The organism is Saccharopolyspora elongata, from assembly GCF_004348985.1.
Lineage (GTDB): Bacteria > Actinomycetota > Actinomycetes > Mycobacteriales > Pseudonocardiaceae > Saccharopolyspora > Saccharopolyspora elongata.
The window spans coordinates 56,940-113,245 of record NZ_SMKW01000025.1 but is presented as its reverse complement, the minus strand read 5'-3'; the positions used below and the strand labels follow the sequence as shown (position 1 = coordinate 113,245).

The window sequence follows — 56,306 nt, the reverse complement described above, 5'->3', positions numbered from 1 at the left end:
TGGTCGAGGCGGCCGTCCGCGCGTTCGGCGGGCCGTTCTTCTCGCTGGACCGGGAGTCGTCGGAGCACGAGCACGACCCGCGGATGCCCGACGCGTTCGAGGCCTGCCTCGCGCAGTTGACCTTCACCGACGACGACTGGACCGCGGTCGACGAGCACGATTCGGTCGCGTACGTGCTCGCGAAGGGCGGACAGGAGCACGCCTCCTTCATCTCCGAGCGGATGCTGGCGGTGGCGGCGGAGCTGTTCGAGCGTTGCGGCGCCACCGCGATCAAGAGCGAGAGCAGCGGCCTCGCCCACGGCCGGGAGACGTGGCTGGCGCTGGCCGAAGACGCCGCCGAACCCGATGTCCTCCGCCAGGCCTGGGTGAAGCGGCCGATCTACAGCGGCGAGGTGCTCCACACCTGCGGCATGCACCTGCTCGGGGTGCCCGACGTAGAGGTGGAGGCCGAGGGGCTGCTGGACGAGAACCGGCTCGGCGAGTGGGTCGAGCTGATCGACGGCCTGGCAGGCTACCTGCTGACCGAGCCGCGGGCGGCGGAGATCCGCGACGGCGAGGGCTTCCGGCTCACCGAGGACTCGCCGCGCTGGCTGCTGCGGCAGCAGTCGTGCGACCGCTACGACGACGAGGACATCTTCTTCAACCCCTACGGCTACTGGCGCCTCACACCCGCCTGAGCAGGCGTCGTGCTGGCCGCTGCAGCGGCTTGTTCGGGATGTGGTTACGCGGGGTTGTGGTGGGGCTCCGCTCTGCGGAGCGGCGAAGCCGCCTGTCCACACCTAGCTATCGAGGTGAACGGCCTGTTCACCTCGTCTATCGGCGCGAACGGTCCGTTCACCTCGAACCGGCAACACCTGCCGGTGTTGGGTGGATGGAGCGAACGGCCTGTTCACCTCGCCTATCGGCACGAACGGTCCGTTCGCTCCACACGCGAGACCCGTCGAATCTTCTCGCCACCCGGGCGGGGTGGTTTCGGGCCGTTTATGTCGCTCGATGGTGTCCAGGTGTATCTGGCGGGCCGGTTCCGTCCTCTTTATTCGCGGGACGCCGAAATCCGGCGGACACCCGAACGGCCAGAGGCGGGTGAGGCAGGATGAACGGTATGGGTTTGCGACGCCACGACCAGCGGTCGGACGCCTCGCGCGGCCGATCGGGCTGGGGCGCCGGGCAGCGCGGCAAGCGCGGTTGGTACGCCGAAGGCGGCCGGGAGACGCCGTCCGAGCACGGCTCGGAGCAGCGCGACGAGCCGCAGCGCGCCGAGCACCGGTTCGAGGCGTCGAGCAGGGGCGAGCAGCGGGCCGACCGGCGGTATCCGTGGGAGGACGATCCGGACTACGACCGGCCGCGCAGTCATGGCCGGCGGTTGCCGCCGCTGCCCGAAGACCACCCCGGCCGGGCCGAGGAGGAGCCCGAACCCGAGCAGCCCCGGGGCACGGCACCGCCCCGGAAGCTGACGGTCACCCGGGTCGCCGCGTGGCGCAGCCGGGACCTGACGCAACGCGCGATGCGGATGTTCTTCTCGCTCGCGCACGCCGACGGCGCCGACCGGTCCGGGCTCGCGAAGTTCACCTACGCCGTGATGGGCAACTACGCGGTGGACGCCGCGATGGCGGTCGCGCTGGCCAACACCCTGTTCTTCTCCGCCGCCACCGGCGAGAGCAAGGACAAGGTCGCGCTCTACCTGCTGATCACGGTCGCGCCCTTCGCGGTGATCGCCCCGGTGATCGGCCCGGCGCTGGACCGGCTGCAGCAGGGCCGCCGCTTCGCACTCGCCGCGTCGTTCGCGATCCGCGTGCTGCTCGCGGCCGTGATGGCGCTGAACTTCAACAGCTGGCTGCTCTACCCGGCGGCGCTGGGCTGCATGGTGCTGTCGAAGTCCTTCGGCGTGCTCAAGGCGGCGATGACGCCGCGGGTGCTGCCGACGCAGATCACGCTGACCAAGGCCAACTCCAGGTTGACCGCGTTCGGGATGGCCGCGGGCGGCATCTTCGGCGCGATCGCGTCCGGCTTCGCCTGGCTGCTGGGTTCCGAGGGCGCGCTGTGGTTCATGGCCGCGATGGCGGCCGGCGGCGTGTGGCTGTGCCTGCGGATCCCGGGCTGGGTGGAGAGCACCGAGGGCGAGGTGCCGACGTCGATCGGCTCGCACCCGACGCAGACCAAGAAGGTTCCGCTGAGCGGGCACGTGGTGGTGGCGCTGTGGGGCAACGGCGGCATCCGGTTGCTGACCGGCTTCCTGACGCTGTTCGCGGCGTTCGTGATCAAGCAGAGCACTCAGCACGAGCCGTTCATGCAGCTGGTGCTGCTCGGCCTGGTCGGCGGCGCGGCCGGGGTCGGCAGCTTCCTCGGCAACGGGCTGGGTTCGAAGATGCACTTCGGCAAGCCGGACCGGGTGATCATCGCCTGCCTGGGCAGCGCGATGGCGGTCGCGGTGTGCGCGGCGGTGCTGGCCGGGTTCCCGCTCGCGGTGGTGGTCGGCCTGGTCGGCGCGACGGCCAGCGCGCTGGCCAAGGTCTGCCTGGACGCGGTGATCCAGCACGACATGCCGGAGCAGTCGCGGGCCTCGGCGTTCGGCAAGTCCGAGACGATCTTGCAGCTCAGCTGGGTCTTCGGCGGCGCGCTGGGCGTCCTGCTGCCACCGGTCTACTGGATCGGGTTCGCGGTGGTCTCCGCCGCGCTGGCGCTGATGCTGGCGCAGACGATCGTGGCCGGCCGTGGTGGCACGCTGCTGCCACGCCTCCCGCGCCGGTCCGCACCGGCCACCGCGCGATTACGGACCAAGTCGTAGGCTCGAACCGTGCATCGTGGACTGAAGCCGCTGCTGGCGGTGGCGGGCATCGCGCTCGCCGCCGGTTGTGCCGCCCCCAGCGAACCGCAGGTCACCTTCTACTCCCACGGGAACTCGGTGACCGTCAACCCCGCCCAGTACTGCGACGCGACGGGGCAGAACTGCGTGACGCCGCCGGAGAACCCGGTCGGCGACCTGCGGGTGCCCGACCGCAGCCCGCTGCAGATCTCGGTCCCCGGTGAGGTCGCGGCGGCCCCGTGGCAGGTGGTGTTCATCTACCGCGGGCTGGGCGGCGAGGAGCTGGACGGCCGCAGCCAGGTCTTCCCGCCCGACTCGCGGCACGCCTACACGCTGCAGCTGCCGCCGGACGGCGGCCGGTTGGAGCACGTGGAGGTCCAGAAGTTCTCGGCGGTGCTGACGCCCGGCGCCGATGGCGGCGTCGACTTCGGCATCGGCGGCAGCTGGATCCTGAACGTCCAGCAGTGACATCCGGCGGGCCTCACCTGTCGCGCCGCTTCAGTCGTCGACCAGCCCAGCCTCGTACGCGGTGATCGCGGCCTGGACGCGGTTGTTCGCGGACAGGCGCTGCAGGATGGTGCTGACGTGCGCCTTGACGGTGCCTTCGGCCAGGAACAGCCGCCGCGCGATGTCCTGATTGGACAGTCCCGCGCCCACCAGGGCCAGCACCTCGCGTTCCCGCGGGGTCAGGGTCGCCACCCGGTCGCGGGCGGCGGTTCGCCGGGTGGCCTGGCCACCGCGCATCCCGGCGATCACCCGCTGCGCGATCCGGGGCGACAGGTACGCCGCGCCGTCGGCGACGGCGCGAACGCCGATGAGGAGTTCGCGCGGATCGGCGGCCTTGAGCAGGAATCCGCGGGCGCCGTCGCCGAGCGCCCGCGCCACGAACTCGTCCTCGTCGAAGGTGGTGAGCACGACGACCTTGACCTCCGGCTGTGCGCGGGCCAGTTCCGCCGCGGCGGCGAGCCCGTCGAGCCGGGGCATCCGGATGTCCAGCAGGACGACGTCCGGTCGGTGCTCGGCGGCCAGTTCGATGGCCTGCCGTCCGTCCTCGGCCTCGGCGACCACGTCGATCTCCGGGTCGGTCGCCAGGATCGACCGGACCCCGGCGCGGATCATGGCCTCGTCGTCGGCCAACAGCACGCGGATCATCCATCTTCCTTCGTCGCGGGCACAACCGGGCAGGGCAGCCGAGCGGTCACGGTGAAGCCGTCGCCGGGCTCGGCCCGGAAGGTGCCACCGAGCAACCGGACCCGCTCTGCCAGCGCCAACAGCCCGCTGCCGTTTCCGCCGTCGAGCACGGGCGGCGCGTCGACGGCCGAGTTTCGCACGATGACGTTGAGCCCGTTGGGAATTCGCTCGACCCGCACGGTCACCTCCGCCCCGGGCGCGTAGCGGGCGGCGTTGGTCAGCGCCTCTTGCACCACCCGGTGCGCTGCGCGGTCCACCTCCGGCGGCACCGCGAGCGGCTCGCCGCTGCGCAGCAGCGACACCGCCATCCCGGCGCTGCGCGCGCGGTCGACCAGCGCCTCCACCGACTCGTCCGGCGGCTCGACGCTTGGGGTGCCGTTCTCCCGCAGCATCCCAATCGTCTGCCGGAGCCGGTCCGTGGCAGCGACCGCCGTGGCGCGCAGCTCGGCGGCCGCTTGCTGGTTGACGTCGGTCATTTCCGGGGCCAGTTCGAGGGATCCGGCGCGCAGCGCGATCAGCGCCAGGTCGTGGCCGAGCGAGTCGTGCATGTCCGCAGCGATCCGGGCGCGTTCCCGCAGCCTCGCGCGCTCGGCGACGAACTCCTGCTCCCGTTCCATCTGCTCGACCCGTTGCCGACCGGCGACGATCAACTCGGCCTGCTGCCGCCGGAACTGACCGGCCAGCCACGGCAAGGCCACGAAAACGGTCAGGCACAGCAGGGAGCTGAAGCCGGCCCAGAAGTCCACGACCGCGCCGACGACCCCGCCCAGCGCGGCGACAGAGAGCCAGGCCCAGCCGCGGCGAACCGGCAGGTGCCGGCCGTGGAGGTAACCCACCACGGCCAGCGCCACGAGCAGCAGCAGCCGCCACACCTCGGCGTCGAGCCCGTAACCGGCGAGCGCGCACACCCCGGCGATGACCAGCAGAGCCGCGCCGTTCCTCACCCGGACGACCTTACGGCGCGCAGCCTCAGCAGCCGGAACGCCGCGGTGCTGAGCCCTGCGAGCGCCGCGACCAGGAGCACGACCGTCAAGGGCAGCGGGAAGTACGTCATCTGCGCCCAGGTGACCGTGCGGCCGTTGCTGATGAACGAGATCAGGCTCGGGTAGGCCAGGAACACCGCGACCGGGACCAGCACCGGCACCAGCCGCAACGCGATCCGCCAAACCGGCCGCCCGGCGCGCTTGGCCGCCCAGCGACGAGAACGCGCCGCGCCGAGCACGCCCAGCCCCACGGCCGCCAGCCCGATCAGGCCGAGCACCAGCTCGAACTGCTGCCGCGCGCCGCCAGGCGCCTCGGGCGTCTTCCCCTCGCTCAGCGCCACCAGCCCGGTGAGGATGTCGTAGTAGTCGCCGTTGAGGGAAGCGTTGTTGGTCATGACTGCGAAGCCGTAGCCGGTCTCCGGGATGACCATCTCCGTCGCGGCGTAGGTGAACAGGTTCCCGTCGTGCACCAGCCTTTCCGGGCCGTCGGCGGGCTTGTCAATGCCCCAGCCCATGCCGTATTCGTGCACGTCGGAAGGGCTGTGCATGGCGGGCAGGCTCTCCGGCACGACCAGCTGACGCCCGTGGCCGCCCTGCGTGATCAGCCACTTCCCCATGTCGGCGGCGGTGGTGATGACGCCGCCGCCACCGCTGCCGTCGAGGAATCCGGGCAGCTCCGGGCGGGAGATCCACGCGCCGAACAGCGAGTTGTAGCCATCGGCCGGCCGGAGCACGTCGTCGCGAACCGCGCTGCGGTTCATCCCGAGCGGCCCGAACACGTGCTCCCGCATGTAGTCGTCGAAGGTCTGGCCGCCGGCGACCTCGACGAGCCGGGCCGCCAGGTCGTAGTTGACGTTGCAGTACTCCCAGTGCGTGCCCGGTTCGGCGGCCAGCGAGCCGGTGCTCAGCCGCGAGGTGTACTCGGCGAGCGAGCCCGCTTCCTCCAGCGAGTTGATGTCGATGGTGCGGTCGGAGAAACCGGAAGTCTGGTTCAGCAGGTGCCGGACGGTGACCTCGCGGAAGCGCGGATCGGCCATGGCGAACCCGGGCAACTGCTCGACGACCGGCCGGTCCAGCGCGATCTTGCCCGCGTCGACCAGGGTCATGACCGCCATGGCCGTGAACGACTTGCTGACCGACGCGACCCGCATCGGGGTGTCGGCCGTGACCGGCCGCCCGCCGGAATCGTGGCCGTAACCGGCGGCGTGCACGATCCTGTCGTCCTTGGTGACCACCACCGAGAACCCGGGCATGTCGGTGGATTCCAGCGCGCGGGTCAGGTAGTCGTCGATGGTCTGCGTGGTCGGTTCGGGCGCGGCCTGCGCGGTGGCGGGGCCGATCGCGACCCCGAGGGCCACCGCGAGCGCGATGATCTTGGCTTTCATGCAGGTGAACCTATGGATCAGGACACCCCGGCCGGATCTGCCGACCGACCACGACCACCCCTGACGAAAGACATAAAAGGCGGGCGCACCGCGATGCGCCCGGCCTTCGTGGTCTGTTCAGAAAGCGGCGTCAGCCGCTTGCGGTGTGGGACTCAGCTTGCACCGCCGCGGGTTCTCAGACGTCTTCTCGCGAGGACAGCCCCGACGTGGTGAATTGGCATTCATGATGTCGGGGATCCCACAGCGAGAAGGCGACCGTAATTCCCGCAGGGGGGCCGCCACCCGCACCGCCACGCAAAACGAGCCTGGAAACAGTCTTTTCTGAAGCCTGTCAGTTGCTGCCCGGGTCCAGCTCCCGAGCGACCGCGCGCACGACCTCACCGATCCGCTTCGACGTCTTGCGGTCCGGGTAGCGGCCGCGGCGCAGGTCGGGCTGGATCTTCAGCTCCAGGAGCTTGATCATGTCCTCGACCATGCCGTGCAGTTCGTCGGCGGAACGCCGATGCGCCTCCGCCACCGACGGCAGCGGGTCCAACAGCTTGACCTTGAGGGCCTGCGGACCGCGGCGCCCCTGCGCCATGTCGAAGTCGACGCGCTGCCCCGTCTTGAGCGCCTCCACACCCGACGGCAGCGCCGAGGACCGCACGTACACGTCCTCCCCGCCGTCCTGGGTCAGGAAGCCGAAGCCCTTCTCCGCGTCGAACCACTTGACCCTGCCGGTCGGCACTGTCCTCACCGTTCCCTGTCGAATGCGCTGGCCCGGTCTCCGGGTCCTCGTCGTCCCTCTGGCTGTCCGCCGAGCGGAACCCAATGGCCCCGGCACGACGAAAGCGCCCCGAAAACGCCACGCAATTGGGCGCGCCGGGACGCGTCACAGCAAGCGTACCGCGTACCCAGCCGAAAACACCCGTCCTTATCGACCAAGGCCCGCTGCGGTACTCGGCGCAGTCGCTGAATACGCTGCTCAGCATGGCAGCTGCTACGCCCAGGTCCGCGATCCTCCCGGTTTCGATGATCCTGTTCGGGCTGGGACTGCTGGCGATCATCGCGATTTTCGCGCTGTTCGCCGCCGGCTACGAGAACATGCCGGTCTGGCTCAACCTCGCGACCCTGCTGTGCCCCGCCGGGCTGATCTTCGGCGTGATCGCCACGGTCCTGCGCAGCCGCAAGCGCTGATTCAAAGCTGCGCGAGCCATGCCGGGAACTCGGTGAGGTCGCGCAGCGCGACGTCGGCGCCGGCTTCCACCAGCTCGTCGACGCCGTAGGGCCCGGTGGCCACGCCGACCGCGACCGCACCCGCGGCCTTCGCGCCGACGACATCGCCGAGGTGGTCGCCCACGTAGATCGCCGCGCCCTCCTCGCGCAGCACTTCGCCCTTCGCCGCGGCGAAGACGTCGCCGGCGAGCCGGTCGACGTCCCAGCCGAACGCCTTCAGGTGCAGGGCCGCGTTCGCCTCGTACTTCCCGGTGATCACCAGGGTCCGCCCGCCCGCTTCGCGGACCGCGTCCAGCGCCCGCTCGGCGCCCGGCATCGGCTCGGTCAGCCCGACGACCACGGACGGGTAGATCTTGCGGAAGTGGCCGACGAGCTGCTCGACCATCGGCTCGTCGAAGCCGTAGCCGCGCATCGTGTCGGCCAGCGGCGGCCCCAGGTGCGCCGCGAACTCCTCACCGTCCAGCGACAACGCGAACTCCGCGTTCAGGGCTTCGATCGCGCGCACCATGCCCGGCCGCGGATCGATCAAGGTCATGTCCAGGTCGAATCCGACCACCGGCGCGCTGCGCTGTTCTGCCACGCGCACCACCCTACGTTCGAGGGACGCGCGCCCCCCTTGACTCGAAACTGCGTAGTATCGAAAATCACGGTCATAATATTCCTCACAATTTGGCGAGCTGGAGTCGTTCAATGACGAGCACCACCGCGCACCCCGCCCACCGCGAAGGTTTCCACTCACTCAAGGCCAGCGGCCTGAACTGGGACTCGCTGCCGCTGCGGCTGTTCAACAAGGGCAACGCCAAGTTCTGGAACCCCGCCGACATCGACTTCAGCAAGGACGCCGAGGACTGGCAGCGGCTCGACGAGGTCGAGCAGCGCAGCGTGGCGGGCCTGTGCGCGCAGTTCATCGCCGGCGAGGAAGCCGTGACGCAGGACCTCCAGCCGTTCGTGTCCGCGATGGCCGCCGAGGGCCGGTTCGGCGACGAGATGTACCTGACGCAGTTCGTGTTCGAGGAGGCCAAGCACACCCAGGTCTTCCGGCTGTGGCTGGACGCCGTCGGGCTCACCGACGACCTGCACGGGCTCGTCGAGGAGAACCCCGGCTACCGCGAGATCTTCTACCGGGCGCTGCCCGAATCGCTGCACGCTCTGCACGCCGACCCGAGCCCGGAGAACCAGGTGCGCGCGTCGGTCACCTACAACCACGTGGTCGAGGGCACCCTGGCCCTGACCGGCTACTACGCCTGGCACAAGATCTGCGTCAGCCGCGGCATCCTGCCCGGCATGCAGCAGGTCATCCGGCGCATCGGCGACGACGAGCGCCGCCACATGGCGTGGGGCACGTTCACCTGCCGCCGCCACGTGGCCGCCGACGAGCGCAACTGGGACGTGGTGCAGGACCAGATGGCCAAGCTGCTGCCGCACGCCATCGCCCAGGTCCAGTGGAAGCCGGAGGACGCACCCGAGGTGCCGCCCTTCGAGCTGGACAAGGATGAGCTCACGGCCTACGCCTCGGACCGCGCGACCCGCCGCCTCGGCGCGATCTCCAGCGCCCGCGGCGTTCCGCTGGCGCAGATCGACGTCGACGCCTCGCCCGAACAGCTGGAAGACCAGTTCGGCGCCGAGGACGCCGCCGAACTCGCGAAGCTCGAGGCCAAGAACTGACCCCGGTGGTGGGCGCCTTCGACCGAAGGCGCCCACCACCGCTGGATCATTCGAGGTCGAGGAGCTTCTTCGCGGTTTCGCGCATCTCGATCTTGCGGATCTTCCCGGTGACCGTCATCGGGAACTTGTCGACGACGTGGACGTAGCGCGGAACCTTGTAGTGCGCGAGCTTGCCGGCGCAGAACTCGCGCAGCGCCTCGGCGGTCAGCGGCGCGGCGCCCTCGCGCAGCCGCACCCAGGCCATCAGCTCCTCGCCGTACTTCGCGTCCGGGACGCCGATGACCTGCGCGTCGAGGATGTCCGGGTGCGTGTAGAGGAACTCCTCGATCTCACGCGGGTAGACGTTCTCGCCGCCGCGGATGACCATGTCCTTGATCCGGCCGGTGATGCTCACGTAGCCGCCTTCGTCCATGACGGCGAGGTCGCCGGTGTGCATCCAGCGCGCCGCGTCCACCACCTCGGCGGTCTTCTCCGGCTGCTCCCAGTAGCCGAGCATCACCGAGTAGCCGCGGGTGCACAGCTCGCCCGGCGTGCCCACCGGCACGGTCAGGCCGGTGGCCGGGTCGACGATCTTGATCTCCAGGTGCGGCCCGACCCGGCCCACCGTGGACACCCGCCGCTCCAGCGAGTCGTCGGCGCGGGTCTGCGTCGACACCGGTGAGGTCTCGGTCATGCCGTAGCAGATCGACACCTCGCTCATCCCCATCCGGCCGATGACCTGCTTCATCACCTCCACCGGGCAGGGCGAGCCGGCCATGATCCCGGTGCGCAGCGAGGACAGGTCGAAGGACTCGAAGTCCGGGTGGTCGAGCTCGGCGATGAACATCGTCGGCACCCCGTACAGCGAGGTGCAGCGCTCCGCGGCGACGGCCGACAGCGCCGCCGTCGGGTCGAAGCCCTCCGACGGGATCACCATCGCCGACCCGTGGCTGGTGCACGCCAGGTTGCCCATCACCATGCCGAAGCAGTGGTAGAACGGCGGCACGATCGCCACCCGGTCGGCCTCGGTGTAACCGCACAGCTCGCCGACGAAGAACCCGTTGTTCAGGATGTTGTGGTGCGACAGCGTCGCGCCCTTCGGGAATCCGGTGGTGCCCGAGGTGTACTGGATGTTGATCGGGTCGTCGGCCGACAGCCGGATCGCCGCCAGCCGCTGCGGATCGCCGGAGCCGCCGGCCAGCTCCGCCCACTCCGGGGAATCCAGGAACACCACCTGCTCCAGGCCCGGGCACTTCACCCGCACCTGCTCCACCATCGCCACGTAGTCCGACGACTTGAACGACTGCGCCGACACCAGCAGCCGCACCCCGGCCTGGTTGAGCACGTACTCCAGCTCGTGCACCCGGTACGCCGGGTTGATGTTGACCAGGATCGCGCCGATCTTCGCCGTCGCGTACTGGGTCGTGGTCCACTCGGCGCGGTTCGGCGCCCAGATCCCGACCCGGTCGCCCTTGCCGATCCCGGCGTCCAGCAGGCCCACCGCCAGCGCGTCCACCTCGGCGACGAACTCCCGGTAGGACCAGCGGCGCCCGGTCGCGAACTCCACGAGCGCGTCGCGGTCGGGGAAGCGCGCCGCCGTCCGGTCGAGGTTCTCGCCGATGGTGTCGCCCAACAGCGGCACGTCCGAGATGCCCGAGGCGTAGCTGGGCTGAGCTGGTTCGACGGCATCCACGTCGACGACCTCCCGAAAACTCAGTGATGCAGGTCACCCATCTTGTCCTGGCCGGACGCCCGTCGGCCACCCCCGGATGCGGGTACTGGCCGGCTCGGCGTTGCGTACCGTTCAGGGATGCGTGCTTTCGTCGTGGATTCCTTCACCGACAGCGCCTTCACCGGCAACCCCGCCGGTGTCGTGCTGCTGGACGCCCCTGCCGATGCGAAGTGGATGCAGTCGGTCGCTGCCGAGCTGCGGCACTCCGAGACGGCGTTCGTCGTGACCGGCGGCCCGGAGGACGAACCCAAGCCACTGCGCTGGTTCACCCCCTCGACCGAGGTGCCGCTGTGCGGGCACGCCACCCTGGCGACGGCGCACGTGCTCGGCGGCGACCAGCGCTTCGACACCCGCAGCGGCGTGCTCACCTGCACCGCGCAGGGCGACGGCTGGATCGAGATGGACTTCCCGGTCGACCGCGCCGAGCCGGTGGAGCCGCCCGCGGCGCTGGCCGCCGGGCTGCCCGGCATCACCATCGAGGAGGCCGCGGAGGGCGAGACCAAGGTGCTGGCGCTCGCCGCATCCGCCGCGGAGGTCCGCGCGGTGCGGCCGGACTTCGCGATGCTGGCGGACGTCCCATCGCGCGGGGTGATCGTCACGGCACCGGGAGACCGGCCGGGCATCGACTTCGTCAGCCGGGTGTTCGCCCCGCAGGTCGGCATCCTGGAGGACCCGGTGACCGGCTCGGCCCACTGCACGCTGGCGAACTGGTGGGCGGCGAAGCTCGGGGAGGACGAGCACGACGCGACGTTCGTCGGAGAACAGGCGTCCCAGCGCGGCGGCATCGTCCAGATGGCCCTCCGCGGAAACCGCGTCGGCCTCCGCGGCCGCGCGGTCACGGTCCTCAGCGGCGACCTCCTCGTCTGACCCACCGCCTGGTCCGACCCACCGCAGTTTCAATTGAAACTGCACCCATCGGCGTGTCGCACCACAACACACCGGTGCCTGTGGACAACTTCCGCAATTTCAATGGAAATCAGAGGTCCGATTTCCATTGAAATTGCGGAACCACCGGCTCGGAACACACCTGCGAGACGGTCCGGTGTGTGATCCACTACCTCGGTTCGGCGGCCGGGATGCGGGGCTGGCACGGTGGAGGCATGCGGTTGCTGCTGAACATCATCTGGCTGGTGCTCTGCGGGTTCTGGATGGCCTTCGGCTACGTGGTCGCCGGGGTCGTCCTGGCGATCACGATCATCGGCATCCCGTTCGCCATCGCGTCCTTCCGGATGGCCAACTTCGCGCTGTGGCCGTTCGGCAGGCGGCTGGTCGACGAGCCCACCTCGGGCGCGATGGCAGGTATCGGCAACGTCCTCTGGCTGGTGCTGGCCGGCTGGTGGCTGGCGCTCGGGCACATCTTCACCGGCATCGCCCTGTGCGTCACGATCGTCGGCATCCCGCTGGGCATCGCGAACTTCAAGCTCGTCCCGGTATCGCTGCTGCCGCTGGGCAAGCGCATCGTGGACGCCGACGACGTGTACGCGTTCATGCGCCCTCGGTGACGTACGGCACATCGGCGTACGACCGATCGGCCCAATGCAGTCCCACGGTCATAGGGAATCGGCGACTTGGGGATTCGGATGATCACGGAACTGGAGCTGGAGCGGGTCGCGGCGGCTATCGAGCGCGCCTTCCGCGGTCCGGCACGGCAGGACTGGGCGCACGTCGAACGGCTGCGGCTGCAGGCAGACCTGCTCGACCGCCTGGCGGCGGCGCAGCGCCACTGGTCGGGCTCGCTGAGCCGCCGCGCCGAGCTCGTGCGCGATGCCGCTGAGCGCCTGGCCGACGAGCTCAACCAGGTCACCAGCGCCATCGCCGTGCCGAAACCCGCCCCGCCCGCGACGCCGTCGTAGCGATCAGGCCTTGAACGGATCCAGGACGTGGCCCGTGAGGTCGGCGATCGAGTTGATCACCTTCGTCGGCCGGTACGGGAACAGGTCCGCGGTGTGCTCGTCGGAGATCCCGGACAGCACCAGGATCGTCTGCATGCCCGATTCCAGGCCGGACCGCACGTCGGTGTCCATCCGGTCGCCGATCATCAGCGTGTTCTCCGAGTGCGCGCCCAGGTGGCGCAGCGCCGACCGCATCATCAGCGGGTTCGGCTTGCCCACGTAGTACGGCGCGCGGCCGGTCACCCGCTCGATCAGCGCGGCGACGGCACCGGTGGCGGGCAGCGTGCCCTCCCGGCTCGGCCCCTTCTCGTCGGGGTTGGTGGCGATGAACCGCGCGCCGCCCTCGACCAGCCGGATCGCCTTGGTTATCGCCTCGAAGCTGTAGGTGCGGGTCTCACCGAGGATGACGTAGTCCGGATCGCGATCGGTCAGCACGTAGCCGATGTTGTGCAGCGCCGTGGTCAGCCCCGACTCGCCGACCACGTAGGCCGTGCCGCCGGGCCGCTGCTTCTCCAGGAACTGCGCGGTCGCCAGCGCGGAGGTCCAGATCGCGCCCTCCGGGACGTCCAGCCCGGTGCGCGACAGCCTGGCGCGCAGGTCGCGCGGGGTGTAGATCGAGTTGTTGGTGAAGACCATGAACGGGATGCCGTTCTCGCGCAGCGCCGCCACGAAGGCGTCCGCGCCCGGCACCATGTGCTCCTCGTGCACGAGCACGCCGTCCATGTCCATCAGGTACGTCCAGGGGGATGGCTCAGTCACGCCCCAGATGATCCACCTGATGTGGGGTGAATTGCTACTTCGGCGGCCTTCACCACGAACCAGACCTCGTCGTCGGGGGTGAGCCGCAGGTCGGCGACGGCCGCTGGGGTCACGTCGGCGGCCAGCGAGCAGTCCCGCACCACGCCGCGCACCCGCACGACGTCGCCGCGCGGTTCGAGCGCCGCCAACCGCACCGGGATCGCGTTGCGCGGGCTGCCGTGCGGGCGCTCGCGGTGCACGGCGACGGCCGACGGCGCGAACACCGCAGCAGCGGCTTCGCCCTGCTCCAGCTCTTCGGCGATCCGGCCGCTGATCGTGCTGTCACCGAAGGAAACGCCGTCCGCCGCTGCTACCCCGGGCACCAGGTTCAGCCCGGCCACCCGCGCCGTGAACGCCTCCTTCGGGCGGGCCAGCACCTCGCGGGTCAGGCCCTGCTCGACGACGCAGCCGTCGAGCATCACCAGGAGCCGGTCGGCGAGCACGACCGCGTCCAGCACGTCGTGGGTGACCAGCACGGTCGGTTTCTCCTGCCGCCGCAGCACTTGGTGCAGCAGCCCGCGCATGGCCGGAGCGGCATCGACGTCGAGCGCGGCCAGCGGCTCGTCGAGCAGCAGCAACTGCGGATTCGCCGCCAGCGCCCGGGCCAGCGCCACGCGCTGCGCCTGACCGCCCGAGAGCTGCCCGGGCCTGCGCGCCGCCAGCTCGGCGACGTCCACCTCGGACAACCACCGCCCGGCTGTCTCCCGCGCCTCGGCCTTGCGGACACCGGCCGCGCGCGGTCCGAATGCGACGTTCTCCAGCGCCGTCAGGTTCGGGAACAGCAGGGCGTTCTGCGCGAGCAGCCCGACACCGCGGCGGTGCGTCGCCACGTTGATCCCGCGCTCGGTGTCCAGCCACGCGGTGCCGTCCAGCTCGACGCGCCCGCGGTGCGGGGCGAGCTGCCCGGCCAGCACCGACAGCAGCGTCGACTTGCCCGCCCCGTTCGGCCCGAGCACCGCCAGGACCTCGCCGGGCGCCACCTCGAACTCCGCGCGCAGCGTGAAGTCGGGGCGCCGGAACTCGATGTCGGCGCGCAATCCGCTCACAGCCGTCCCTCCACCGCCTTGGGCCGGGCCACCACGATCACCAGCAGCGCGACCACCACCAGCAGCAACGACATCGCGACCGCAGCGTCCACATCGGACTGCGCCGTGGTGTAGATGGCCAGCGGCAGGGTCCGGGTGGTGCCCTGCAAGCTACCGGCGAAGGTGATCGTCGCGCCGAACTCCCCCAGCGCCCGTGCGAAGGTCAGCACCAGGCTCGACCCGAGCGCGGGCAGCAGCAGCGGCACGGTGACGCGCCGGAACGTCAGCCAGGGCCCGGCGCCCAGCGTCGCGGCGACCTGCTCGTACCGCCCGCCGGCGGTCCGCAGCGCGCCTTCCAGGCCGACCACGAGGAACGGCATCGCGACGAACGTCTGCGCGAGCACCACGGCGGTCGTCGTGTAGGGCAAGCGAATTCCCACGACGTCCAGCAGCTGCCCGATCGGACCGGTGCGGCCCAGCAGGTAGAGCAGGGCGAGGCCGCCGACGACCGGCGGCAGCACCAGCGGCAGCAGCACGAAGGCCCGCACCACGCGGAGCCCGCGCATGCGGGACCTCGCGAGCACCATCGCCAGCGGGCCGCCCAGGAGCAGCGCGAGCGCGGTGGAGATCAGCCCGGTGATCACCGAGAGCCGCAGGGCGTCGAGCGCCGCCGGGCTGAGCAGCAGCTCCGGCAGGCGCGCGGGATCGACGCGCGTCAGCAGCCCCAGGACCGGCAGGATCACGAGCGCCAGCGCGAGCACCGCCGGCACCCACAGCACCACCGGCACCTGGGAAGCCCGCAATTTCAATGGAAACCTCACCTCACACCCGGGTCGTCCGCAATTTCAATTGAAACTGCGGGTCATCGGCGTGTCGCACGCCGACACGCCCACGGCTGTGGGCAACTCCCGCAATTTCAATGGAAATCGAAGGTCCGATTTCCATTGAAATTGCGGTGGTCCACTGCTCACGGGGCGCCGAAGCCGTGCTTGCCGAGGACGTCGCGGCCGATCGGGCCGCGCGCGAACGCCATGAACTCCGCCGCCAGCTGCGCCTCCGGCGCGGCGGTGACCGTCGCGATCGGATAGGTGTTGATCGCCTGCTGCGACTCCGGGAAGTCCACCGCCTGCACCTCGTCCCCGGCCGCCTTCGCGTCGGTGACGTACACCAGCCCGGCGTCCGCCTCACCGGCAACGACCTTCTGCAGCACCGACTTCACGTCGCTCTCCTCGCTGGCGGGCTTCAGCTGCACGCCGGAGGCTTGCGCCACCTTCTGCGTGGCCGATCCGCACGGCACCTGCGGCGCGCAGACCACGACCGTCCGGCCGGGCGCCGCGAGGTCTGCGAGCGAGGCGATCCCGGCCGGATTGCCCGGCGGGACCACGATCGTCAGCTGGTTCGTCGCGAGGACCTCCGGCGTGCCGACCAGGTCCCGCACCTTGTCCATGTTCTTGGTGTCCGCCGAGGCGAACACGTCCGCGGCGCGGCCCTGCTTGATCTGCTCGGCGAGCGTCGACGAGCCCTGGTAGTCGAACTGCACCCGCACGCCGGGGTGCTGCTCGGTGAACCGGGTGCCGAGCTCGTCGAAGGACTCGGTGAGGGACGCGGCCGCGAGCACGGTCAGCGTGCGCTGCGGCTGGGCCTGCGGCCCGGCCTGACCGCACCCGGCCAGCACCACGAGCGCGACCAGCGCGCCGGCGATCATCTTGAGCTTCGACATCATCCTTCTCCCGGTGTTTCCACCACGACGTTGGTCGACTTGACCACGGCGACCGCCAGCGCCCCGGGCACCAGCCCGAGTTCGCGCACCGCCTCGGTGCTCATCAGCGAGACGATCCGGTGCGGGCCGCACTGGATCTCCACCTGCGACATGACCCGGTCCGAGATCACCTCGGTGACCAGCCCGACGAACCGGTTGCGCGCCGACCGGCCGATGCCGGACGGGTCCGGCGTCGAGCGGGCCTGGGCGCGGGCGAACTCTGCGAGCGCGGCGCCGTCCACGGTTCGCCGGCCGGCGGCGTCCCGCTCCGAAGGCAACTGCCCGCCATCGACCCACCGGCGCACCGTGTCGTCGCTGACGCCGAGCAGCCCGGCGGCCTCCGAAATCCGATAGTGCGGCACAGCCGCCAACATTACTTCCGCAGCTGCGTGGAAAACCAGCGAAATTGCCCGTAAACACGGATCTTGCAACGACTTTGTGCCTTCCTCCGACCACTCCGGACGCCGCAGCGGATCACTCGGCGATTCCGCACAAATTGGGGCCGCGCGATCGAAATCCCCGCCCGCGAAGCGCTAGGGTCGTGGGGTGACCGCGGTGGACCTGGGAATCCCGCTCGTGCGCCGCACGACCGACACGTCCGCACGTCCGGACACGACCCGGCTGGTGGACAGGTTCGGCCGCATCGCGACCGACTTGCGCGTTTCCCTCATCGACAAGTGCAACCTGCGCTGCACCTACTGCATGCCCGCCGAGGGCCTGCCCTGGCTGAAGCGCGCGGAACTCCTCGACACCGAGGAGATGAACCGGCTGATCCGCATCGCCGTGGAGGAGCTGGGCGTCACCACGGTGCGCTTCACCGGCGGCGAGCCGTTGCTGCGGCAGGACCTGGTGGACATCATCGCGGCGACCGCGGCGCTGCCGAGCCGCCCGACGACCTCGTTGACCACCAACGGCATCAACCTCGGCGGCTTCGCCGAACCGCTGGTGCGGGCCGGGCTGAACCGGGTCAACGTCTCGCTCGACACCCTCGACCGCGACGTGTTCAAGCAGCTCACCCGCCGCGACCGGCTGGACGACGTGCTGGCCGGGCTCGCCGCGGCGAAGGAGATGCGGCTGGAGCCGGTCAAGGTCAACGCGGTGCTGATGCGCGGGATCAACGACCACGAGGCCGGCGACCTGCTGCGCTTCTGCATCGAGCGCGGCTACCAGCTGCGCTTCATCGAGCAGATGCCGCTGGACGCCCAGCACGAGTGGGACCGCGGCCAGATGATCACCGCCGAGGAGATCTTGGAGCGCCTCGGCAGCGAGTTCGCCCTCACCCCGGACGTCGCCGAGCGTGGCTCCGCGCCCGCGGAGCGCTGGCTGGTCGACGGCGGTCCTGCGACGGTCGGCGTGATCGCCTCGGTGACCAGACCGTTCTGCGCGGCCTGCGACCGGACCCGGCTCACCGCGGACGGCCAGCTGCGCTCGTGCCTGTTCTCGACGACCGAGACGGACCTGCGCGGGCCGATGCGGGCCGGGGCCGAGGACGCCGAACTGATCCGGCTGTGGCAGGAGACGATGTGGGCGAAGGCCGCCGGGCACGGGATGGATTCGGGCGAGTTCGCCCAGCCGTCGCGGCCGATGAGCGCAATCGGGGGTTGACCGGATGACGGCTCTGCCGGAGCAGATCGGGACCGTGGCGGTGCGGGTGCGGTACTTCGCGGGCGCCCGCGCGGCCGCCGGGGTCCCGGAGGAAACGGTGCACGTCACGCGCCCGGACGGCGCCGTCGTGACCGCTGCGGACGTCATCGCCGCCGCGCTCGGCCGGCACGACGAGAAGCTGGCGAACGTGCTGCCCGCGTGCAGCTTCCTGCTCGACGGAGTCGCCGTCCGGGATCGCGGCATCGCGGTTCCCGACGCCGCCACCCTCGACGTCCTCCCGCCGTTCGCGGGCGGCTGAACCGCCTCTTCAGCGGCCTCTCGAGCGACACTGCATTACTGCGCGCGCGGGCGTGCGCGCGCACGCGAATACAACATGCGTCGGCGTGTCGTACACGCTCGACCAGGTGACATTTCGGTCTCGCTTCCGAGCATGTCGATCTTGACTTACGCACCGTGTCCTTCGGCAGCCTTAACAGCCCCTGATCTAGCGACACAGATCACTACCGTGCGCATTGACGCGAATCCTCTTCGCGACCACCACGGTGGAGTCATGGCACGCCTGAGCGAGAGCCCGTACGGGCTGCCGGAGCGGCGAACCGCTGCGACGAGGGTGCCCCGGAGGGAGCAACGAGGTGACCCACAACTCACTTACGGTGATCGATATCGGCCTGGAAACGACTTGATAACGACGCTCTGATCAGCACAAATACCCCGGATCGAAGCATTGCCCCCAGTTGTTACGTGACCAGCGTCACATGAACTCAGGTTTCCGATCTCCTCGATGGTTACGTAGTGTCGCTCCTCGGTCGGCCCCGAACCGATCAGCAAGGAGCGGAAGCTCGCAGCGCCGAACCCTGTCCGGCGGGCTTCCAGACCCCGAAACGAAAAAACCGGACAGGGGCGGGGGACCCAACACCCGGGCTCCCCGAAGCCCTAGGGGTGAAGCCGGCTCCCCCGAGCCGGCCGGGCTGCCTCTCAGCCCGAACCCGACAGCTGACCTCGCAGGCGCGGCAGGAGAGAGGAACATGGCTCGCTACCAAGGCAAGCACCGCAAGCCTTCCAATACCGGCCGCACCCTGGCCCGCGTCGCCGTCGCCGGCGCGGTGGTCGCCACCCCGATCGCGATCGCCGCCCCCGCCAACGCGGCGCCGAACTGGGACAAGCTCGCCCAGTGCGAGAGCAGCGGCAACTGGAGCATCAACAGCGGCAACGGCTACTACGGCGGACTCCAGTTCAGCGCATCCACCTGGGCGGCCTACGGCGGCACCCAGTACGCCAGCAGCGCGCACCAGGCGACCCGCGAGCAGCAGATCGCCGTCGCCGAGAAGGTCCTCGCCTCGCAGGGCGCCAACGCGTGGCCGGGCTGCACCTCCAAGCTGAACTGGACCAGCGGCGGCACCAAGGTCACCGCCAAGGTCACGACCAAGACCACCACGCCGAAGAAGACCACCGAGACCAAGGTCAAGACCCAGACGCCGAAGCCGACGGTGAAGACCAACGGCGCGGACTACACGGTCCAGCTCGGCGACACGCTGAGCAAGATCGGCGAGCAGTTCGGCGTGACCTACCAGGACATCGCGCAGCGCAACTCGAGCATCATCAACGACCCGAACCTGATCTTCCCGGGCCAGCAGCTCGACATCAAGTGATCTGGTCGGCCGGCTGAGCCGGCCGGCGAGGAGTACGTGTCGTACCCCCCGACACGGCACGTGCTCCCACCTCTCGGAACCCCCACCGCACCCCCCAGCGGCGGGGGTTCCGTCTTTTTCTTGTTTTCCCGGCTCGTTCTGCGTAGCGGTGCGGGTGGCGGAACCTCAGAGGCCTTCTCGACTCCGGGATCCCCAGCACACGTATAAACCAATACGTCGTGGCGGGGCTGTCCTCGCGAGAAGGCCTCTGAGAACCCGCGGCGGTGCGAGTTGCGTAGGTGGGCTAAGCGGCTGCGCCGCTTAAGAACCCGCCCTGCCGCACTCCGGCGCATTCGAACGACCTCTGCATCAGCTCAAGGCACTCTCCATTCCTGTCGGGGTGCCCCCGCTTACTCGGCCTGGCGGCTGAGGTGTTCCCACTTGGCCAGCTCCGCCGTCATGGCCTTGGTCATCCCGTCGACCATGTCGTAGGCCGCCGAGCCCAGGATCAGGCGCTTCGGCGGTTCCTCCATGGCCACCACCTGGAGCACCACCTCGGCCGCCTTCGCCGGGTCGAAGTCCTCCGACTCCGCCCACAGCCCGGCCAGCCATTCGCGCAACGGCGCGTAGGCCTCGTGCTCGGTCGTCTGCGTCAGGCCGCGGGTGAACAGGTCGGTCTGGTAGCCGCCCGGCTGCAGGATCGTCACCTTGATCCCGAACCGCTCGACCTCCATCTGCAGCGCCTCGCTCATCGAGTCCAGCGCCGCCTTTCCCGCGCCGTACATGCCCGTCGCCGCGAAGCCACCGGCCGAGCCCATCGAGGACACCTGCAGGATGCGGCCCGAGCCCTGCGCCCGCAGGTGCGGGAGGACGGCCTGGCTCACCCACAACGCGCCGAAGAAGTTGGTGTCCAGGTGGGCCCTCGCCAGTTCCTCGGTGACCTCCTCGAGCATGCCGAGCACGACGCCGCCGGCGTTGTTCACGACGACGTCCAGGCGGCCGAAGGCCGCGATCGCCCGCTCGACGCCCGCGAAGACGGCCCCGCGGTCCGAGACGTCGAGCGGGAACGCGACCAGGCAGCCGCCAGAGGCGGCGACGAGCGCCTCCAGCGGCGTGATGTCACGGGCGACGCCGACCACCTGATCGCCCGCCGCCAGCGCGGCTTCGGTGAACGCCCGCCCGAGACCGCGGGAGGCGCCGGTGATGAACCAGGTGCGGGGTCCGGTGGATGCGTGTTGCACGGGCTCTCCTCGTAGTTCAGAGACGATACGGTCCGTCTCGTTGTCATCAGCATGCACTGCCTCCGGACGGCTGTCAAGACGGACCGTCTCGTCGCGCGTATTGTGTGGGCATGGCATCCCGGAAGACACCGGACGCGACCCGCCGCAGCGAGCGGTCCCGGGTGGCGATCCTGACCGCGGCCCGCGAACTCATCGCCGAGGTCGGCTACGCCAAGCTGTCCATCGAGGCCATCGCCGCCCGCGCCGGAGTCGGCAAGCAGACGATCTACCGCTGGTGGTCGTCGAAGGGCGCGGTCGTCTTCGATTCCCTGCTGGCGCTCAGCGAAGGCGCGGACGGCGAGGGCATCGCGCTGCCGGACACCGGCGATATCGAGGCGGATCTCAAGACCGTGCTGCGCGCGACGGTGGCCGAGTTCGCCGACCCCGAGTTCGAGGCGCCGATCCGGGCGCTCAACACCGAGATCATCAACGATGCCGAGCTGGCCGCGATCTACCGCGAGAAGATGGCGGCACCGGTGGAGGAGGCGAAGAAGGAGCGCCTGCGCAGCGCCCAGCGCGCGGGCCAGCTCGCGGCCGACGCGGACCTGGACCTGTTCCTGGAGGTGCTGTACGCCCCGCTGGCCCAGCGCTGGCTGCTGCGCTCCGGCCCGCTCGACGACGCCTTCGCCGACGCCCTGGTCGACGCGGCGCTCCGCGCCTTCCGCCCCGAGTGACGGGAGGGTTCCCAATTTTAGGCAAAATCGGGAGGCTCACCGGGCCGGAACAGCGCTTCCAAGAGTCGGCCATCGTACGAGTTCTTCGTCTTTGAAGCGGCGCAGCCGCTTAGCCCACCCTCGCAACTCGCACCGCCGCGGGTTCTCAGGGGTCTTCTCGCGAGGACAGCCCCGACGTGGTGAATTGGTCATTCATGAGTCGGGGATCCCACAGCGAGAAGGCCGCAGCAACTCCCGCAGGGGGGGCCGCTACTTGCACCGCCACGTAAGACGAGCCCGGAATGTAATCAAGGGCAGTTGACCCATTCTTCGGTGTTGTCCTCGAAGACCTGGCGCTTCCAGATCGGCAGCCGCCGCTTCACCTCGTCGACCAGCTCCGAGCAGGCGCTGAACGCCTGCTTGCGGTGCTCCGCCGCCACCGCGCAGCCGAGCGCCACGTCGCCGATCTTGAGCAGGCCGATCCGGTGCGACACCGCGATGGCACGCACGCCCTCGAAGCGCGCCGCGATGTCCTGCGCCACCTCGGCGATCACGTCGGACGCGCTGGGATGCCCGACGTACTCCAGCTCGCGGACACCGCGTCCGCCGTCGTGGTCGCGGACCACTCCCCCGAAGGTCACCACGGCGCCCGCCGCCCGGTGCTCCACCGACCTGGCCAGGTCGTCGACGTCGATCACCTGCTCCGTCACGTCGGCCCGCAGGACGTCCGCCACCGCGCGGTTCGGCGCCGCGTGGTCGCCGCCGTGCAGCTGGTCGACGGCGTGGTCCAGGACCCCGTCCAGCACGCCGAGCCCGTCCTTGACGCCGCCGCGCGAGCCCGGCAGGTTCACGATCAGCGTCCGGCCGCTAACGCCGGCCAGCCCGCGGGAGAGCACCGCCGTCGGGACCTCCGGCAGGCCGGCCGAGCGGATCGCCTCGGCCAGTCCCGGAATCGGGTAGTCCAGGACCGCCGCCGTGACCTCGGGTGTGCGGTCGGTCGGGCTGATCCCGGTGCCGCCGGTGGTGATCACGACGTCCGCGCCGTCGGCGACCGCGCGGCGCAGCTCCTCGCCCACCGGGTCGCCGTCCGGCACCACGACGGGGTCCGGCACCTCGTAGCCGCGCCCGCGCAGCCACTCGACGATCACCGGGCCGATGCGGTCGGGGTAGACGCCGGCCGAGGCGCGGTTGGACGCGGCGATCACTCGCGCTGTCCTCGTCATGGAGACCTCCTGTGTGTTGGCGCCGGAGTCCGCTCGGCCGCCGCAGGGCCATCTTCCGCGACCGACCGACATGGCCTCAAGCGCGCCCGCTCCGTGGCACCGCACCGACTCCCCGTCCGCAGTTTTAATTGAAATTGCGGAACTGCGGGGTGGTCAGCGGGTCCAGATGCCGGTTTTGCCGCCCTCTTTGCGTTCTACCCGGACCTCGTCGAGGACCGCGGCCGGGTCCACCGCCTTGATCATGTCGTGCAGGGTGAGTCCGGCGCCCGCCACCGCGGTCAGCGCCTCCATCTCGACGCCGGTGCGGTCGGTCGTCTTCACCGTGGCGATGATCCGCACCTCCGACTCGCCGAGCTCCAGCTCGACCTTGGCGCCCGAGATCGCGATCGGGTGGCACAGCGGGATGAGGTCCGGGGTCCGCTTCGCGGCCATGATCCCGGCGATCCGCGCGGTGGCGATCGCGTCGCCCTTCGGCAGCCCGTCGCGGCGCAGCAGGGCGATCACCTCGGCCGTCGTGCGCACCACGCCGCTGGCGACCGCGATGCGGGCGGTGGGCTGCTTGCCGGAGACGTCGACCATGCGAGCGGCGCCCGCCTCGTCGACATGCGTGAGCTCGTCCTGCGCCATGCCCCGAGCCTAGTCCGTCGGGCCCGCCGCCCTCCTCAGCCTGAGAACACGAGTGCGGGGCGCCCCCGGCAGAGGACGCCCCGCACCTCGGTGGATCAGTAGTCGACGTCGTCGGCCATGGACCACGGCAGGGAGGTTCCGCCGCCGTTCGGCTCCGGGTCGCCGTCCTTCGACGCGATCGCCGCCTTCTTCACGGCTTCCGCGACCGCCGGGGCCACCGCCGAGTCGAACACGCTCGGCACGATGAACGAGGCGTTGATCCGCTCCCCGTCCACGACGTCGGCGATCGCGTTCGACGCCGCGATCATCATCTCGTCGGTGATCTTGTGCGCGTGCGCGTCCAGCAGGCCGCGGAACACGCCGGGGAACGCCAGCACGTTGTTGATCTGGTTCGGGTAATCGCTGCGGCCGGTCGCCACGATGGTGGCGTGCTTCTGCGCCTCCAGCGGGTCGATCTCCGGGTCCGGGTTGGCCAGCGCGAACACGATCGCGTCGGTGTTCATGGTCGCCACGTCGTCCGCGGCGAGCAGGTTCGGCGCGGACACGCCGATGAACACGTCCGCCCCGCGCACCGCGTCGGAGAGCGTGCCGGTGCGGCCGTCCTTGTTGGTGCCCGCGGCGATGGACTGCAGGTTCGGGTCGGTGTCGCCGCGCCCGGTGTGGACGATGCCGTCGATGTCGACGGCGATGATGTCGGCCGGTTTCTTGTGCTGCAGCAGGCGGATGATCGCCGAACCGGCGGCGCCGACGCCGCACACCACGATGCGGCAGTCGGTGATGTCCTTGTTCACCACGCGCAGCGCGTTGCGCAGCGCGCCCAGCACCACGATCGCGGTGCCGTGCTGGTCGTCGTGGAAGACCGGGATGTTCAGCTTCTCCCGCAGCCGGGCCTCGATCTCGAAGCAGCGCGGCGCGGCGATGTCCTCGAGGTTGATGCCGCCGTAGACCGGGGCGATCAGCTCGACGGCGCGGATGATCTCCTCGGTGTCCTGGGTGTCCAGGCAGACCGGCCAGGCGTTGACGCCGGCGAACTTCTTGAACAGCGCGGCCTTGCCCTCCATCACCGGCAGCGCGGCCGCGGGGCCGATGTTGCCCAGGCCGAGCACGGCGGAACCGTCGGTGACCACCGCGACGGCGTTGCGCTTGATGGTCAGGCGGCGCGCGTCCTCCGGGTTGTCCGCGATCGCGGTGCAGACCCGGGCGACGCCGGGCGTGTACGCGCGGGAGAGATCGTCGCGGTTGTTGAGCGCGACCCGCGAGTTGACCTCGATCTTGCCGCCGAGGTGCACCAGGAAGGTCCGGTCGGAGATCTTGCGGACCCGGACGCCGGGCAGCGTTCCGAGGACCTCGGCGAGGTCGTTGGCGTGGTCGGCCGACAGCGCGTTGCAGGTGATGTCGACGACGATGCGGTCGGCGTGCGACTCCACGACGTCGAACGCCGTGATGACGCCGCCGGCGCGACCGATCGCGCTGGTCAGGTCACCCGCCGCGGTCGTCGAAGGCGGGGCCTCGACGCGAACGGTGATCGAATAACCCGGACCTGGAACCGGCATGGCACACCCCTGTCGAGCTGATCGGCTATGGACTTGACGGGTGCCGTCCCCGGGGCGGCCCTGGGGGCCGTCGCAGCAGATCGCTCATCCGGGGTGCAAGCCCTGCGGGCCTGCTAAGCGACCGGAACTTCACCCAGCACGAAAAAGCCTAAAACTTTCCCGAGTGTGAGCGACGTCCGGTCCCATTACCGGCCGGTTCCCCTTGACAAAACCCGCCCCGAAGCGGCACTGCCGCGACGGAGCGGGTCTACGGGCGATCGCCGATCCGCGCTGGGGCGGATGCCGACAGGAGGGTCACCTGTTGATGCGCGTGACCGGGTGGACGTAGGGAACGGCGTCCTGGCGGAGCGGGAAGGTGGTGTCGCCGTACGGCGACATCGCGCCCTGGATGTCGGCCAGGAACTCGCTCACCGGGTGTTCGCCGTCGGCGACCTTCGGCCAAGACGGGTCAATGCGGTCCTTTTTGGTCTTGCCGGCCACGTCGTTCCTCCTGGGCATTCCGGCTACGGTGCACTTCCAGTTTGCCGGATCGGGCCCCGAACCTCACCCAAGGGTGCGCAGCGCAACGTTCTGACGGTGACGTGGGCGTTCTGCGCGGCGGAGGTGGATTAAGCGGCTTCGCCGCTTGCGAGGGCTTGGACAGTGCGCCCCACTGCATCGCGGTGCGGGTCGCATGGCCGGTGCGATGCATGTCTCACCGGGGCGGCCGCCCGGCATTCGAGACGGTCCGCCGGCGCTGCCCGGCTGGGTATCGTGGAGCCGATGTCATCACTGGCGGATTGGCTGCGGGAGCGCAGCGACGAACAGCTGGTCGCGCTGCTTCGCGCTCGGCCCGACCTCGCGACCCCGCCGCCGGCCGACACCTCGGTGCTGGCGACGCGGCTCGGCGTGCGCTCGTCGGTCGCGCGGGCCTGCGAGGACCTCGACTCCTTCGCCCTCGCCACCCTCGAAGCGCTGGTGCTGCTCGACGCCGACGACTCGCCGGTGTCACTGGACGCCGTCGCCGCGATGCTCGGCCCGGACGTCACGGTCGAGCGCGCCCGCCGGTCGGTCGCGCAGCTGCGCGACCTCGCATTGGCCTGGGGCGAGGACGCCGAGCTCGCCGTGCCCTCGGCCGCGCGGGAGGCGCTGCCGACCTTCCCCGCCGGGCTCGGGCGCCCGGCCGAAGACCTCACCGAGGCCGCGGCGGGAGCCGCGCTGGCCGGGCTCGACGAGGAAGAGCGGCGGCTGGTCGAGAAGCTCGCCGGCGGGGCGCCGATCGGGCGCACCAAGGACGCGGCCAAAAAGGTCCCGCTGGAGCAGGCGACCAACCCGGTGCAACGGCTGCTCGCCAAGGGCCTGTTGCTGCGGCGCGACGCGGAGACCGTCGAGCTGCCGCGCCAGCTCGCGCTCGCCGTGCGCGGCGACCGGCCGATGGGCGCGGTCGAACCCGACGAGCCGATCCCGGACCTGGCGGGCACCGATCAATCCACTGTGGACAACACGAGCGGCGGCGCGGCGCTGGAACTGCTGCGGCACGTCGAAGGGCTGCTGAACGCCTGGGGCGAGGAGCCGCCCGACGTGCTGCGCTCCGGCGGGGTCGGGGTGCGCGACCTGCGCCGCACCGCCAAGGCCATCGAGATCGACGAGAACCTGCTCGGCCTGCTCGTGGAGGTCGCGGTCGCGGCGAACCTCATCGCCAACAGCGAGGGCGCGGAACCGCAGTGGGTGCCGACCATCCAGTCCGACACCTGGCTGGCCTCGCCGCCCGAGCAGCGCTGGGCCGCGCTGGCCCAGGCCTGGCTGGACCTGCCGCGCCTGCCGGGCCTGGTCGGCGCCCGCGACGAGAAGGACCGGCTGCTCAACCCGCTGTCGGAAGACCTGCGCCGGCCGCTCGCGCCGAAGGACCGCCGCCGCATCCTCGACTACCTCGACGAACTGCCCGGCGGGTACGGCGCCCGGCCGGACGACGTCGCCGCCGTGCTCGGCTGGCGCGCGCCGCGCCGCGGCGGCCGGCTGCGCGACGACCTGGTCCGCTGGACGCTCGCCGAAGCGACCGCCCTCGGCGTCGTGGCGCTGCACGCGCTGACCACCGCCGGACGCGTCCTGCTCGCCGACGGCGCCACCGAGGCCGCCCGCCAGCTCGCCAGCGCGCTGCCCGAACCGCTCGACCACGTGCTGGTGCAGGCCGACCTCACCATCGTCGCGCCGGGCCGACTCGAACCCGACCTCGCCATCGAGATGAAGCTCGTCGCGGACGTCGAATCCGCTGGCAGCGCAACGGTTTACCGCGTCGGCGACGGCAGCATCCGGCGCGCGCTCGACGCCGGCTACACCGCCGACGACCTGCACGCGCTGTTCCGGACCCGCTCGCGCACGCCGATCCCGCAGTCGCTGACCTACCTCATCGACGACGTCGCGCGCCGGCACGGCCGGCTCCGCGCGGGCACCGCCGCGGCCTTCCTGCGCTGCGACGATCCGCTGCTGCTGGCCGAAATCATGGCCAAGCCCGGGTCCGAAGAACTCGAACTCCGCCGCATCGCGCCCACCGTGCTGGTGAGCCCGCTGCCGCTGGCCGACGTGGTCGCCGTGCTGCGCGCGGCCGGGTTCTCGCCGGTCGCCGAAGGCCCGGACGGCAACGTGCTCGACCTCCGGGAGAGCGGGCGGCGCGTGCGCGGCAAGAGCCGCCCGGCTCCGCCGGTGGCGATCGCCGCGCCGAGCGGGGAGCAGCTCGGCGAGCTCGTGGCGCAGCTGCGAGCCGGCGACCGGGCCGGGACGGCGCGGCGCGGCAGCGCCGTGAGCCCCGAGCGTGGGCGGCCGAGCGCCGAGGCGACGCTGCAGCTGCTGCGCGACGCGGCGCGTCAGCAGCGGAGCGTGTGGCTGGGGTTCGTCGACACGCACGGAGTGCGGAGCCAGCGCGTGGTGCGGCCGGTGAGCGTCGGCGGCGGGATCCTGCAGGGCGTCGACACCAGCAGCGACGAGGTGGGCAACTTCCCGCTGCACCGGATCATGTCCGTCGCGCTCGTCGAGGACTGATCGCGGCCTTCCCCTTGACCTTCACATCGATGTGAAGGTCGATGATCGTGCCATCCGTTCGAAGCCGAGTCCCTGCGCGGGGACGGTTGCGCGGCGATGATCGAGCGGTTCCGCAAGCCTTCGGAGGTTCGACCATGACCAGCACACCGTTCGACCCGCGCGCGCTGCTCGCGGAGAGCCGGCTCGGCGTCCTCGCGACGATCAAGTCGGACGGCCGCCCGCAGCTCTCCCCCGTCATGCCCTTCTACGACGAGGAATCCGGGGCCATCCACATCTCGACGCGGGAGGGGCTGGCCAAGACGGCGAACCTGCGCCGGGATCCGCGCGCCGCGCTGGAGGTCACCGGCCCCGACGGCATGACGTGGGCCACCGCCGAGGGCACCGTGACGCTCACCCGGCCGGGAACCGATCCGCACGGCCCCGAGGTCGAGGCGCTGGTGGACTACTACCGCAAGGCCGCCGGGGAGCACCCGGACTGGGACGAGTACCGGTCGGTGATGGTGTCCGATCGCCGGGTGCTCATCACGATCGCGGTCGAGCGCGTGTACGGCGCCGACATCCGCTGACGGAGCACCGAAAACCCAGCAGGTCAGGACTCGCGAGGACTCGTTCCGCGCACTGGTGCGCCCCCGCTGGCTGACGTGAAGTGAACGGCCTGTTCGCCTCGATAGGAGAGGTGAACGGCCTGTTCACCTCATCCGCCCGAGGCCGGTGGACACCGTTGGAGTTGAGGCGAACGGCCTGTTCGCCTCGATAGGAGAGGTGAACGGCCTGTTCACCTCATCCGCCCGAGGCCGGTGGACACCGTTGGAGTTGAGGCGAACGGCCCGTTCGTCTCGATAGGCGAGGCGAACAGGCCGTTGACTCCACCATCCTGAAGGCACCGCCGCCCTACGGCGGCCCCAATTGACGACATCCCGAACAGCCTCTGCCGCGATCCGAAACGCTCACGCGCGCTGTGAGATCAGTGGGCCGTGGCCATGCGCTGGCGCATGGCGTGCTCCACCAGGGTGATCAGGGCGTTCTTGGTGGATTCGCGGTTCCGGGCGTCGCAGGTGATCATCGGGACCGAGGCGTCGATCGTCAGCGCCTCCCGGATGTCCTCCTGGCGGTGGTGCAGCACGCCGTCGAAGGTGTTCACCGCGATGATGTAGGGCAGACCGCGGTCGTCGAAGAAGTCGATCGAGGCGAACGCGTCGGCCAGTCGCCGCGTGTCCACCAGCACCACCGCACCGATCGCGCCGCGCACCAGGTCGTCCCACATGAACCAGAACCGGTGCTGGCCGGGCGTGCCGAACAGGTACAGGATCAGGTCCGAATCCAGCGAGACCCGGCCGAAGTCCATCGCCACCGTGGTCGTGACCTTGCCCGGCGTGGCGCTGAGGTCGTCGACCCCGACGCTCGCCTCGGTCATGACCGCCTCGGTGGTCAACGGCACGATCTCGGACACCGAGCCGACGAAAGTCGTCTTCCCGACCCCGAAACCACCGGCGACCACGATCTTCGTCGAGGTCTTCTGGCCGGCCGCATTCGATCGGGGATCAGAGCCTGCGAAGCCCACTGAGCACCCTTTCCAAGAACTCCATGGACGGCCGATCACCAACGACCATGCCACTGTCATGAATCAGAACCAGGCCGGTATCGGCCATGTCGCCGATCAGCACCCGAACCACGCCCAACGGCAGGCGCAGGTGCGCGGCCACCTCGGCCACCGAGCGAGCCTCCATGCACAGCTCGGAGATCGAGCGGTGCTCGGCCCTGGTCTGGGTCGCCTGCGTGCGACCTCGTTCGCTGGTGGTCACCAGCGTCTCGATAGCAAGATCATAATCGGTGCGGGTGCGCCCACGCGTGCGGGCGTACGGCCGCACCAACGACCCGCCGTCGAAGCCGTCGGACTCCTGCGGATCGATGGCCGGGATCGCCGGCATCGACCCCGAGATCGACGGCATGGACTGCGAAATCGCCGACATCGGCTGGGAAATCGACGGCATCGACTGGGAGATCGGCGACATCGACTGCGAGATCGACGGCATCGACACCGATGGCGGCCCGCTGTCGGCCGGCCTGGGGGGACCGGCGACCTCGGGAACCGAGTTGTAGCTGGAGCCGAACAGGTCCGCGCCCGGGCCGCCGAACAGCGCCCGGTCGTACCCGCCGATCGACTCGCCGCCTTGGCCGGCGGCGCCGTCGTCGACGAAGTCGTCCTGCCAGGACTCGGCGCTCAGCCGCTTGTTGTAGAGGCGGAACAGGTCACCGTCCCAGCTGGGCTCGGAACCGGTGTTCATGGCGAGCTCCCCTCAGCGTTCCGCAACCGGACTCACCGGCGAACCATGCCCTGCAGCTGCGCCCGCAGTTCCGGCGTGAGCTGCCGGCCGACCCGCTCCACCAGCAAGGTCATCTCGTAGGCGACCAGGCCGATGTCGGCGTTCGGCGCGGCCAGCACCGCGAGGCAGGAACCGTCGCTGATGGACATCAGGAACAGGTAGCCCTGCTCCATCTCGACCACGGTCTGGGTGACCTCACCGGCTTCGAAACAGCGCGCTGCGCCCTGCGTGAGGCTGACCAGCCCGGAGGCGACAGCGGACAGCTGCTCGGCTCGGTCCCGCGGCAAACCCTGGGACCCAGCCAGCAGCAGGCCATCCGCGGAGACGACCACCGAGTGCGCCACGCCGGGGACGCGACGCACGAAGTCGGTGATCAGCCAGCTGAAGCTGTTGCTGCTCGTCGGTTGCTGCACGGACCCGTTCACTCCTGCTCCTCGGGACGGCTCGGATTCGAGCGGGGTGTTTCGGTGGAAACCGGTTCGGCCTTGGAATGCCTACCGCGTGTGACGCCCTGCTGGAAGTTCGCCATCCGGCCGCGCACGGCGTCTGCCGAACGCGGGGTGGCGGGCTTGCGGCGGGGGGTCTGCGGGGTGCGCGGTGCGGCGGAGCCGGGCACCAGGTTCGTCTTGGGCACGCGCTTGGGCAGCCCGGCGGAGGTGGTCTCCTGGACCTGCTGGGTCTGCAGCAGCGCCTCGGCGGCCCGCCAGCCGTCGTCGGCCGAACCCCAGCCGGGATCCGGGGTCGTGGTGCGCGGCACCTCGTCGACGACGGGTTCTTCCGGCGGGCGGGGCTGCTCCGGCTCGACCGGCGCTTCGGCCGCTACCGGGGCGGCCGGGGTCGCCGGCGCGGCCGGACCGGCCGAAGAATCGTCCACATCGGACTCGCGGAACCACTGCGAGAGCACGGCTTCGTAGATCGGCAGTCGCTGCGTCGGCGCATCGTCCATGTCCCAGGCGGCCCCTCTCGGCTCGTCGTCGGCGAACGCCGGCGCCGGGCCGTCGGTGCCTTCGACCGGGCCGCCCCCTCGGGCCCAGGACGCCGAGGCCGGCTCCTGCCGGGTTCCGTGGTCCGCTGCGCCGTCGGAGTCCGCGGTGCCGAAGAGGCCACCGCCCGAGCCTGATCCGTTCAGTCCGCTGCCGTTGTGCGCGGGATCGGGCGGGAACACGGCCGGCACGAAGTTGGCCGTCTTCTCCGCCTCGAACGGGCTGTGGAACAGGTCCGCCGGTCCGGTGGACTCGGCAGGTGGCCCGCACCGCCCGCCTTGGGAATCCGCGAACTGGTCCCCGGGGCTCTCCTCGCTCGGCCACTCCTCGGCGCGGACGTCGTCGTCCGCGGCCGCCTTCGACGCGTTCTCCCACTCCGGAACGTCGGTGGCGCCGAACGAATCGCCGCTGGACACCGTCACCGAGTACTGGGTCGACAGCTCGGTGTCGTCGACGTCCGGTTCGTCTTCTTCCTGCTGCGGCATCTGCGTGAACGCGGTGGCCTGCTCGATGCCGGCCAGCGACGGCAGCGGCGCGCGCTCGGTGGGCGGGTCGATCCCGCGGTCGGAACCGGCGGCGCGGCCGCCGAAGGCCGCAGCCAGCCCGAGGTGCGTGCCGGTCTCGCTGAACTCCTGGCGCCGCTCCTCGGCGAGCGCCGCGCGCGGCACGTCGGGCATCGGCTTCGGGCCGTCCGGGGTCAGCTGGACGACGAACTCGCCGGCCAGGTGCACCGTCGCGGTGACGCCGCCTTCCAGGTTGTCGTTGTTGTGCAGCTCGACCCGGATGTCGTGGCGCCTGGCCAGCTGCCCGACCACGAACAGACCCATCCGGCGGGACACCGCGACGTCGATCTCCGGCGGCCGGGTGAGCCGGTCGTTGATCTCGTCGATCTCGCTGGCGTCGATGCCCACGCCGCGGTCGCGGATCTCGATGACGAGTTCCTGCCTGCGGTAGGCGGTCCGGACGGTGACCTCGGTGTCCGGGTTGGAGAACACCGTGGCGTTCTCCAGCAGCTCGGCGACCAGGTGCACGAAGTCGTTGACCACGCGGCCCTGGATGGCCAGGTCGGGCGCGTCGACCACGGCGACCCGCGCGTACTGCTCGACCTCGGACACCGCGGCGCCGAGCACCTCGTTGAGCGGCACCGGGCGCATCATCCGGCGGGTCAGGTCGGTGCCGCCGAGGATCAGCAGGTTCTCGTTGTTCCGGCGCATGCGGGTCGCCAGGTGGTCCAGCTCGAACAGGCTGCTCAGCTGGTCCGGGTCCTGCTCGTCCTGCTCCAGCCGGTCGATCAGGGCCAGCTGCCGCTGCACCAGCGTCTGGCTGCGGCGCGCCAGGTTGACGAACAGGTCGTTGACGTTGGTGCGCAGCAGCGCCTGCTCGGCGGCCAGCCGCAGCGCCTGCTGGTGCACCGCGTCGAAGGTGCGGGCCACCTGCCCGATCTCCTCGCTGGAGTGCACGGGCACCGGCGGCACCGTGATCTGGGTCGCGGCGCTCGGGTTATCGTTCACCTTGTCGATCGCTTCGGGCAGGCTCTTCTGCGCGATCTCCAGGGCTCCGTAGCGGAGGGTGCGCAGCGGCCGCAGCATCGAGCGCGCGATGTAGGCCGCGACGCCGAAGGCGACCACCAGCAGCAGCAACAGCAGCGCCGAGTCGCGGACCAGCGACCACCAGGCGGAATCGGCGAGTTCGGTGGCGTCGTCGTGGAAGTCGGTGAGCACCGAGTCCTCCACCGAGCGGACCAGGTCGGTGCGCTTGCCCGACTGCGTGCCCCACTCCAGCGGGTCGATGCCCAGCGACTGCTGCCTGCGGTCGGACGCGATCAGCGCGCTCTGCTCGATCTGCTCCGAGTCGTCCACCTCGGCGCCGGCGACCCGCGCCGCGTAGAGGGCGCGCTGCTCGGGCGTGGCGGCGTTCTCGAACTCCGCGTAGGCGGCCTCGAAGCGGGCGTTCGCGGCGCGGACCGCGTCGGTCTGCCCGGTGAGGAAGCGGTTGAGCATCCCGGCGCTGAGCAGGATCGAGCGCTGCTGGGCCAGCTGCTCCTTGGCCCGGCCGAGCGCTTCGGCGGCCCGGGCGGTCTGGCTGACCTGTGTGTTGACCGCGGAGGTCGCGACCATCCGGTTGATCTGCAGCAGGTTGTCGAGCACCGAGTTGTAGGCGACCAACGTCTGCGGGCCGGTGAACCGGTCGTTGATGGTGGCGCGCAGGGCGCCGAGGCTGCCGAGCCGGTGGGTGGCGCTCTGGTAGGCGTTGCGGACCTCCGGGGAGAAGTCCGCCACCCGGTTGTCGTAGGCCCGGAGCTGCTGGATCGCGGCGTCGACGCGCTGGCCCTGCGCGGCGTAGTCGGCGCCCGCGTTGCCACCGTTGGCGGTGGTGAACACGATCGCGAAGTCGCGCTCGCGCTGCAGTTCGTGGGTCAGGTTCGCGGCCTGCTGGCCGAGTTCGACCTGCTCGACGATGGTGGTCAACCGGGACTGGGTGGCGAGGCCGTCGTACACCCGGATGCCGCCGACGCCGAGCGCGGCCAGGGTCGGGACGAGCAGGACGGCGGCCATCTTGTACCGGAGGCGCCAGTTGCGCAGCCACCACTTCTTGGACCGGCCAGCCGGTTCGGTGGCTGCGTCGGCTCCGGTAGCGGGGTCGTTGTTGAGCATCCCTGTTTCCTGCGCTGCGGCGGACATGTGCGACACCGCCACGGCTAGCTGCCTCTCCGCGCCGCGACAGTGTTGATCCTCGTGCTGGGAACGTGCCCGCGATCCGACGCGGCGGCGCCAGGTACCCACGAGCGGGTCGATGGTTCTCCGGCTCGCGCCGAGTCCCCAACGACCCAGACTCTGTCAGCCCGGCTTGCCATCACACTCCCTGGTCACAACGTGCATCCCCCGAAGCAGAGGCCAGTCACCTCGACGGGCGAGACTATACTTAACTGGCCGTCACAAGTCAGGCCCCTAGAGAGAGAGTTCATCACTCGAAAGAGTGGTATGGACAACACTGGGCCATCCGTGTGACCTGTGCCTAGTTACGCCCAGTTGTCGGGTTTAGTTCAACGTTCTACAGTTCGGGGGCACCCGCACCCCGCCACAGCCCGGGAGACGCACGAACTTCGCACAAGGGCCGAACACCCCCGGCGCACGTTACCGACGGGGCTCGCCCGATCCGTGGCTCAGTCCACTGTGCACCAACGCTTCTCCCGGACCTCCCGCGGGGTGAACTTCGCGCCGTCTCGGCACAGCTGCGCCACCGACACCCACCGCAGCCGCCGCTCCACGTCGCGCCCGATGCAAGGAGGAACAGATGAGCCCCGCCCTCGCCCACCGATCCCTGCCACGCAGGAGTCTGCTGAGGCTCGCCGGCGGAGCCGTCACCGCCGGTGCGCTGCTGGGCACGAGCGGTTGCGGGCTCCTCGGTGGATCGCAGTCGGAAAGCGGCGGCAACGAGCTGGTGGAGAAGGCGAACCTGCGCGTCGGCGCCCTGCCGATCAACGACCTCGCCCCGCTGCACCTGGCCGTCCGCAACGGCTACTTCCAGCAGGAGGGCCTGACGGTCGAGATCGTCACCGCCCCGGACGGCAGCGCCGCGCTGAACAGCACCATCGGCGGCGACTACGACATCACCTACAGCAGCTACGTGCCGTTCTTCCAGGCGCAGGCCAAGGGCATCGCGGACCTGAAGATCGTCGCGGACTGCGCGTCGGCCACGCCGAACACGACCGTGATCATGACCTCGCAGAACTCCAGGGTCCACACGCCGCAGGACCTGGCGAACAAGAAGATCGCGATCAGCGGCCCCAACACCATCACCGAGCTGCTGGTCAAGGCCACCATGTCCGCCCACGGCGTGGACTACGGCAAGGTGCAGCTGGCGCCGATCCCGTTCATCAACATGCCCGCCGCGCTGCAGCAGGGCCAGGTCGACGCCGCCATCGTCACCGAGCCCTTCCTCACCCTGGCCGCCCGCAACAGCGGCGCCGTGCCGGTGGTGGACACCGCCACCGGTCCGCTGGAGGACCTGCCGCTGACCGGCTACGGGGCGACCGCGAAGTTCTGCCAGGAGAACCCCAAGACCATCGCGGCGTTCCAGCGGGCCATGGACCGCGCCGTCGCCGAGGCACAGGACCGCAGCAAGATCGAGCCGCTGCTGCCGGAATTCGCCAAGATCGACCAGGAGACCGCGGCGATCATCACACTGCTGAAGTTCAACTCGCGCGCCGACGCCACCCGCCTGCAGCGGGTGCCGCGCCTGATGAAGGACTTCGGCTTCATCACCGCCGACCTGGACGTCGCCAGCATGATCGCGACGCCGCCGCAGGCCTGACGTTCTCGCTGGTCACGCCGACCGTGTGCGCTTTGTGTCGCGATAGCAGCACAAAACGCGCACGGCCGGCGGACCCGGCGGAGCGCGCCGTTGGTCCAGACGACATTCCGCGTTCGCTCGAATTGCCCAGCGCTATTCAGCTCACCGTCACAATTCGCTCCCAGCCTTGAGCCGAGTGGCGTGAATCACCCAACGCTTGTGAGTGAGTCGTGACAACGAGCTAATTACGCCTGGTTGTCGCATGTGGTCCGACCTTCTACAGTTCGGGACACCAAGACCCGCCACCGCACCGGGAGAAAACGACGCACCGCCGCCGGACGCGGCACCACCGCGCCCGGAGTCGCTGCTCACCCGCTCTTCCTCCCGGGTCACCATCGCGACGAAACCGGCCACCCCGCACCAGAAACACCCCGTGGCAGTGGAATCGACGCCGACCCGTACCGCTCCCGGCGCAGGGCACAACGGAACACCGCGCACCGCACCCCGATGCCAGGAGGATCCAGATGAGTTCCCTTCCCCGCGCCCTTCCCCGCCGCAACCTGTTGAAACTCGCCGGCGGGATGGTCACGGCAGGCGCCCTGATGGGCACCAGCGGTTGCGGACTCCTGGGCGGTTCGGAGGAGCAGAAGGGCGGCAACGCGCAGGTGGAGAAGGCGCACCTGCGGATCGGCGGGCTGCCCACCAGCGAACTCGCGCCGCTGCACCTGGCGGCGAAGAACGGCCACTTCCAGCGGGAGGGCCTCACCGTCGAGATCATCAACGCGCCCGACGGCGCCACCGCGCTGAACAGCACCATCGGCGGCGACTACGACATCACCTTCAGCAGCTACGTGCCCATCTTCGCCGCCCAGGCCAAGGGCATCGCGCAGCTGAAGATCGTCGCGGACTGCGCGTCGAGCACGCCGAACACCTGCATGATCATGGCTTCGCAGAACTCCAACGTGCGCATGCCGCAGGACCTGGCCGACAAGCGGATCGCGATCAGCGGCGGCGGCACCATCTCCGAACTCCTGGTCAAGGCCTCGATGAAGGCCAACGGCGTGGACTACGAAGGCGTCCAGTGGATGCCGCTGGGGTTCATCAACATGCCCAACGCGCTGCGCACCAACCAGGTCGACGCGGCGTTCGTGGTCGAGCCGTTCCTGACGCTGTCCGCCCGCGACGCGGGCGCCGTCCCGGTGGTGGACACCGTCACCGGACCGCTGGAGGACCTGCCGCTGGGCGGCTACGTGTCGGCGGCCAAGTTCGCCGACGAGAACCCCAAGACCGTGGCGGCGTTCCAGCGGGCCATGGACTCCGCCGTCTCCGAGGCGCAGGACCGCAGCAAGATCGAACCGCTGCTTCCCGAATTCGCCAAGATCGACAAGGAGACTGCGGCGATCATCACGCTGCTGAAGATGAATTCCCGCGCCGACGCCACCCGCTTGCAGCGCATTCCGCGGCTGATGCTGGAATTCGGTTACATCGACAAGGAAATCGACGTGGCGAGCATGATCTTCGCGCCGCCGCAGAGCTGAACTCGGGGAAATGACGAAAACACTCCGGGGATTGGTCGGTCTGGTGGGCTTCCTGGTTCTGTGGGAAGCCTTCAGCCGTTCCGAAATCGTCCCCCAGCAATACTTTCCGCCACCGTCCACAGTGCTCGCCCAGTTCGCCGAACTGCTCGGCGATAGCGGCTTCCTGCTCGACCTGATCGCCACCGTGCTGGCCTGGGCGATCGCGCTGGGCATCTCCATCGCCATCGCGGTCCCCGCCGGGCTGCTGCTCGGCAGCGTCCGCTGGGTCCGGGTCGCCACCCGGGCGATCATCGAGTTCCTCCGGCCGATCCCGTCGGTGGCGCTGATCCCGCTGGCGATCGTGCTGGTCGGCGCCGGGCCGGAAACCAAGATCACGCTCGCGGTCTACGCCGCGGTGTGGCCGATCCTGTTCAACACCATCTACGCGTTGGACGAGATCGACCCGGTGATGGTGGACACCGCGCGCTCCTTCGGGCTGGGCCGGGCCCGGATCATGTTCACGGTGGCGCTGCCGAACGCGGCGCCGTTCGTGCTCACCGGCATCCGGATGTCCGCCGCGGTGGCACTGATCCTGGTGGTCAGCACCGAGTTCCTGGCCGGCGGCGGCAGCGGCCTCGGCAGCTTCGTGCTCGACGCGAGCACCGGCGCCGGGCGGATGGACCTGGTGCTGGCCGGGACGCTGGTGGCGGGGATCGTCGGCTACCTCATCAACGAGGTGCTGGAACAGGTGCACAAGCGCGGCCTCCGGTGGAGCGCGGTCGATCGGGAGGCGGCGTGATCAAGATGCGCGGATTCCTGCAGCGCTGGGTGGTCTTCATCGGTGCGATCGTGGCCTGGGAGCTGCTCACCCGCGCCGCGCAGAGCCCGTTCTTCCCGCCCCCGACGACGATCGTCGGCACGGCCGCGGAGAAGTGGTTCAGCGGGCCGGCGTCGTCGCTGTTCCTGACCGACGAGGCGTTCTCCGACCTGCTGGCCAGCCTCGGGCGGATCGCCGCGGGCTGGCTCATCGCCGTGGTGCTCGGCGTCGCGCTGGGCACCCTGCTCGGCCGTTCCCGCACCGCGCTGGACTACTTCGGGCCGCTGATGGCGTTCATGCGGGCCATCCCGCCGCCGGTGCTGGTGCCGGTCTTCCTGGTGCTGCTGGGCATCGGCACGCAGATGCAGATCACCGTGATCGTCTTCGGCGTGATGTGGCCGATCCTGCTGAACACCGTCGACGGCGTCCGCTCCGTCGACCAGGTCAAGGTGGACACCGCCCGGTCGTTCCGCATCCCGCGCGCGCACTGGATCTTCGGCGTGGTGCTGCCCGCGGCGACGCCGAAGATCTTCGCCGGGCTGCGGGTGAGCCTGTCGCTGGCGCTGGTGCTGATGGTCGTCTCGGAGCTCGTCGGCTCCACCAACGGCATCGGCTACCGGCTGATGTTCGACCAGCGGCAGTTCGACTTCCCCGCGATGTGGGCCGGCATCGTGCTGCTGGGCATCCTCGGATACCTGCTCAACACCCTGCTGCTCGTGGTGGAGCGCCGCGCGCTGAGCTGGCAACCCTCGCAGGCGCACCAAGTAGTCGGAGGCTGAACTTCCATGACCGAAACCAAGATCATGCTCGACGTCTCCGGGCTCGGGCACCGCTACGGCGGCGCGAACGGCCACCAGGCCATCGCCGACCTGACGTTCCAGGTGCGCACCGGCGAACTCGCCTGCATCGTCGGCCCGTCCGGCTGCGGCAAGTCCACCATGCTGCGTTCCATCTCCGGCCTGATCAAGCCGAGCGCCGGCGACGTCAAGCTGGGCGGCAACCCGGTGAACGGCGTGCCGGAGGACCTGGCCGTCGTGTTCCAGGACTACAGCCGGTCGCTGTTCCCCTGGCTGTCGGTGCGGTCCAACGTCGAATTCCCGCTGCGCTCCAGGGGATTGAGCAAGGCGGAGCGGCGCAGCCGGGCCGACGAGGTGCTCGAATGGGTCGGCCTGAGCGCCGCGGCCAAGAAGTACCCGTGGCAGCTCTCCGGCGGCATGCAGCAGCGCGTGTCGATCGCCCGGGCGCTGGCCTGCCGGCCGGCGCTGCTGCTGATGGACGAGCCGTTCGCCTCGGTGGACGCCCAGACCCGCTTCGAGCTGGAAGACCTGCTGCTGCGGGTCCGCAAGCAGTTCGACAGCACGGTCCTGCTGGTCACCCACGACATCGACGAGAGCATCTACCTGGCGGACCGGGTCTTCGTGCTCTCGAAGTCCCCGGCGTCGATCGTGGCGGACCTGGAGATCCCGCTCGGCGACGAGCGCGACCAGATCACCACCCGCGAGTCGGAGACGTTCGTCCACCTCCGCAGCGAGGTGGCCCGCCTCCTCGACGTTCGCAGCGCCCACGCCCCGGCGAAGGGCGATGCCGCCCCGGCGAAGTCCGATGTGGACGACGCGGAGTCCACTGCGAAGCAGTGGGCCGAGGCCGAGAAGGCGGAGGCCGAGAGGGCCGACGCCCGGAACTGACACAGCACGCGCGAAGGGCGCCTCCCGCCGATCCTCTCGGCAGGAGGCGCCCTTCCCGTTTCAGCCAAGGCCGGTCAGTCCGATGTGGACCGGCGGGTTCCGTGGCCCGTGAGCAGGCGGATCAGTACAGGTAGCGCTGGCCCGGGTCGACCTTGACGTGCAGCAGGGTCGGGCCGGCCTTGCCCGCGAACTCCTCGGCGAGCGCCGCGTCGAGCTCCTCCGGCGTCCGCACCAGCTTCGACGGGCAGCCCAGGCTGGTCGCCAGCGCGCCGAAGTCGATGCCGCCGAGCTCCACGCCCGGCAGCTTGTCGCCGCCCGCCGCCTCGCCCAGCACCGCCACCGCCGCGTACCGCGAGTTGTCCATGATCACGAACGTGACCGGCGCCTGCTCGCGGACCGCCGTCCACACCGACTGGATCCCGTACATGCTGGAGCCGTCGCCGATCAGCGCGACCGTGCGCCGCGACGGGTCGGCCATCGCCACCCCGACCGCCGCGCCGATGCCGTACCCGAGCGCGCCGGAGAACCCGGTGAAGAACCCGCCGTCGGTGGACCGGATCGGGAAGTGCTCGTGCAGGTCGTTGCGGTGGCTGGGAGTTTCCTCCACGACGGCCGCGTCCGCGGGCAGCGCCCCGGCGATCGCGTCGAAGACGTAGGCGGCGGTCATCGGCGTCGACGCGGCCGGCTTGGCCGGTCGCGCGTAGCCCGCCGGCGCGCTCCGCTGCTGCGCCTCGACCTGGCCGTTGACCTGCCGCACCGAGTGCGCCAGCGTGCCCAGCACGCCGCTACCCCACCGCGCCCTGGCTAGCACGTCCGGGTCGTCGTGCACCAGGAAGATCTCGGGCAGTTCGGCTTCGTTCTCGCCGCGGTACACGTGGTAGGTGAAAGCCGGCGCGCCCCACACGACTACGAGGTCGTGCTTGGCGAGCTCCTCGCCGAGCAACCGCTGCTCGGGCTGCAGGAACCCGGCGAACTGCGGGTGGTCCTCGGGGAACGAGCAGCGCGGCGACATCGGCGCCACGTAGACCGCCGCCCGCGTCTTCTCCGCCAGCTCCACCAGCTCCGCGACCACGCCGTCAGCGTCCACCGCCGGGCCGACGACGAACGCGGGACGCTCGCAGCCGCGCAGCGCCTCGGCCAGGCCGGCGACGGCGGCCGGGTCCGGGGCGAAGCCGGGAGTGCGCGGGCGGGCGGTCACCGGCACGCCGGGCTGGTCCCAGTCGTCGGCCGGGATCGACACGAACACCGGGCCGTACGGCGGGGTCGTCGCCAGCTGGTGGGCGCGCACCAGAGCCGCAGGCACGTCCTCGGCGCGGGCCGGTTCGTAGCTCCACTTCACGTACGGCTTCGGGAAGGTCGCGGCGTCGGTGGCGCCGAGGAACGGCTCGTCGAACATCAGGGTGCGGGTCTGCTGCCCGGCCGTGATGATCATCGGCGTCCGGTTGCGGTAGGCGGTGAAGATCGCGCCCAGCGCGTGCCCCACGCCGCCCGCGGAGTGCAGGTTGACCAGCACCGGTTCCCGGCGGGACTGCGCGTAGCCGTCGGCCATCGCGACCACCACGGATTCCTGCAGGCCCAACACGTAGCGGAAATCGTCCGGCCATCCGGTCAGGAACGGCACCTCGGTCGTACCCGGGTTGCCGAACACGGTCGTCAGCCCGAGTTCCCGCATCAAACCCCGGGTGATGTCACGGACCGTACGGTCCTCGCTGCGCATCGAAGCCCTCCCTCATCGTGCGGACAACCCCGCTCACCTGCGAGGTTGCCCCGACACGACATCACATCGAGGGCCGCCGAACCAGATCGTCTTTGTCACTGTGCGGAAGGACCGGTGCACACCGTTCGCGCCGGTTCCGGATAAACGGTGCTCCGGACCGTCCCGGGCGGGCACGCCGCCGAGCCGGTGGTGTCCGACGCCACGCCGGTGACGCGCTCGTTCGCGCCGGGCTCGTCGCAGCGCGCCTTGGTCTCGATGCCTGCCGCCGGAACGCGCAGGCAGTCGCCGACCGCCACGTCCGGCACCAGGCACAACCGCAGCCCGCTGTCGCGGCTGATCGTGGCGTACCCCGGTCGGCACGACTCGGAGACCTCGGCGATCAGGAAGTCGGACTCGGCGCTGCCGCAGTCGGCATGCCGCCAGTCGGGATCCGCCGTGCCGACGCCGGTGATGTCCACGCAGTCCCCGGCCTCGGCCCGCTCGCCGCCGAGGGTGAAGTAGGCGCCGATGACGATGGCGAATCCGATGGCGAGCACGCCGACGTAGGCGACGCGACCGACCACCTTCCCGGCCCGGCTGCGCGGCGGATGGCTCATGGATCCCTCCGGAAACGATCTAGCCGCGCAAACCTAGCCGAAATCGCGGTCCGACCACCGCCGATCAGCACAAACGGCCCGATTTAGCCTGGTTTCGGGATGGGTTTGCATAGCGGTGCGAGTGGCGGAATCCGGGGTCGTGAGCGCACAACGGCGCTCACGACCGATCACTACTGCACGTTGCCGAAGCAGACGGTGCGCTTCTGGAAGACGTAGTAGCCCTCACCCTCGGCGCACGCGGTCTTCGGGTCGGTGCTGTCGGCGACCTTGGTCACCTGGTCCTCGGCCGTGCTGCAGTCGATCTTCAGCGGCACGCTGTCCTCCGCGTCGTTGAAGTCCGTCAGGCAGTCGCCCTGCTTGACGTCCAGCTCGATGCAGTAGGTCTTGCCGCCGACGACGTTGGTGTAGTCGTCGAGGCAGAGGCTCCGGTTGTTGCCCTCCACGACGTCGATGATCTTGTAGTCCGAGTCCGTGGAACCGCAGTCCGCGGCGTTCATCTCGCCGCCCTTCTCGCTGACCAGCGAGACGCAGCTACCGGCCTCGAACGTGCTGCCCGAGCTCTCCGTGGTGCGCTCGGTGCTTCGTTCGGTGGTGCGCGTGGTGCTGCGTTCGGTGCTGGGCTCGGTGGTCGGGCCGGCTTCGGTCCGGCCGCCGCCGCTGTTGACCGCCAGCAGGATGATCGTCACCACGATGCCGATGACCACCACCGCGCCGGCGCTGACCAGGCCGATGATCAGGCCGGTGCGGCTCTTCTTCGGCGGCATCGAAGGCGGCTGGCTGCCCGCGACGTGGCGCCAGAAGTCGTCCGAGGCGTTCGGCGGCGGGTACTGGCCCTGCGGGTACGACCCGTGGCCCGGCTGCGATCCGTACGGACCGGACTGCGATCCGTACGGATCCTGCGGTGGATAACTCACTGCTCCTCCGATTTTTGTGCGCAATGAGCAATTTAGCCGAGCCCACTCGGCCGCTAGTGCCCGAACGGGTGATAAAGACGACGGTGGAATACTGGGTGCGGAGTCCGGCCGCCGCCACCGGCACCGCTGATCACCTGCTAAGAAGCCGTCCGACCCGAGGGAGCTGCGCACCCGTGACCGACGGACCCCTGATCGTCCAGTCCGACAAGACCCTGCTGCTGGAGGTCGACCACGACCTCGCCGACGACGCCCGCACGTCCATCGCGCCGTTCGCCGAGCTGGAACGCGCCCCGGAGCACGTGCACACCTACCGCATCACGCCGCTCGCGCTGTGGAACGCGCGCGCCGCCGGGCACGATGCGGAACAGGTAGTGGACGGCCTGGTGCGCTTCTCGCGCTACCCGGTGCCGCAACCGCTGCTGGTGGACATCGTCGAGACGATGGGCCGCTTCGGCCGCCTGCAGCTGGTCAACGATCCGGCGCACGGCCTGGTGCTGAACTCGCTGGACCGCGCGGTGCTGGAAGAGATCCTGCGGCACAAGAAGATCGCGCCGATGCTGGGCGCGCGCATCGACGACGACACCGTGGTGGTGCACCCCAGCGAGCGCGGGCGGCTGAAGCAGATGCTGCTGAAGGTCGGCTGGCCCGCCGAGGACCTGGCCGGCTACGTCGACGGCGAGGCGCATCCGATCGCACTGCAGCAGGACGGCTGGACGCTGCGCGACTACCAGCAGCAGGCCGTGCAGTCGTTCTGGGCCGGTGGCTCGGGCGTCGTGGTGCTGCCCTGCGGCGCGGGCAAGACGCTGGTCGGCGCGGCGGCGATGGCCGAGGCGCAGGCGACGACGTTGATCCTGGTCACCAACACCGTCGCCGGGCGGCAGTGGAAGCGCGAGCTGATCGAGCGGACCTCGCTGACCGAGGAGGAGATCGGCGAGTACTCCGGGGAGAAGAAGGAGATCCGGCCGGTCACCATCGCGACCTACCAGGTGATCACCCGCCGCTCCAAGGGCGAGTACAAGCACCTGGAGCTGTTCGACTCCCGCGACTGGGGGCTGGTGGTCTACGACGAGGTTCACCTGCTGCCCGCGCCGGTGTTCCGGATGACCGCCGACCTGCAGTCCCGGCGGCGCCTCGGGCTCACCGCGACGCTGGTCCGCGAGGACGGCCGGGAGGGCGACGTGTTCTCCCTGATCGGGCCGAAGCGCTACGACGCGCCGTGGAAGGACATCGAGGCGCAGGGCTGGATCGCGCCCGCCGAGTGCATCGAGGTCCGGGTGACGCTGACCGACAACGAGCGGCTGGAGTACGCGACGGCCGATTCCGACGAGCGCTACAAGATGTGCTCGACGGCGCGCACCAAGGCCCCGGTGGTAAAGGCGATCCTGGATCGGCACCCGGGCGAGCCCGCCCTGGTCATCGGCGCGTACCTGGACCAGCTGCACGAGCTGGGCGAGGCGCTGGACGCGCCGATCGTGGAAGGCTCGACGAAGAACAAGGAGCGCGAGGAGCTGTTCGACGCCTTCCGGCGCGGCGAGATCAGCCGGCTCGTGGTGTCGAAGGTCGCGAACTTCTCCATCGACCTGCCGGAGGCGTCGGTCGCCGTGCAGGTGTCCGGGACGTTCGGGTCGCGGCAGGAGGAGGCGCAGCGGCTCGGCCGGCTGCTGCGGCCGAAGGCCGACCGCAAGCAGGCGCACTTCTACTCGGTGGTGTCGCGGGACACCCTGGACACCGACTACGCGGCACACCGGCAGCGCTTCCTCGCCGAGCAGGGCTACGCGTACAAGATCGTCGACGCCGACGATCTGCTCGGGCCGGCGATCCCGGACGTCGGGTGACGACAATTGGGGGACACACCCGGTCGGCTGTCATCCAAAAGTGTCCGAGTTCGGCCCCGCAGCGGCTACCGTTGCGATGAACGCACGCAGCACCCGAATCGCAGGTCGCCCCGGGTCCGGGGTGCGCGGGCGCCAGGAGGAACGCAGGTGCGGGTGTCCCGCAAGATGCTGGAGGCGTCATGAGCGAAGCTTCGCCATTCCTCGCTCATGCGAGCCGGTCTGACGCGGGTGTCGAGCAAGGTACTGGAGATCGGATGGCCACCGAGCAGGAACGCGCGGCGATGGGCGGCGCGCACCGGTTCGTCGGACTCGCGGAAAGCCTGGAACGCCATGCCGGGACGCCGACCGGCGCCGAACCGCCGAACGCGCACGGCACCAACCGCGGCTACGGCCTGGTGTTCTTCCACCTGCAGAAGTACCATCTGACCACGGTGATCAGCACCGGACTGCGGTTTCAGCCGCTGGGCGCCGAACCGGCCCAGGAACTCGCGTGCACCGTCTACAAGGAGCAGGCCGAAGCCGCCCGGCACCTGGTCGACCTCACCGCCGGTCTGCTGGTGCAGCAGCGCACCCACCTGGTGCCGGACCAGATCGTGCCGAACGAGCAGCCGCTGCTGCCGGGCACCGAGTTCCACGGGGTGCTGGCCAGCGGTCACCCGCTGTTCCCGCCGGAGTTCACCAGGTTCACCGACCCGGACGGGGTCGAGCAGCTGCAGGTGTTCACGCTGCTCCCGGTCACCCTCGGCGAGCTGAACTACATCCTGGACAACGGCGTCACCTCGCTGCGCCAGCAGTGGGCCCGGTTCGAGGTGGACGTCTTCGACCTCGGCCGCCCCAGCGTGGTCTGAGAAGAGCGCAATTTCCATTGAAATGGGACCTTCGATTTCAATGGAAATTGAAGCCCGTCGGCGTGTCGGGCCACGACACGCCGGTGGGTGTGGACAACTTCCGCAATTTCAATGGAAATCGGACCTCTGATTTCCATTGAAGTTGCGGCGTCACCGGACGGCGGTGGCGGTGTGCCTTGATGCGCGGTGACGGCGACGGGCTGAAAGGATCAGGCCATGGACTTGGCGACGATCGACCTGGCGGAGTTGGACGCGGTTCGGGTGTACGCGTTGCCCATGCGCAACAAGTTCCGGGGCGTCACGGTGCGGCGCGGAGTCCTGCTGAGCGGCCCGGCCGGCTGGGGCGAGTTCTGCCCGTTCGAGGACTACGACGACGCCCAGTCGGTGCCGTGGCTCCGAGCCGCGCTGGAGGCGTGCACCGAGGAGTGGCCGGAGCCGGTGCGCGACCGCATCCCGGTCAACTGCACGGTGCCCGCGGTGCCGGCGGAGAAGGCGGCGGCGATCGTCGCGGCGTCCGGCTGCGGCACGGCGAAGGTCAAGATCGCCGAGCCCGGCCAGTCCCCCGGCGACGACGTCGAGCGCGTGGCGGCGGTCCGCGACGCGCTGGGGCCCGGCGGCGCGATCCGGGTGGACGCGAACGCGGCCTGGGACGTCGACACGGCGGTCACCCGAATCCGCGAGCTGGACAAGGCCGCGGAAGGCCTGGAATACGCGGAACAGCCGTGCCCGACGATCGACGAGCTGGCCGCGGTCCGCCGCCGCGTGGACGTCCGGATCGCGGCCGACGAGAGCATCCGCCGCGCCGAAGACCCGCTCCGCGTGGCGGTCGCCGGAGCGGCCGACGTGGCGATCATCAAGGCCACGCCGCTGGGCGGCGTCCGCCGCGCGCTGCGCGTCGCCGAGGCCTGCGGCCTGCCCTGCGTCGTGTCCTCCGCAGTGGAGACCAGCGTCGGCCTCGCCGCGCAGCTCGCCCTGGCGGGCTCGCTGCCCGAGCTCCCCTTCGCCTGCGGCCTGGGCACGGTGGCGCTGCTCGACGGCGACGTCGTCGCCGACTCGCTGCTTCCCGTGGACGGCCAACTGCCGGTGCTCCGCCGTCCGCCGGAGCCGGATCCCGCGCTCGTCGCGGCGGCTACGCCGACCGCCGACGTGCAGCGCTACTGGCTCGACCGGCTCCGCCGGGTCCACGACCTGCTCGCGCACCCCTAGCCTTCGGCTGCGCGGGCGACGCCCAGGTTCAGAGGTCGTTCCCGAATGGTTCCGCCCGACTGATCCACAGTCGCCAGGTACCTGACACAGGTGGCGATTTCGCGCGAAATCGCCACCTGCCAGGCGTGGCGAACGGCGATTTCGCGCGAAATCGCCGCCCCGCCCCCGCGTGGAGTGCTGATTTCGCGTGTGGCCTCAGGAGGGGTTGCGCCCACCCCTGGAGACCAAGCGGAAATCAGCGCCCTGCGCTCCAGATAGCCACGTCCCGCGCGTGCCCGCGCACCATTCTGAAACGGCCCCCTGGACAAAGTCGGAAAGCACGGATCCGGGCGGAAGCGCCATCCGGATTCGGGTGAACCTGGTGTTCAGTGGAGTGGTTCCGATTTTAGGCAAAATCGGGACCACTCCACCCACCTCCTTGGCGTTTTCGCAGCTCTTGAAGGCTTCGGGCATTCGACCAAAGTGGAGGAATCCGGGCAGGCTCGCGCACAGGAAAGGATGCGGCCGCCACCTGGGGCGAGCCCTGATGACGGCCGGGTGGGTCAGCGGCGGCGACGCCGACGGCGAATGATGCGGAACGCGAAGCCGAGGACCACCACCGCCACCGCGACCGGGGCCAGGCGCTTGAGCAGCGGTGCTCCCGCCGTGCCGAGGAGGTCGATGGCCTCGTCCGCCGGTGCCGCGCCGCCGGTCACGACCGCGTCCGCCTTGCGCGCCGGTTCTTCCTTCGCCGTGCTGGTGAACGCCGTGTCGTGGCTACCCGCCGGCGTGACCCGCCAGCTGGCCTTCTCGTCCGCCGAAGTCGCCGCAGCGCCGGAAGCCGCGGGGGCTTCCGCCTCGGCCTCCTCGGCCGGTGCCGCCGGTTCCTCCTCGGTGAGCCGCTTCGCGAGGTTCGCCGCGAACTGGTTCAGGATCTTGCCGCCGACCTCGGAGATCAGGCCGCGGCCGAGCTGCGCCGGCTTGCCCGTGACCTTCAGGTCGGTGTCCACCGTGACCGCGGTGGTGTCGCCTTCGGGCGTGAGCACCGCGGCGACCGTCGCGGCGGCGGTGCCGCTGCCGCGCGAGTCCTTGCCGCTGGCGTCGATGACCACCCGGCGGGCGGCCTCGTCGACGTCCTTGAAGGTTCCGGTGCCCTTGTAGAGCAGCGTGACCGGGCCGAGCTTGACCTTGACGGAGCCGGCGAACTCGTTGCCCTCTGCCTTGGTGAGCGTGGCGCCGGGCATGCACGGGGCGACCCGCTCCGGGTCGAGCAGCGCCTTCCACGCCACGTCGACCGGCACCGGAACGCTGAACTGGTGCTGCATCTGCACTGGAGGGTCCTCCTGGTTCGACCTAGCTCGGCTCGAATGAGCCGTCCTTCCTGAAGAAGCTGCGTTTCACAGTCCAACACCAGCTTCCCAGCCGCAGCGGCCGTCCGATACCCCATTCGGATCATCGGGGCCGGACGCCGAGCGGGGCGGCGGTCTCGCGCGAAACCGCCGCCCCGCACCGCGCGACCGCCTAGCCTCCTGCCGCGGCAAGCACCGCGCGACCGGTGAGCACCTCGGCGAGGTGCTCGCGGTAGTCGACGTCGGCGCTGGCGTCGGCCGCCGGGCTGGTGCCCTCGGTGGCGTGCCGGGCCGCCGCCCGGACCGCCTCCGCCGTGGCCGGCTGGCCGACTAGGGCCTGCTCGACGCCGCGCGCCCGGATCGGCGTCGGGCCCATGTTGGTCAGCCCGATGCGGGCCTCGGCGATCGTCCCGCCGGACACCCGCACCGCGGCGGCCACGCCGACGATCGACCAGGCCTGGGCGACGCGGTTGAACTTCTCATAGTGCGCGCTCCACCCCGTCCACTTGGGCATCCGCACCTCGACCAGCAGTTCGTCGGGTTCCAGCGCGGTGGTGAAGTAGTCGACGAAGAACTCCGCCGCCGGCACCACGCGCCGTCCGGACGGCCCGGCCAGCACCATCTCGGCGTCCAGCACCAGCGCCGGGGCCGGCAGGTCCCCGGCCGGGTCGGCGTGCGCCAGCGAGCCGCCGAGGGTGCCGCGGTGGCGGACCTGCGGGTCGGCGACGGTGCGGGTGGTCAGCGCGAGCAGCTTCGCGTGCTGCTGCACCAGCGGATCGCGCAGGACGTCGTGGTGCGTGGTCATCGCGCCGATGACCAGCGCGTCGCCGTCCTCGCGCACGCCGCTGAGCTCGGCGATGCGGCCGAGGTCGACGACCGTTCCCGGGTCGGCCAGCCGCATCCGCAGCACCGGTAGGAGGCTCTGCCCGCCGGCCATCACCTTGGCGTCCTCGCCGGCCTCGGAGAGCGCGACGACCGCCTCCTCCACTGTGGGGGGTGCGATGTATTCGAACTGCGCGGGAATCACGGGTTTCCTCCCTGTGCGTCCATCGAGCCGAGCCCGCCGCCGGCTTCCGGCGCGGTGGCGCCGCTTTCGCGGGCACCGGTCACGGCCCGCCACACCCGCTGCGGCGAGCACGGCATCTCCACGTCGTTCACGCCCATCGGCCGCAGGGCGTCCACGATCGCGTTCACCACCGCCGGGGTCGAGGCGATGGTGCCCGCCTCGCCGACGCCCTTGACGCCCAGTGCGTTGGACGTCGCGCGGGTTTCGGTGCGGTCGGTAACGAACTCCGGCAGGTCGGCCGCCGACGGGATCAGGTAGTCGGCCAGCGTCCCGGTGGTCAGCGTGCCGGTCTCGTCGTAGACGGCCTCCTCGTACAGCGCCTGCGCGATGCCCTGGGCGAGCCCGCCGTGCACCTGGCCCTCGACGATCAGCGGGTTGATCACGCTGCCGATGTCGTCGACGCACACGTACTTGCGGATCTCGACCCGCCCGGTCTCGGTGTCCACTTCGGTCGCGCACAGGTGGGTGCCGTGCGGGAACGAGAAGTTCTCCGGATCGAACGTCGCTTCGGCGTCCAGGTTCGGTTCCACGCCGTCCGGCAGGTCGTGCGCGGCGAACGCGGCGAGCGCGACCTCGGCCAGCGCGGTGCCCCGGTCGGTGCCGCGGACCCCGAACCGCCCGGAGGCGAACTCGACGTCGTCCTCGGCGCATTCCAGCAGGTGCGCCGCGATCTTCTTGGCCTTCTCGACGACCTTGTCCGCGGCGCTGACGACCGCCATGCCGCCGACGGTCAGCGACCGCGACCCGTAGGTGTCCATGCCCTTGGGCGCGACCTGGGTGTCGCCGTGCAGCACCTCGACGTCCTCGAACGCGACGCCGAGCCGGTCGGCCACGATCTGGCTCCACGCCGTCTCGTGCCCCTGCCCGTGCGGCGAGGAACCCGTGACGACCTCCACCTTCCCGGTCGGCAGCACCCGGATCGACGCGTGCTCCCAGCCGCCCGCGCCGTAGGACAGCGAGCCCAGCACCCGCGACGGCGCCAGCCCGCACATCTCGGTGAACGTCGAGATGCCGATGCCCAGCTGGACAGGATCGCCGGAGCGCCGCCGCTCCTCCTGCTCCGCGCGCAGGGCCTGGTAGCCGAACAGCTCCATCGCCTTGTCGGTGGCGGCCTCGTAGTTGCCGGAGTCGTAGGTCAGCCCGGCGACCGTGTCGTACGGGAACTCCTCGTGCGCGATCCAGTTCTTGCGCCGCAGTTCCATCGGGTCCATGCCGAGCTCGTTGGCGAGCTCGTCCACCATCCGCTCGATCGCGAACGTCGCCTCCGGCCGCCCGGCGCCGCGGTAGGCGTCGGTCGGCGTCTTGTTGGTGAACACGTTGGTGCAGGTGAAGTGGTAGGCAGGGATCTTGTAGATCGAGTTGAACATGAACGCGCCGAGGATCGGGATGCCCGGCGTCACCAGCCGCAGGTAGGCGCCCATGTCGGCGAGCAGCTCCACCTTCAGCCCGGTGATCCTGCCGTCGCGGGTCGCCGACATCGACAGCTTCTGGATCTGGTCGCGGCCGTGGTGCGCGGAAACCATCGTCTCCGAACGGGATTCGGTCCACTTCACCGGCCGGCCCAGCCTGCGGGCGAGCACGAAGGTGATGAACTCCTCCGGCGTCACCTGGAGCTTGCCGCCGAACCCGCCGCCCACGTCCGGCGCGATGACCCGGATCTTCTGCTCCGGCACGCCGAGCGACATCGCCAGCATCAGCCGCAGGATGTGCGGCACCTGGGTGGCCGACCACATGGTGATCTGCTCGCCGGTGGGGTCGACGACCACCGAACGCGGCTCCATGAACGCGGGGATCAACCGCTGCTGCCGGAACGTGCGGTCGATGCGGACCTCCGCGCCGCTCAGCGCCTGCTCGACGTCGCCGCCGGTGCCGGCCTCGGCCGAGTCGAACGTCCAGGTCGCGTTGCGGTTGGTGCCCAGTTCGTCGTGCACCAGCGGCGACTCCGCCTGCAGCGCCGATTCCATGTCGAGCACGACCGGCAGTTCGTCGTAGTCGATGTCGATGGCGTCCAGCGCGTCGCGCGCCTCGGCCGCGCTGCGAGCCGCCACCACCGCCACCGCTTCACCGGCGAAGCGCACCTCGTCCACGGCGATCGGGGGTGCCGCCGGGGCATTCATGTCCTCGGTGATCGGCCATGCGCACGGCAGGCTGCCCTGCTCGTCGGCGATGTCCCGGCCGGTGATCACCGCCTGCACACCCGGCATCCGGCGCGCCTCGTCGGTGTTGATGGACGTGATCCGGGCGTGCGCGACGGGGCTGCGCAGTATCGCCAGGTGCAGCGTGCCCGTCGGCGCCAGGTTGTCGGTCCAGCGGGTGCGGCCGGTGATCAGCCGCGCGTCCTCCTTGCGCTTGCGGGCGCGCCCCAGTTCGGGTTCCAGGACCGATGTCATGACTGCCGACCTCCCTTCACCTTCGTCTCGACCTGCTCGTCGGCGGGAGTTCGCGGTACCGGGGTGTCTTCGGTGTGCTCCACGGCCGGACCGGCGCCGGGCTGCATGCGCTGCGACGCGTCGCGGACCGCGCGGATGATGTTCTGGTACCCGGTGCAGCGGCAGAGGTTGCCCTCCATGCCTTCCCGGATCTGCTGGTCGTCGGGGTCGTTCACCTCGGCGAGCAGGTCGAGCGCCTGCATGATCATCCCGGGGGTGCAGAACCCGCACTGGAGGGCGTGGTTGTCGTGGAACGCCTGCTGCACGGGGTGCAGCCGGCCGTCCTGGGCGAGGCCCTCGACGGTCGTGACGTCGTGCCCGTCGGCCTGCACCGCAAGCACCGAGCACGATTTCACGCTGTGGCCGTCCATGTGGACGGTGCACGCGCCGCAGTTGCTGGTGTCGCAACCGACGACGGTGCCTACCTTGCCGAGACGTTCGCGGAGGTACTGGACGAGCAGCATGCGCGGCTCGACCTCATCGGTGTAGTGGGTGCCGTCGACGTTGACGGTGATGCGCGGCATTTGGGCGGCCTCCTCGGAGGAACTGGCCCGCGGTGCGCGGACGGTCGGGAACGGACTGCTCCGCCTGGGTGACGGAGGTCACTCCGAGAGCCTGCTACGCCGATCGAACACGAGCAAGCGCTGAAAGCGTTGTCCCCGGACTCGCGCTCCGTAACGGGGCGCGGCGACTCCTACGAGGGCCACACGGCCCTCGCTCCTCGCCCAGCACGGCCCCTACCGCGCCCCGGGGGCCGGTCCGTCCGCAATTTCAATGGAAATCGAAGGTCCGATTTCCATTGAAATTGCGGAAGTTGTCCACAGCCGGAGCCGGTTTTCCACAGCCGTCGGCGTGTCGTGGCGCCGACGGCACGTGCTCACGAGTGGTGGTGGATCGGCCCCTCGACGTCGGAGAGCCGCACCCCGCGGCCGCCCCAGCGCAGCGCGATCAGCTCGGCCGCGATCGACACCGCCGTCTCCTCCGGGGTCCGCGCGCCCAGGTCCAGGCCGATCGGCGAGGACAGCTTCGCGAGCTCCGCCTCGCTGAGGCCCTGCTCGCGGAGCCGCCGCAGCCGGTCCTCGTGGGTGCGCCGGGAGCCCATCGCGCCGACGTAGCCGAGGTCCTGCCGCAGCGCCGCCTCCAGCACCGGCACGTCGAACTTCGGGTCGTGGGTGAGCACCATGACCGCGGTGCGCTCGTCGATCCGCCCGGCCTCCGCCTCGGCCGCCAGGTAGCGGTGCGGCCAGTCGACCACCACGTCGTCCACGCCCGGGAACCGGCTGTGCGTGGCGAACACCGGCCGCGCGTCGCAGACCGTGACCCGGTAACCGAGGAAAGCGCCCATCCGGGCCATCGCGGCGGCGAAGTCGATCGCGCCGAACACCAGCATCCGCGGCGGCGGCTCGAAGGAGTTCACGAACACCCTCAGCCCCTCGCCCCGCCGCTGCCCCTCCGGGCCGTACTCGATGACGCCGCTGCGGCCGCTGGCCAGCATGCCACGCGCGTCGTCGACGACCGCGTCGTCGATCCGCGTCGACCCGAGGCTGCCGCTGGTGCGCTCGCGCCACACCAGCAGGTGCGAGCCGACCTTCGACTCCTCGGGGTGCTCCAGGACGGTCGCGACGGCGACCGGCTCCTCCGCGCGGACCGAGGAGGCGACGGCGTCGAGCTCCGGGAAGGTCTCGCGGTCCACCCTCTCCACGAAGACGTCGAGGATCCCGCCGCAGGTCAAGCCGACCGCGAACGCGTCGTCGTCGCTGACGCCGTAGCGCCGCAGGACAGGATCGGCGCCTTCCAGGACGCCGGTGGCCTCCTCGTAGACCGCGCCCTCGACGCAGCCGCCGGAAACGCTGCCGACCGCCTCGCCGCCGGCGGTCACCAGCATCGACGCCCCAGGCGGCCGCGGGGCCGACCGGAACGTCGCGACCACGGTGCCCAGCCCGACGGCCTCGCCCGACTCCCACCGCTTGGTCAACTCGTCCAGCACGTCACGCACAGCGCACCTCCGCTTCCTCAGCGCCTCCCGGCGCCGCACACCTTCCACCGGGCCCCAGGGCGGGACGAGCGACCTGCTCACCGCGCCGGGCCCGGTCAGCTCTGCCCGAAAACCGCACTTCGCTCCTCCGGCGCCGGCCCCGGCTGGGACAACCGGCGCACCCACGACCACACGTCCTCCAGCGAGCGCAGGCTGTGCCCCGCCACCATCCGGTCAACGTGCGGCAGGGCCGCGACAATCCCGGACTGCACCGGTTGGTACCCGTCGTGCCCCGCGTGCGGGTTGGCCCAGACCACCGCCCGCGCCAGGCGCCGCAACCGGCGCATCTGCTCGCCCAGCTCCGCCGAGTCGCCGCGCTCCCAGCCGTCGGAGAACAACACGACGACGGAACCCCGCGCGATGCCCCGCTGCCCCCAGCGGTCCAGGAAGACCCGCAACGTCTCGCCGAGCCTGGTGCCGCCGGAGAAATCCGGCACGGCGCGGGAAGCCGCCAGCAGAGCGGCCTCCGGATCGCGCTGCCGGAGCTGCCGGCTCACCCGGGTCATGCGGGTGCCCAGCGTGAAGACCTCGGTGCTGGCGGGCGAACGCCGCACCACGACGTGCGCGAAGCGCATCAGCGCATCAGCGTACGGGCTCATCGAACCCGAGACGTCGATCAGCAGCACCACCCGGCGCGGCCGCCGAGAACGCTTCTGGCGGCGCAACCGCAACGGCTCGCCGCCAGAGCGCAGCAGCTCGCGGAGCGTCGCGCGCGAACTGAGCGCGCCGCGCTTGCTTCGTCGATGCCGCAGAGCGGGCCGCGTCGGCGGCTCGGGGCGCAGCACCGCCAGCATGCGCCGCAGCTGCTCGCGCTCCGCCGTACCGAGCTCCGCGAGGTCGCGACGGCGGAGCACCTCCGCGTCGCTGGCGGCGGCGGCAAGCGGCTTGTCCGCGTCGCCGTCTTGGTCGCCGCCATCGGCCGCGGAGAGCGCAGCGATCCGCGCCGGACGCGGCAGCGGACGGCCCGGCGACTCGGCGGACAGCGCAGCGCCGCCGAACCAGCTGCCGAAGGCAGCGTCGTAGCGGGGCACATCGTCCGGCTCGGAGCACAGCGTCAGCCGGCCGGCCCAGTAGACCGCGGAGCGGTCGAGGCCGACGTGCTCGGTGGCGGCGAGGAAGGCCTGGACCCGGGTGGGGCCGCAGGCCATCCCGGAGTGCCGCAGGGCGCGGGCGAAGCCGACCAGACCGGTCGCAGTGCGCTCCATCGCCCCCTCCTCAACGTTCGGTTCCGGTGGTCCGCAATTTCCATTGAAATCGAAGGTTCGATTTCAATGGAAATTGCGGACGGTCACGGCGCCACGATGCCCGCGGCGCGGACCCGTTCGGCGTCCTCGCGGTACTTCAGCACCGCTCCCAGCGTGGTCGCGGCGGTCTCCGTGTCCAGTTCGTCCTGGTCGAGCGCCTGCAACGCCTGCGCCCAGTCCAGCGCCTCCGCCACGCCCGGCGGCTTCAGCAGCTCCATCTGCCGCATCCGCTGCACCGCCGCGGCCACCTGCTCCGCCAGCCGGGCGTCCAGCCCCGGCAGGCGGCGCCGCAGGATCGCGACCTCCCGCTCCAGGCCCGGATGCTCCAGCCAGTGGTAGAGGCAGCGGCGCTTCAGCGCGTCGTGCACCTCTCGGGTCCGGTTGGACGTCAGGATCACGATCGGCGGCTGCTGCGCCCGCACCACTCCGAACTCCGGAATGGTCACCGCGTATTCCGACAGCACCTCCAGCAGGAACGCCTCGAACTCGTCGTCGGCGCGGTCGATCTCGTCGACCAGCAGCACGCAAGGCGACTCCTGCAACGCGCGCAGCAGCGGCCTCGCCAGCAGGAACCTCGGGGTGTACAGCGAGGATTCGGCGGCGTCGGCGTCCAGCTCGCCGCCGGAGGCCGCCTCCAGCGTGCGCAGGTGCAGCAGCTGGCGCGGGAAGTCCCAGTCGTAGAGGGCCTGCGCGGCGTCGATGCCCTCGTGGCACTGCAACCGGATCAGGTCGACCCCGAGCGCCGCGGCCAACGCCTGCGCCAGCGCCGTCTTGCCGGTGCCGGGCTCGCCCTCGCACAGCAGCGGGCGACGCATCCGCATCGCCAGGAACGCCGCCGTCGCGATGCCCTCGTCGGGCAGGTACCCGGTGTTGTCCAGCGCCGTCGCGACCTCGGCCGGGGACTTCATGTCGAGCGCGTCATCCACCGCCATGCCGCCGAGCGTATTCGAACCACCGGCCCGAAGGCGATCATCCGATCATCCGGCAAGCAGGGCCCGAACCGCGTCGCTCGCTGTGCCAACCTCCAAGGCGGGGATCGGCTCGCCGCGCACCAAGTACCGCCGGACCACGGCGTAGGGCAGGTCGACCACCGCGAGCCGGACGCGGGACCGCCCGCGCTCGTCGGTCTTCCCGAGCCGCCGAGCCAGGTCGGCCAGGGCCTGCTCCAGCTGCGCGTTGCCCGCGGCCAAGCGTTTTCGGGCCGCTTCGGGCCACTCCGCCAGGCCGAAGTCCCCGGGCCCGGCGAGCAGCACCCTCGCCTCGTCCGGGTGCTCGCGGCACCACTCGACCGCGTGGCGCGCCATCGCGACGGCGGCGTCCTGCGGCGAGCCGTCGAGCGCCGCGAAGACCCCTTCCTGGAACCGGGTCACGGTGCGCAGCCACAGCGCCGACAGCAGCGCGATCCGGTCCGGGAAGCGGTGGTAGACCGAGCCGCTCGGGGCGCCAGCCGCCCGCGCG

At 70.5% G+C, this 56,306-nt stretch carries 53 protein-coding genes and 1 riboswitch (2 of these 54 cut by a window edge); of the genes, 22 read left to right on the top strand and 31 right to left on the bottom strand.

The features are described 5' to 3' along the window. From E1288_RS19955 to E1288_RS19945, 3 genes are all read left to right on the top strand, one after another. Positions 1-677, top strand: the 3' portion of a protein-coding gene (locus tag E1288_RS19955) for a hypothetical protein (protein ID WP_132487244.1). 73 nt of this gene lie to the left of the window's left edge; the window shows 677 of its 750 coding nt (coding positions 74-750); its start codon lies off the left edge, out of view; its stop codon occupies positions 675-677. 425 nt (positions 678-1,102) lie between these two features. After that, complete coding sequence (locus E1288_RS19950; protein ID WP_132487242.1) at positions 1,103-2,785, top strand: MFS transporter; 1,683 nt, start codon at positions 1,103-1,105, stop codon at positions 2,783-2,785. Positions 2,786-2,794: 9 nt separating this feature from the next. Then, entirely contained in the window at positions 2,795-3,271 is a 477-nt protein-coding gene (locus E1288_RS19945) for a DUF2771 family protein (protein ID WP_132487240.1), read from the top strand. Positions 3,272-3,301: 30 nt separating this feature from the next. Here E1288_RS19945 and E1288_RS19940 read toward each other — a convergent pair whose 3' ends face one another. From E1288_RS19940 to E1288_RS50135, 4 genes are all read right to left on the bottom strand, one after another. Next, on the bottom strand, positions 3,302-3,955 hold the full coding sequence (locus E1288_RS19940) for a response regulator (protein WP_132487238.1): 654 nt from the start codon (positions 3,953-3,955) through the stop codon (positions 3,302-3,304). Continuing rightward, positions 3,952-4,938, bottom strand: a complete 987-nt coding sequence (locus E1288_RS19935) for a sensor histidine kinase (RefSeq protein ID WP_132487236.1) — start codon at positions 4,936-4,938, stop codon at positions 3,952-3,954. The genes E1288_RS19940 and E1288_RS19935 overlap by 4 nt, the downstream gene beginning before the upstream one ends. Continuing rightward, positions 4,935-6,362, bottom strand: a complete 1,428-nt coding sequence (locus tag E1288_RS19930; RefSeq protein ID WP_132487234.1) for a serine hydrolase domain-containing protein — start codon at positions 6,360-6,362, stop codon at positions 4,935-4,937. Before E1288_RS19930 ends, E1288_RS19935 begins: the two co-directional genes overlap by 4 nt. Before the next feature lie 331 nt (positions 6,363-6,693). Continuing rightward, entirely contained in the window at positions 6,694-7,089 is a 396-nt protein-coding gene (locus tag E1288_RS50135; protein ID WP_132487232.1) for a cold-shock protein, read from the bottom strand. Positions 7,090-7,331: 242 nt separating this feature from the next. Here E1288_RS50135 and E1288_RS19920 point away from each other — a divergent pair, with 242 nt between their 5' ends. Beyond that, entirely contained in the window at positions 7,332-7,538 is a 207-nt protein-coding gene (locus tag E1288_RS19920) for a hypothetical protein (RefSeq protein ID WP_132487231.1), read from the top strand. A 1-nt stretch (position 7,539) separates the two neighbouring features. Here E1288_RS19920 and E1288_RS19915 read toward each other — a convergent pair whose 3' ends face one another. After that, complete coding sequence (locus tag E1288_RS19915) at positions 7,540-8,157, bottom strand: HAD family hydrolase (protein WP_235883677.1); 618 nt, start codon at positions 8,155-8,157, stop codon at positions 7,540-7,542. A 110-nt stretch (positions 8,158-8,267) separates the two neighbouring features. On the opposite strand from E1288_RS19915, the gene E1288_RS19910 reads away from it, so the two are divergent. Next, the gene (locus E1288_RS19910) at positions 8,268-9,242 is read left to right on the top strand and encodes a R2-like ligand-binding oxidase (protein ID WP_132487229.1); all 975 of its coding nucleotides are present in this window, start codon (positions 8,268-8,270) and stop codon (positions 9,240-9,242) included. Between the two features lie 46 nt (positions 9,243-9,288). On the opposite strand, the gene E1288_RS19905 is transcribed toward E1288_RS19910, so the two are convergent. Beyond that, positions 9,289-10,914 (bottom strand): AMP-binding protein, encoded by a 1,626-nt coding sequence (locus tag E1288_RS19905; RefSeq protein WP_132487227.1) that lies wholly within the window; start codon positions 10,912-10,914, stop codon positions 9,289-9,291. 117 nt (positions 10,915-11,031) lie between these two features. Between E1288_RS19905 and E1288_RS19900 the strand changes: the two genes are divergently transcribed. From E1288_RS19900 to E1288_RS19890, 3 genes are all read left to right on the top strand, one after another. Continuing rightward, entirely contained in the window at positions 11,032-11,820 is a 789-nt protein-coding gene (locus E1288_RS19900; protein WP_132487225.1) for a PhzF family phenazine biosynthesis protein, read from the top strand. A 233-nt stretch (positions 11,821-12,053) separates the two neighbouring features. Then, positions 12,054-12,455, top strand: a complete 402-nt coding sequence (locus tag E1288_RS19895; protein WP_207954444.1) for a YccF domain-containing protein — start codon at positions 12,054-12,056, stop codon at positions 12,453-12,455. 78 nt (positions 12,456-12,533) lie between these two features. Continuing rightward, positions 12,534-12,806, top strand: a complete 273-nt coding sequence (locus E1288_RS19890; protein WP_235883676.1) for a hypothetical protein — start codon at positions 12,534-12,536, stop codon at positions 12,804-12,806. Positions 12,807-12,809: 3 nt separating this feature from the next. Here the strand turns inward: E1288_RS19890 and E1288_RS19885 are convergent, their stop codons facing one another. The 5 genes from E1288_RS19885 to E1288_RS19865 all read right to left on the bottom strand — a co-directional run bounded on the left by E1288_RS19885 (position 12,810) and on the right by E1288_RS19865 (position 16,789). Beyond that, positions 12,810-13,574 (bottom strand): HAD-IIA family hydrolase, encoded by a 765-nt coding sequence (locus E1288_RS19885; protein ID WP_207954447.1) that lies wholly within the window; start codon positions 13,572-13,574, stop codon positions 12,810-12,812. Positions 13,575-13,600: 26 nt separating this feature from the next. Next, a complete protein-coding gene (locus E1288_RS19880; RefSeq protein ID WP_207954443.1) occupies positions 13,601-14,689 on the bottom strand; it encodes a sulfate/molybdate ABC transporter ATP-binding protein in 1,089 nt (362 codons plus the stop codon). Continuing rightward, positions 14,686-15,477, bottom strand: coding sequence for an ABC transporter permease (locus E1288_RS19875; protein ID WP_235883675.1), 792 nt, complete (start codon positions 15,475-15,477; stop codon positions 14,686-14,688). Before E1288_RS19875 ends, E1288_RS19880 begins: the two co-directional genes overlap by 4 nt. A 158-nt stretch (positions 15,478-15,635) precedes the next feature. After that, a complete protein-coding gene (gene modA / locus E1288_RS19870; protein ID WP_207954442.1) occupies positions 15,636-16,391 on the bottom strand; it encodes a molybdate ABC transporter substrate-binding protein in 756 nt (251 codons plus the stop codon). Further along, positions 16,388-16,789: a TOBE domain-containing protein gene (locus E1288_RS19865; protein ID WP_132487219.1), complete on the bottom strand. Its 402-nt coding sequence runs from the start codon at positions 16,787-16,789 to the stop codon at positions 16,388-16,390. The genes modA and E1288_RS19865 overlap by 4 nt, the downstream gene beginning before the upstream one ends. Before the next feature lie 184 nt (positions 16,790-16,973). On the opposite strand from E1288_RS19865, the gene moaA reads away from it, so the two are divergent. The 3 genes from moaA to E1288_RS19850 all read left to right on the top strand — a co-directional run bounded on the left by moaA (position 16,974) and on the right by E1288_RS19850 (position 19,681). Then, positions 16,974-18,032 (top strand): GTP 3',8-cyclase MoaA, encoded by a 1,059-nt coding sequence (moaA, locus tag E1288_RS19860; RefSeq protein ID WP_235883674.1) that lies wholly within the window; start codon positions 16,974-16,976, stop codon positions 18,030-18,032. Positions 18,033-18,036: 4 nt separating this feature from the next. Then, a complete protein-coding gene (locus E1288_RS19855; protein WP_132487217.1) occupies positions 18,037-18,330 on the top strand; it encodes a MoaD/ThiS family protein in 294 nt (97 codons plus the stop codon). Positions 18,331-18,896: 566 nt separating this feature from the next. Further along, a riboswitch (cyclic di-AMP (ydaO/yuaA leader) is annotated at positions 18,897-19,056 on the top strand. A gap of 1 nt (position 19,057) precedes the next feature. Beyond that, positions 19,058-19,681, top strand: coding sequence for a transglycosylase family protein (locus E1288_RS19850; protein ID WP_132487215.1), 624 nt, complete (start codon positions 19,058-19,060; stop codon positions 19,679-19,681). A gap of 389 nt (positions 19,682-20,070) precedes the next feature. On the opposite strand, the gene E1288_RS19845 is transcribed toward E1288_RS19850, so the two are convergent. Beyond that, positions 20,071-20,901, bottom strand: a complete 831-nt coding sequence (locus tag E1288_RS19845; RefSeq protein WP_235883673.1) for an SDR family NAD(P)-dependent oxidoreductase — start codon at positions 20,899-20,901, stop codon at positions 20,071-20,073. A 110-nt stretch (positions 20,902-21,011) separates the two neighbouring features. On the opposite strand from E1288_RS19845, the gene E1288_RS19840 reads away from it, so the two are divergent. Further along, positions 21,012-21,614: a TetR/AcrR family transcriptional regulator gene (locus E1288_RS19840; RefSeq protein WP_132487212.1), complete on the top strand. Its 603-nt coding sequence runs from the start codon at positions 21,012-21,014 to the stop codon at positions 21,612-21,614. Positions 21,615-21,901: 287 nt separating this feature from the next. On the opposite strand, the gene E1288_RS19835 is transcribed toward E1288_RS19840, so the two are convergent. The 4 genes from E1288_RS19835 to E1288_RS19820 all read right to left on the bottom strand — a co-directional run bounded on the left by E1288_RS19835 (position 21,902) and on the right by E1288_RS19820 (position 25,494). After that, positions 21,902-22,816 carry a molybdenum cofactor biosynthesis protein MoaE gene (locus E1288_RS19835; RefSeq protein WP_132487210.1) on the bottom strand — a complete coding sequence of 305 codons (915 nt, stop codon included), beginning with the start codon at positions 22,814-22,816 and terminating at the stop codon, positions 21,902-21,904. A gap of 153 nt (positions 22,817-22,969) precedes the next feature. Next, entirely contained in the window at positions 22,970-23,443 is a 474-nt protein-coding gene (gene moaC / locus E1288_RS19830; RefSeq protein ID WP_132487208.1) for a cyclic pyranopterin monophosphate synthase MoaC, read from the bottom strand. A 95-nt stretch (positions 23,444-23,538) separates the two neighbouring features. Beyond that, positions 23,539-24,996: an NAD-dependent malic enzyme gene (locus tag E1288_RS19825; RefSeq protein WP_132487206.1), complete on the bottom strand. Its 1,458-nt coding sequence runs from the start codon at positions 24,994-24,996 to the stop codon at positions 23,539-23,541. 294 nt (positions 24,997-25,290) lie between these two features. Beyond that, positions 25,291-25,494: a hypothetical protein gene (locus E1288_RS19820; protein ID WP_207954441.1), complete on the bottom strand. Its 204-nt coding sequence runs from the start codon at positions 25,492-25,494 to the stop codon at positions 25,291-25,293. A gap of 264 nt (positions 25,495-25,758) precedes the next feature. Here E1288_RS19820 and E1288_RS19815 point away from each other — a divergent pair, with 264 nt between their 5' ends. Further along, a complete protein-coding gene (locus E1288_RS19815; RefSeq protein ID WP_132487204.1) occupies positions 25,759-28,011 on the top strand; it encodes a helicase-associated domain-containing protein in 2,253 nt (750 codons plus the stop codon). A gap of 134 nt (positions 28,012-28,145) precedes the next feature. Next, complete coding sequence (locus E1288_RS19810; protein WP_132487202.1) at positions 28,146-28,577, top strand: PPOX class F420-dependent oxidoreductase; 432 nt, start codon at positions 28,146-28,148, stop codon at positions 28,575-28,577. Between the two features lie 398 nt (positions 28,578-28,975). Here the strand turns inward: E1288_RS19810 and E1288_RS19805 are convergent, their stop codons facing one another. From E1288_RS19805 to E1288_RS19790, 4 genes are read right to left on the bottom strand one after another with little or no spacing between them, the layout of a single operon-like run. Then, the gene (locus E1288_RS19805) at positions 28,976-29,572 is read right to left on the bottom strand and encodes a GTP-binding protein (protein ID WP_132487201.1); all 597 of its coding nucleotides are present in this window, start codon (positions 29,570-29,572) and stop codon (positions 28,976-28,978) included. Next, positions 29,553-30,296: a DUF742 domain-containing protein gene (locus tag E1288_RS19800; RefSeq protein ID WP_132487199.1), complete on the bottom strand. Its 744-nt coding sequence runs from the start codon at positions 30,294-30,296 to the stop codon at positions 29,553-29,555. The genes E1288_RS19805 and E1288_RS19800 overlap by 20 nt, the downstream gene beginning before the upstream one ends. Positions 30,297-30,328: 32 nt before the next feature. Then, the gene (locus E1288_RS19795) at positions 30,329-30,760 is read right to left on the bottom strand and encodes a roadblock/LC7 domain-containing protein (protein ID WP_093268627.1); all 432 of its coding nucleotides are present in this window, start codon (positions 30,758-30,760) and stop codon (positions 30,329-30,331) included. Further along, positions 30,757-33,999 (bottom strand): sensor histidine kinase, encoded by a 3,243-nt coding sequence (locus tag E1288_RS19790; protein WP_235883672.1) that lies wholly within the window; start codon positions 33,997-33,999, stop codon positions 30,757-30,759. Before E1288_RS19790 ends, E1288_RS19795 begins: the two co-directional genes overlap by 4 nt. A 613-nt stretch (positions 34,000-34,612) precedes the next feature. On the opposite strand from E1288_RS19790, the gene E1288_RS19785 reads away from it, so the two are divergent. From E1288_RS19785 to E1288_RS19765, 5 genes are all read left to right on the top strand, one after another. Beyond that, a complete protein-coding gene (locus E1288_RS19785) occupies positions 34,613-35,632 on the top strand; it encodes an ABC transporter substrate-binding protein (RefSeq protein ID WP_132487197.1) in 1,020 nt (339 codons plus the stop codon). Positions 35,633-36,135: 503 nt separating this feature from the next. Next, a complete protein-coding gene (locus tag E1288_RS19780) occupies positions 36,136-37,149 on the top strand; it encodes an ABC transporter substrate-binding protein (RefSeq protein ID WP_235883671.1) in 1,014 nt (337 codons plus the stop codon). Positions 37,150-37,159: 10 nt separating this feature from the next. Then, positions 37,160-37,927: an ABC transporter permease gene (locus tag E1288_RS19775; RefSeq protein ID WP_132487195.1), complete on the top strand. Its 768-nt coding sequence runs from the start codon at positions 37,160-37,162 to the stop codon at positions 37,925-37,927. After that, the gene (locus E1288_RS19770) at positions 37,924-38,724 is read left to right on the top strand and encodes an ABC transporter permease (protein WP_132487193.1); all 801 of its coding nucleotides are present in this window, start codon (positions 37,924-37,926) and stop codon (positions 38,722-38,724) included. Before E1288_RS19775 ends, E1288_RS19770 begins: the two co-directional genes overlap by 4 nt. Positions 38,725-38,748: 24 nt before the next feature. Continuing rightward, positions 38,749-39,630 carry an ABC transporter ATP-binding protein gene (locus E1288_RS19765; RefSeq protein WP_132487266.1) on the top strand — a complete coding sequence of 294 codons (882 nt, stop codon included), beginning with the start codon at positions 38,749-38,751 and terminating at the stop codon, positions 39,628-39,630. Between the two features lie 121 nt (positions 39,631-39,751). Here the strand turns inward: E1288_RS19765 and mdlC are convergent, their stop codons facing one another. The 3 genes from mdlC to E1288_RS19750 form a co-directional block, all read right to left on the bottom strand. Further along, positions 39,752-41,347 carry a benzoylformate decarboxylase gene (mdlC, locus tag E1288_RS19760; RefSeq protein WP_132487192.1) on the bottom strand — a complete coding sequence of 532 codons (1,596 nt, stop codon included), beginning with the start codon at positions 41,345-41,347 and terminating at the stop codon, positions 39,752-39,754. 95 nt (positions 41,348-41,442) lie between these two features. Then, complete coding sequence (locus E1288_RS19755) at positions 41,443-41,943, bottom strand: LppU/SCO3897 family protein (RefSeq protein WP_132487190.1); 501 nt, start codon at positions 41,941-41,943, stop codon at positions 41,443-41,445. A gap of 170 nt (positions 41,944-42,113) precedes the next feature. Next, positions 42,114-42,857, bottom strand: a complete 744-nt coding sequence (locus tag E1288_RS19750; protein ID WP_132487188.1) for a hypothetical protein — start codon at positions 42,855-42,857, stop codon at positions 42,114-42,116. Between the two features lie 173 nt (positions 42,858-43,030). On the opposite strand from E1288_RS19750, the gene E1288_RS19745 reads away from it, so the two are divergent. The 3 genes from E1288_RS19745 to E1288_RS19735 all read left to right on the top strand — a co-directional run bounded on the left by E1288_RS19745 (position 43,031) and on the right by E1288_RS19735 (position 46,746). Continuing rightward, positions 43,031-44,692, top strand: a complete 1,662-nt coding sequence (locus E1288_RS19745) for a DNA repair helicase XPB (protein WP_132487186.1) — start codon at positions 43,031-43,033, stop codon at positions 44,690-44,692. A 254-nt stretch (positions 44,693-44,946) separates the two neighbouring features. Beyond that, the gene (locus E1288_RS19740) at positions 44,947-45,540 is read left to right on the top strand and encodes a suppressor of fused domain protein (RefSeq protein WP_132487184.1); all 594 of its coding nucleotides are present in this window, start codon (positions 44,947-44,949) and stop codon (positions 45,538-45,540) included. A gap of 216 nt (positions 45,541-45,756) precedes the next feature. After that, positions 45,757-46,746, top strand: coding sequence for an o-succinylbenzoate synthase (locus tag E1288_RS19735; protein WP_132487182.1), 990 nt, complete (start codon positions 45,757-45,759; stop codon positions 46,744-46,746). A 542-nt stretch (positions 46,747-47,288) separates the two neighbouring features. Here E1288_RS19735 and E1288_RS19730 read toward each other — a convergent pair. From E1288_RS19730 to E1288_RS19695, 8 genes are all read right to left on the bottom strand, one after another. Further along, positions 47,289-48,056, bottom strand: a complete 768-nt coding sequence (locus E1288_RS19730) for an SRPBCC family protein (protein WP_132487180.1) — start codon at positions 48,054-48,056, stop codon at positions 47,289-47,291. A gap of 190 nt (positions 48,057-48,246) precedes the next feature. Next, complete coding sequence (locus tag E1288_RS19725; protein WP_132487178.1) at positions 48,247-49,101, bottom strand: FAD binding domain-containing protein; 855 nt, start codon at positions 49,099-49,101, stop codon at positions 48,247-48,249. Then, complete coding sequence (locus E1288_RS19720; protein WP_132487176.1) at positions 49,098-51,530, bottom strand: xanthine dehydrogenase family protein molybdopterin-binding subunit; 2,433 nt, start codon at positions 51,528-51,530, stop codon at positions 49,098-49,100. The genes E1288_RS19725 and E1288_RS19720 overlap by 4 nt, the downstream gene beginning before the upstream one ends. Then, on the bottom strand, positions 51,527-52,093 hold the full coding sequence (locus tag E1288_RS19715; protein ID WP_132487174.1) for a (2Fe-2S)-binding protein: 567 nt from the start codon (positions 52,091-52,093) through the stop codon (positions 51,527-51,529). The genes E1288_RS19720 and E1288_RS19715 overlap by 4 nt, the downstream gene beginning before the upstream one ends. 353 nt (positions 52,094-52,446) lie before the next feature. Beyond that, positions 52,447-53,565, bottom strand: a complete 1,119-nt coding sequence (locus E1288_RS19710; protein WP_132487172.1) for an XdhC family protein — start codon at positions 53,563-53,565, stop codon at positions 52,447-52,449. 95 nt (positions 53,566-53,660) lie between these two features. Continuing rightward, positions 53,661-54,809 (bottom strand): vWA domain-containing protein, encoded by a 1,149-nt coding sequence (locus E1288_RS19705; protein ID WP_132487170.1) that lies wholly within the window; start codon positions 54,807-54,809, stop codon positions 53,661-53,663. 83 nt (positions 54,810-54,892) lie between these two features. After that, complete coding sequence (locus E1288_RS19700) at positions 54,893-55,780, bottom strand: AAA family ATPase (protein WP_132487168.1); 888 nt, start codon at positions 55,778-55,780, stop codon at positions 54,893-54,895. A gap of 45 nt (positions 55,781-55,825) precedes the next feature. Beyond that, positions 55,826-56,306 carry the 3' portion of a TetR/AcrR family transcriptional regulator gene (locus E1288_RS19695; protein WP_132487166.1) on the bottom strand. 98 nt of this gene lie beyond the right edge of the window, so 481 of the gene's 579 nt are visible here — the last part of the coding sequence; its start codon lies beyond the right edge, outside the window; its stop codon occupies positions 55,826-55,828.

Excerpts from the sequence above, each read along its gene's own strand:
- E1288_RS19950 (WP_132487242.1), top strand. The coding sequence starts at position 1,103 with ATGGGTTTGCGACGCCACGACCAGCGGTCGGACGCCTCGCGCGGCCGA.
- E1288_RS19940 (WP_132487238.1), bottom strand. The coding sequence starts at position 3,955 with ATGATCCGCGTGCTGTTGGCCGACGACGAGGCCATGATCCGCGCCGGG.
- E1288_RS19930 (WP_132487234.1), bottom strand. The coding sequence starts at position 6,362 with ATGAAAGCCAAGATCATCGCGCTCGCGGTGGCCCTCGGGGTCGCGATC.
- E1288_RS19920 (WP_132487231.1), top strand. The coding sequence starts at position 7,332 with ATGGCAGCTGCTACGCCCAGGTCCGCGATCCTCCCGGTTTCGATGATC.
- E1288_RS19910 (WP_132487229.1), top strand. The coding sequence starts at position 8,268 with ATGACGAGCACCACCGCGCACCCCGCCCACCGCGAAGGTTTCCACTCA.
- E1288_RS19900 (WP_132487225.1), top strand. The coding sequence starts at position 11,032 with ATGCGTGCTTTCGTCGTGGATTCCTTCACCGACAGCGCCTTCACCGGC.
- E1288_RS19895 (WP_207954444.1), top strand. The coding sequence starts at position 12,054 with ATGCGGTTGCTGCTGAACATCATCTGGCTGGTGCTCTGCGGGTTCTGG.
- E1288_RS19890 (WP_235883676.1), top strand. The coding sequence starts at position 12,534 with ATGATCACGGAACTGGAGCTGGAGCGGGTCGCGGCGGCTATCGAGCGC.
- E1288_RS19885 (WP_207954447.1), bottom strand. The coding sequence starts at position 13,574 with ATGGACATGGACGGCGTGCTCGTGCACGAGGAGCACATGGTGCCGGGC.
- modA (WP_207954442.1), bottom strand. The coding sequence starts at position 16,391 with ATGATGTCGAAGCTCAAGATGATCGCCGGCGCGCTGGTCGCGCTCGTG.
- E1288_RS19855 (WP_132487217.1), top strand. The coding sequence starts at position 18,037 with ATGACGGCTCTGCCGGAGCAGATCGGGACCGTGGCGGTGCGGGTGCGG.
- E1288_RS19850 (WP_132487215.1), top strand. The coding sequence starts at position 19,058 with ATGGCTCGCTACCAAGGCAAGCACCGCAAGCCTTCCAATACCGGCCGC.
- E1288_RS19840 (WP_132487212.1), top strand. The coding sequence starts at position 21,012 with ATGGCATCCCGGAAGACACCGGACGCGACCCGCCGCAGCGAGCGGTCC.
- E1288_RS19835 (WP_132487210.1), bottom strand. The coding sequence starts at position 22,816 with ATGACGAGGACAGCGCGAGTGATCGCCGCGTCCAACCGCGCCTCGGCC.
- moaC (WP_132487208.1), bottom strand. The coding sequence starts at position 23,443 with ATGGCGCAGGACGAGCTCACGCATGTCGACGAGGCGGGCGCCGCTCGC.
- E1288_RS19825 (WP_132487206.1), bottom strand. The coding sequence starts at position 24,996 with ATGCCGGTTCCAGGTCCGGGTTATTCGATCACCGTTCGCGTCGAGGCC.
- E1288_RS19820 (WP_207954441.1), bottom strand. The coding sequence starts at position 25,494 with ATGCCCAGGAGGAACGACGTGGCCGGCAAGACCAAAAAGGACCGCATT.
- E1288_RS19815 (WP_132487204.1), top strand. The coding sequence starts at position 25,759 with ATGTCATCACTGGCGGATTGGCTGCGGGAGCGCAGCGACGAACAGCTG.
- E1288_RS19810 (WP_132487202.1), top strand. The coding sequence starts at position 28,146 with ATGACCAGCACACCGTTCGACCCGCGCGCGCTGCTCGCGGAGAGCCGG.
- E1288_RS19800 (WP_132487199.1), bottom strand. The coding sequence starts at position 30,296 with ATGAACACCGGTTCCGAGCCCAGCTGGGACGGTGACCTGTTCCGCCTC.
- E1288_RS19790 (WP_235883672.1), bottom strand. The coding sequence starts at position 33,999 with ATGTCCGCCGCAGCGCAGGAAACAGGGATGCTCAACAACGACCCCGCT.
- E1288_RS19785 (WP_132487197.1), top strand. The coding sequence starts at position 34,613 with ATGAGCCCCGCCCTCGCCCACCGATCCCTGCCACGCAGGAGTCTGCTG.
- E1288_RS19780 (WP_235883671.1), top strand. The coding sequence starts at position 36,136 with ATGAGTTCCCTTCCCCGCGCCCTTCCCCGCCGCAACCTGTTGAAACTC.
- E1288_RS19775 (WP_132487195.1), top strand. The coding sequence starts at position 37,160 with ATGACGAAAACACTCCGGGGATTGGTCGGTCTGGTGGGCTTCCTGGTT.
- E1288_RS19765 (WP_132487266.1), top strand. The coding sequence starts at position 38,749 with ATGCTCGACGTCTCCGGGCTCGGGCACCGCTACGGCGGCGCGAACGGC.
- mdlC (WP_132487192.1), bottom strand. The coding sequence starts at position 41,347 with ATGCGCAGCGAGGACCGTACGGTCCGTGACATCACCCGGGGTTTGATG.
- E1288_RS19755 (WP_132487190.1), bottom strand. The coding sequence starts at position 41,943 with ATGAGCCATCCGCCGCGCAGCCGGGCCGGGAAGGTGGTCGGTCGCGTC.
- E1288_RS19740 (WP_132487184.1), top strand. The coding sequence starts at position 44,947 with ATGGCCACCGAGCAGGAACGCGCGGCGATGGGCGGCGCGCACCGGTTC.
- E1288_RS19735 (WP_132487182.1), top strand. The coding sequence starts at position 45,757 with ATGGACTTGGCGACGATCGACCTGGCGGAGTTGGACGCGGTTCGGGTG.
- E1288_RS19720 (WP_132487176.1), bottom strand. The coding sequence starts at position 51,530 with ATGACATCGGTCCTGGAACCCGAACTGGGGCGCGCCCGCAAGCGCAAG.
- E1288_RS19715 (WP_132487174.1), bottom strand. The coding sequence starts at position 52,093 with ATGCCGCGCATCACCGTCAACGTCGACGGCACCCACTACACCGATGAG.
- E1288_RS19705 (WP_132487170.1), bottom strand. The coding sequence starts at position 54,809 with ATGGAGCGCACTGCGACCGGTCTGGTCGGCTTCGCCCGCGCCCTGCGG.
- E1288_RS19700 (WP_132487168.1), bottom strand. The coding sequence starts at position 55,780 with ATGGCGGTGGATGACGCGCTCGACATGAAGTCCCCGGCCGAGGTCGCG.